52 protein-coding genes (1 of these 52 only partly in view) are annotated in these 57,671 nt (G+C 48.8%); 20 read left to right on the top strand and 32 right to left on the bottom strand.

The window, feature by feature from the left end; genetic code table 11:
- Window positions 1–204 precede the first annotated feature (204 nt).
- Window positions 205–1,473 (top strand): O-antigen ligase family protein, encoded by a 1,269-nt coding sequence (locus tag E2I14_RS13425; RefSeq protein ID WP_133329379.1) that lies wholly within the window; start codon window positions 205–207, stop codon window positions 1,471–1,473.
- Window positions 1,474–1,542: 69 nt separating this feature from the next.
- On the opposite strand, the gene E2I14_RS13430 is transcribed toward E2I14_RS13425, so the two are convergent.
- The 14 genes from E2I14_RS13430 to asd form a co-directional block, all read right to left on the bottom strand.
- On the bottom strand, window positions 1,543–2,670 hold the full coding sequence (locus tag E2I14_RS13430; RefSeq protein WP_133329381.1) for a glycosyltransferase family 9 protein: 1,128 nt from the start codon (window positions 2,668–2,670) through the stop codon (window positions 1,543–1,545).
- 35 nt (window positions 2,671–2,705) lie between these two features.
- Window positions 2,706–3,683, bottom strand: coding sequence for a glycosyltransferase family 8 protein (locus E2I14_RS13435; RefSeq protein WP_133329383.1), 978 nt, complete (start codon window positions 3,681–3,683; stop codon window positions 2,706–2,708).
- Window positions 3,684–4,787 (bottom strand): glycosyltransferase family 9 protein, encoded by a 1,104-nt coding sequence (locus tag E2I14_RS13440; RefSeq protein ID WP_133329385.1) that lies wholly within the window; start codon window positions 4,785–4,787, stop codon window positions 3,684–3,686. It lies immediately after the preceding gene.
- Window positions 4,788–5,140: 353 nt separating this feature from the next.
- Window positions 5,141–5,488: a hypothetical protein gene (locus tag E2I14_RS13445; RefSeq protein WP_133329387.1), complete on the bottom strand. Its 348-nt coding sequence runs from the start codon at window positions 5,486–5,488 to the stop codon at window positions 5,141–5,143.
- Window positions 5,489–5,606: 118 nt separating this feature from the next.
- The gene (gene rng / locus E2I14_RS13450) at window positions 5,607–7,064 is read right to left on the bottom strand and encodes a ribonuclease G (RefSeq protein WP_133329389.1); all 1,458 of its coding nucleotides are present in this window, start codon (window positions 7,062–7,064) and stop codon (window positions 5,607–5,609) included.
- Window positions 7,061–7,681 carry a Maf family protein gene (locus E2I14_RS13455; RefSeq protein ID WP_133329391.1) on the bottom strand — a complete coding sequence of 207 codons (621 nt, stop codon included), beginning with the start codon at window positions 7,679–7,681 and terminating at the stop codon, window positions 7,061–7,063. The genes rng and E2I14_RS13455 overlap by 4 nt, the downstream gene beginning before the upstream one ends.
- 258 nt (window positions 7,682–7,939) lie before the next feature.
- Window positions 7,940–8,410: a 23S rRNA (pseudouridine(1915)-N(3))-methyltransferase RlmH gene (gene rlmH, locus E2I14_RS13460; RefSeq protein ID WP_133329393.1), complete on the bottom strand. Its 471-nt coding sequence runs from the start codon at window positions 8,408–8,410 to the stop codon at window positions 7,940–7,942.
- 21 nt (window positions 8,411–8,431) lie between these two features.
- The gene (rsfS, locus tag E2I14_RS13465; RefSeq protein WP_133329395.1) at window positions 8,432–9,127 is read right to left on the bottom strand and encodes a ribosome silencing factor; all 696 of its coding nucleotides are present in this window, start codon (window positions 9,125–9,127) and stop codon (window positions 8,432–8,434) included.
- 5 nt (window positions 9,128–9,132) lie between these two features.
- Window positions 9,133–9,807, bottom strand: a complete 675-nt coding sequence (nadD, locus tag E2I14_RS13470; RefSeq protein WP_227544736.1) for a nicotinate (nicotinamide) nucleotide adenylyltransferase — start codon at window positions 9,805–9,807, stop codon at window positions 9,133–9,135.
- Window positions 9,804–10,703, bottom strand: coding sequence for an oxygen-dependent coproporphyrinogen oxidase (hemF, locus tag E2I14_RS13475; protein ID WP_133329397.1), 900 nt, complete (start codon window positions 10,701–10,703; stop codon window positions 9,804–9,806). The genes nadD and hemF overlap by 4 nt, the downstream gene beginning before the upstream one ends.
- A 75-nt stretch (window positions 10,704–10,778) precedes the next feature.
- Window positions 10,779–12,053: a phosphoribosylamine--glycine ligase gene (gene purD, locus E2I14_RS13480; protein ID WP_133329399.1), complete on the bottom strand. Its 1,275-nt coding sequence runs from the start codon at window positions 12,051–12,053 to the stop codon at window positions 10,779–10,781.
- A 137-nt stretch (window positions 12,054–12,190) separates the two neighbouring features.
- Window positions 12,191–12,916, bottom strand: a complete 726-nt coding sequence (locus tag E2I14_RS13485) for a YebC/PmpR family DNA-binding transcriptional regulator (protein WP_133329401.1) — start codon at window positions 12,914–12,916, stop codon at window positions 12,191–12,193.
- Between the two features lie 237 nt (window positions 12,917–13,153).
- Complete coding sequence (locus tag E2I14_RS13490) at window positions 13,154–14,398, bottom strand: MFS transporter (protein WP_133329403.1); 1,245 nt, start codon at window positions 14,396–14,398, stop codon at window positions 13,154–13,156.
- An 85-nt stretch (window positions 14,399–14,483) separates the two neighbouring features.
- Window positions 14,484–15,335 (bottom strand): archaetidylserine decarboxylase, encoded by an 852-nt coding sequence (gene asd, locus E2I14_RS13495; RefSeq protein ID WP_133329405.1) that lies wholly within the window; start codon window positions 15,333–15,335, stop codon window positions 14,484–14,486.
- A gap of 349 nt (window positions 15,336–15,684) precedes the next feature.
- Here asd and E2I14_RS13500 point away from each other — a divergent pair, with 349 nt between their 5' ends.
- From E2I14_RS13500 to E2I14_RS13515, 4 genes are all read left to right on the top strand, one after another.
- A complete protein-coding gene (locus E2I14_RS13500; protein ID WP_133329407.1) occupies window positions 15,685–17,496 on the top strand; it encodes a DUF885 domain-containing protein in 1,812 nt (603 codons plus the stop codon).
- Between the two features lie 108 nt (window positions 17,497–17,604).
- A complete protein-coding gene (locus E2I14_RS13505) occupies window positions 17,605–17,910 on the top strand; it encodes a hypothetical protein (protein WP_133329409.1) in 306 nt (101 codons plus the stop codon).
- Window positions 17,911–18,110: 200 nt separating this feature from the next.
- On the top strand, window positions 18,111–18,392 hold the full coding sequence (locus E2I14_RS13510; protein WP_133329411.1) for a type II toxin-antitoxin system Phd/YefM family antitoxin: 282 nt from the start codon (window positions 18,111–18,113) through the stop codon (window positions 18,390–18,392).
- Entirely contained in the window at window positions 18,392–18,775 is a 384-nt protein-coding gene (locus E2I14_RS13515; RefSeq protein WP_133329413.1) for a hypothetical protein, read from the top strand. Before E2I14_RS13510 ends, E2I14_RS13515 begins: the two co-directional genes overlap by 1 nt.
- Before the next feature lie 91 nt (window positions 18,776–18,866).
- On the opposite strand, the gene cobA is transcribed toward E2I14_RS13515, so the two are convergent.
- From cobA to E2I14_RS13550, 7 genes are all read right to left on the bottom strand, one after another.
- On the bottom strand, window positions 18,867–19,571 hold the full coding sequence (gene cobA, locus E2I14_RS13520; RefSeq protein ID WP_133329415.1) for a uroporphyrinogen-III C-methyltransferase: 705 nt from the start codon (window positions 19,569–19,571) through the stop codon (window positions 18,867–18,869).
- A 16-nt stretch (window positions 19,572–19,587) separates the two neighbouring features.
- Entirely contained in the window at window positions 19,588–20,913 is a 1,326-nt protein-coding gene (locus E2I14_RS13525) for a sulfate adenylyltransferase subunit 1 (RefSeq protein ID WP_133329417.1), read from the bottom strand.
- Complete coding sequence (cysD, locus tag E2I14_RS13530; protein ID WP_133329419.1) at window positions 20,913–21,863, bottom strand: sulfate adenylyltransferase subunit CysD; 951 nt, start codon at window positions 21,861–21,863, stop codon at window positions 20,913–20,915. Before cysD ends, E2I14_RS13525 begins: the two co-directional genes overlap by 1 nt.
- 58 nt (window positions 21,864–21,921) lie before the next feature.
- Window positions 21,922–22,668 (bottom strand): phosphoadenylyl-sulfate reductase, encoded by a 747-nt coding sequence (locus E2I14_RS13535; RefSeq protein WP_206105644.1) that lies wholly within the window; start codon window positions 22,666–22,668, stop codon window positions 21,922–21,924.
- Window positions 22,665–23,189, bottom strand: a complete 525-nt coding sequence (locus E2I14_RS13540) for a DUF934 domain-containing protein (RefSeq protein ID WP_133329421.1) — start codon at window positions 23,187–23,189, stop codon at window positions 22,665–22,667. Before E2I14_RS13540 ends, E2I14_RS13535 begins: the two co-directional genes overlap by 4 nt.
- Window positions 23,182–24,876, bottom strand: a complete 1,695-nt coding sequence (locus E2I14_RS13545) for a nitrite/sulfite reductase (protein WP_133329423.1) — start codon at window positions 24,874–24,876, stop codon at window positions 23,182–23,184. Before E2I14_RS13545 ends, E2I14_RS13540 begins: the two co-directional genes overlap by 8 nt.
- 83 nt (window positions 24,877–24,959) lie before the next feature.
- Window positions 24,960–25,733: a sulfite exporter TauE/SafE family protein gene (locus tag E2I14_RS13550; RefSeq protein WP_133329425.1), complete on the bottom strand. Its 774-nt coding sequence runs from the start codon at window positions 25,731–25,733 to the stop codon at window positions 24,960–24,962.
- Between the two features lie 224 nt (window positions 25,734–25,957).
- Here E2I14_RS13550 and E2I14_RS13555 point away from each other — a divergent pair, with 224 nt between their 5' ends.
- Genes E2I14_RS13555 through E2I14_RS13570 form a run of 4 tightly spaced genes read left to right on the top strand, consistent with a single transcriptional unit; the run spans window position 25,958 to window position 29,757 of the window.
- Complete coding sequence (locus E2I14_RS13555; protein WP_133329427.1) at window positions 25,958–26,899, top strand: CysB family HTH-type transcriptional regulator; 942 nt, start codon at window positions 25,958–25,960, stop codon at window positions 26,897–26,899.
- A gap of 12 nt (window positions 26,900–26,911) precedes the next feature.
- Complete coding sequence (locus E2I14_RS13560) at window positions 26,912–27,559, top strand: class I SAM-dependent methyltransferase (protein WP_133329429.1); 648 nt, start codon at window positions 26,912–26,914, stop codon at window positions 27,557–27,559.
- A 41-nt stretch (window positions 27,560–27,600) separates the two neighbouring features.
- Window positions 27,601–28,737: a hypothetical protein gene (locus E2I14_RS13565; protein ID WP_133329431.1), complete on the top strand. Its 1,137-nt coding sequence runs from the start codon at window positions 27,601–27,603 to the stop codon at window positions 28,735–28,737.
- A 36-nt stretch (window positions 28,738–28,773) separates the two neighbouring features.
- The gene (locus E2I14_RS13570) at window positions 28,774–29,757 is read left to right on the top strand and encodes a fumarylacetoacetate hydrolase family protein (RefSeq protein ID WP_133329433.1); all 984 of its coding nucleotides are present in this window, start codon (window positions 28,774–28,776) and stop codon (window positions 29,755–29,757) included.
- Window positions 29,758–29,827: 70 nt separating this feature from the next.
- Here the strand turns inward: E2I14_RS13570 and E2I14_RS13575 are convergent, their stop codons facing one another.
- The 3 genes from E2I14_RS13575 to E2I14_RS13585 are packed head-to-tail and all read right to left on the bottom strand — an operon-like array spanning window position 29,828 to window position 32,513.
- Entirely contained in the window at window positions 29,828–31,249 is a 1,422-nt protein-coding gene (locus E2I14_RS13575) for a hypothetical protein (RefSeq protein ID WP_133329435.1), read from the bottom strand.
- 8 nt (window positions 31,250–31,257) lie between these two features.
- Complete coding sequence (locus tag E2I14_RS13580) at window positions 31,258–32,115, bottom strand: ABC transporter ATP-binding protein (RefSeq protein WP_133329437.1); 858 nt, start codon at window positions 32,113–32,115, stop codon at window positions 31,258–31,260.
- A complete protein-coding gene (locus E2I14_RS13585) occupies window positions 32,112–32,513 on the bottom strand; it encodes a GntR family transcriptional regulator (protein ID WP_133329439.1) in 402 nt (133 codons plus the stop codon). Before E2I14_RS13585 ends, E2I14_RS13580 begins: the two co-directional genes overlap by 4 nt.
- A gap of 211 nt (window positions 32,514–32,724) precedes the next feature.
- Here E2I14_RS13585 and E2I14_RS13590 point away from each other — a divergent pair, with 211 nt between their 5' ends.
- The 7 genes from E2I14_RS13590 to E2I14_RS13620 all read left to right on the top strand — a co-directional run bounded on the left by E2I14_RS13590 (window position 32,725) and on the right by E2I14_RS13620 (window position 39,671).
- Window positions 32,725–33,063 (top strand): PilZ domain-containing protein, encoded by a 339-nt coding sequence (locus E2I14_RS13590; protein ID WP_133329441.1) that lies wholly within the window; start codon window positions 32,725–32,727, stop codon window positions 33,061–33,063.
- A gap of 353 nt (window positions 33,064–33,416) precedes the next feature.
- Entirely contained in the window at window positions 33,417–35,009 is a 1,593-nt protein-coding gene (locus E2I14_RS13595; RefSeq protein ID WP_133329443.1) for an alpha/beta hydrolase, read from the top strand.
- Between the two features lie 59 nt (window positions 35,010–35,068).
- Window positions 35,069–37,231 (top strand): amidohydrolase family protein, encoded by a 2,163-nt coding sequence (locus E2I14_RS13600; RefSeq protein WP_133329445.1) that lies wholly within the window; start codon window positions 35,069–35,071, stop codon window positions 37,229–37,231.
- Between the two features lie 106 nt (window positions 37,232–37,337).
- Window positions 37,338–37,853, top strand: a complete 516-nt coding sequence (locus E2I14_RS13605; RefSeq protein WP_133329447.1) for a GlcG/HbpS family heme-binding protein — start codon at window positions 37,338–37,340, stop codon at window positions 37,851–37,853.
- Window positions 37,854–38,086: 233 nt separating this feature from the next.
- Complete coding sequence (locus E2I14_RS13610) at window positions 38,087–38,815, top strand: ABC transporter substrate-binding protein (RefSeq protein WP_133329449.1); 729 nt, start codon at window positions 38,087–38,089, stop codon at window positions 38,813–38,815.
- A gap of 30 nt (window positions 38,816–38,845) precedes the next feature.
- Window positions 38,846–39,247 carry a hypothetical protein gene (locus E2I14_RS13615; protein ID WP_133329451.1) on the top strand — a complete coding sequence of 134 codons (402 nt, stop codon included), beginning with the start codon at window positions 38,846–38,848 and terminating at the stop codon, window positions 39,245–39,247.
- 37 nt (window positions 39,248–39,284) lie between these two features.
- Window positions 39,285–39,671, top strand: a complete 387-nt coding sequence (locus E2I14_RS13620) for a VOC family protein (protein ID WP_133329453.1) — start codon at window positions 39,285–39,287, stop codon at window positions 39,669–39,671.
- 93 nt (window positions 39,672–39,764) lie between these two features.
- Here the strand turns inward: E2I14_RS13620 and panC are convergent, their stop codons facing one another.
- The 5 genes from panC to metG form a co-directional block, all read right to left on the bottom strand.
- A complete protein-coding gene (gene panC / locus E2I14_RS13625; protein ID WP_133329455.1) occupies window positions 39,765–40,604 on the bottom strand; it encodes a pantoate--beta-alanine ligase in 840 nt (279 codons plus the stop codon).
- Between the two features lie 32 nt (window positions 40,605–40,636).
- Entirely contained in the window at window positions 40,637–41,476 is an 840-nt protein-coding gene (locus E2I14_RS13630; RefSeq protein WP_133329457.1) for a segregation and condensation protein A, read from the bottom strand.
- A 44-nt stretch (window positions 41,477–41,520) separates the two neighbouring features.
- Window positions 41,521–41,712: a DUF3460 family protein gene (locus E2I14_RS13635; RefSeq protein ID WP_133329459.1), complete on the bottom strand. Its 192-nt coding sequence runs from the start codon at window positions 41,710–41,712 to the stop codon at window positions 41,521–41,523.
- Window positions 41,713–41,833: 121 nt separating this feature from the next.
- Window positions 41,834–43,546, bottom strand: coding sequence for a SulP family inorganic anion transporter (locus tag E2I14_RS13640; protein WP_133329461.1), 1,713 nt, complete (start codon window positions 43,544–43,546; stop codon window positions 41,834–41,836).
- Between the two features lie 124 nt (window positions 43,547–43,670).
- On the bottom strand, window positions 43,671–45,734 hold the full coding sequence (gene metG / locus E2I14_RS13645) for a methionine--tRNA ligase (RefSeq protein ID WP_133329463.1): 2,064 nt from the start codon (window positions 45,732–45,734) through the stop codon (window positions 43,671–43,673).
- Window positions 45,735–45,981: 247 nt separating this feature from the next.
- Between metG and apbC the strand changes: the two genes are divergently transcribed.
- The 4 genes from apbC to E2I14_RS13665 all read left to right on the top strand — a co-directional run bounded on the left by apbC (window position 45,982) and on the right by E2I14_RS13665 (window position 51,854).
- Window positions 45,982–47,070 carry an iron-sulfur cluster carrier protein ApbC gene (gene apbC, locus E2I14_RS13650; protein ID WP_133329465.1) on the top strand — a complete coding sequence of 363 codons (1,089 nt, stop codon included), beginning with the start codon at window positions 45,982–45,984 and terminating at the stop codon, window positions 47,068–47,070.
- A 374-nt stretch (window positions 47,071–47,444) separates the two neighbouring features.
- Window positions 47,445–50,195: a preprotein translocase subunit SecA gene (gene secA, locus E2I14_RS13655; protein WP_133329467.1), complete on the top strand. Its 2,751-nt coding sequence runs from the start codon at window positions 47,445–47,447 to the stop codon at window positions 50,193–50,195.
- Between the two features lie 89 nt (window positions 50,196–50,284).
- On the top strand, window positions 50,285–51,181 hold the full coding sequence (locus E2I14_RS13660; protein WP_133329469.1) for a DMT family transporter: 897 nt from the start codon (window positions 50,285–50,287) through the stop codon (window positions 51,179–51,181).
- Window positions 51,182–51,383: 202 nt separating this feature from the next.
- Entirely contained in the window at window positions 51,384–51,854 is a 471-nt protein-coding gene (locus E2I14_RS13665; RefSeq protein ID WP_133329470.1) for a GNAT family N-acetyltransferase, read from the top strand.
- 117 nt (window positions 51,855–51,971) lie between these two features.
- On the opposite strand, the gene E2I14_RS13670 is transcribed toward E2I14_RS13665, so the two are convergent.
- The 3 genes in view from E2I14_RS13670 to E2I14_RS13680 are tightly spaced (at most 41 nt apart) and all read right to left on the bottom strand, a layout consistent with a single transcriptional unit that may run on beyond the window.
- Window positions 51,972–52,907, bottom strand: coding sequence for a transglutaminase family protein (locus tag E2I14_RS13670; protein WP_133329472.1), 936 nt, complete (start codon window positions 52,905–52,907; stop codon window positions 51,972–51,974).
- Window positions 52,904–55,498 carry a circularly permuted type 2 ATP-grasp protein gene (locus E2I14_RS13675; protein WP_133329474.1) on the bottom strand — a complete coding sequence of 865 codons (2,595 nt, stop codon included), beginning with the start codon at window positions 55,496–55,498 and terminating at the stop codon, window positions 52,904–52,906. The genes E2I14_RS13670 and E2I14_RS13675 overlap by 4 nt, the downstream gene beginning before the upstream one ends.
- Before the next feature lie 41 nt (window positions 55,499–55,539).
- Window positions 55,540–57,671 carry the 3' portion of a transglutaminase family protein gene (locus E2I14_RS13680; RefSeq protein WP_133329475.1) on the bottom strand. 1,231 nt of this gene lie beyond the right edge of the window, so only the last 2,132 of its 3,363 coding nucleotides appear in the window; its start codon lies off the right edge, out of view; the stop codon is at window positions 55,540–55,542.

A 57,671-nucleotide genomic window follows, 5' to 3' on the forward strand; every position in this document is an offset into this window, starting at 1 on the left:
AGGTAAAGTTGTACCTTCAATTCATTTATCTCTCTAAACTACAGTGCTACTGCAACCGGTTGATACCGGGGGCAGAATTAAGAGTGTAAATAAAATGACGGCTTGCTAACTACGGGTTGCATTTTTAATAATTCAATGTCATGACATTGGCTGATTTCGTCAGTACAATTCAGGCTAATTTTTTTACTGGTATGTAAGCAATTTATGACGTTCAATTTGAATAGAACAAGCCAACAACACGTAATTGCCTTGGCTTTGCTCTGTGTTTTGTTTGGTGCGGGATTGCCCGGCCGCCTGCTAAATTTAAGCTATTTTCTGCTGATTATTTTAGCCCTTGTGGCGTTATTCCGAAAAACTGGAATTACCACTCAGTTCGGCGAAGTCTATCAATCGTTTAAATTGTTGCACTGGGCCATGGGATCGATGTTGGTGGCGCTAATTTTGAGCCAAATCGCGCATGGTCATCTCTACTTACCTTCATTCAACTCCATCGCTAGGTTAGCTACTTTTGTTGTGGTGCTATGGATGGCCCTCAATTTGAAGATTGAACAGCTCCGCACAGTTCAATGGGCGTGGGTGGCGGGTATTGTTTTATGCGCTGTGCAGATTTGGTTTTTACCTAGAGGCTACAACGGCCGACCAGAGATCGAAAACTGGTATGTCGCGCTGGCAAGCTTGTTAGGAACGTTTTCGGTTTTTTCCTTGGCTTGGGATGAGAAACCAAGCAAATTAAGTATCGCCATACATTTGCTTGGTGGACTATGTGGGATATATGTCATCTATGTGAGCCAGACGCGTGGTGTTTGGATCGCGCTGCCGATCTTTATTATCTTGGGTTATGCAGCATTTGTGCCCAAGGCGTTCGCTTTAAAAAAGATCGGGTATTTGTTAGCGGCGGTCGCGATTGTTGGAGTTCTATTTTTTAGCACTGACTTGGCCAAAAGTCGTATTGAGCAAGCTGCGCAAGATATCCAAATCTATGCAGTCGATAAGAATACCGATACGTCGGTCGGTGTGCGATTTCAACTTTGGGAGGCCGGTTGGAAAATGATCGAGGAACATCCCATAATCGGGGTCGGAACCGGCGACTATTACAAAGAAGCATTGAAAGAGATGGCGAGTCGCAGGGTATTGCCAACTGACTACAACGGGGCGCATAGTCACAATGAGTTGATATACAGTACCGCGACGATGGGCGTTTTAGGGCTTGTCGCGATTTTGATGACCTATTTGGTGCCGGCATATTATTTTTCTAAGAGCTTGTTCAACCAAGATAGGCAGATACGTGCTGCAGCGGCAATGGGCCTGAGCGTTTGCGCTGGCTTCATGATCTTTGGATTGGTTGATGTTTTGTTTCAATATAAAGAGTGTGAAACGTTTTATTGCGTTGCTTGCGCGGTATTTTTTGCGTTTATTGGTGAACGAAAAAAACAGCTGCAACCTGATTCACGCTCAATTCGCAACAATCCTTAATTGCCGGAATTTGATCCGTTGATTCAACGCTATTTTGGCTTGATTCAACGCCGATTAAGCCCTATTTTTCTACTCCTCAGAGCGAAGAACTTTCATAACGTCATTGACGGTGATCTCATCCATCCAAGCCTTGCGTTTCTTGACCTTAATGATCGTGGTGATCGACGCATCGATAGGCACCCATTCAGGGCTTGTTTGGCGCATTAACGCGATCACTGGTACATGCACGGCATTGGCTAAATGCATCACCGCCGTTTCGACCGAAATAATTAAGTTGCAAACGCTCAGAATGGCCGGCAATTGGAAGAAGTTCGTTGTCGCGCTAAATAGATGCACATGTTCAATCGGACGTTGTGCAATAACCGATCTCGCATATTGCATCTGATCGGGCACGACGTTGATGATAATGCCAGCGTTGCTCCATGCGGGCTGTCGTTTAATTTCGGCAGCTAAGTCAAGCACTCGCTCAATTTTCCAGCTTCTGTCGGCTGACTTTGAATAGCCATTGATAAAAAAGACGCGTTGGCCTTCCCGAAAACCCCAATCGTTAAATTGTAGCTGGGCGTATTCACGCCATTTCTCGGGAATATCAACATAGGGCAAGCGCTCGCTGTCTGAAACGCCGATATTAAATAAAGTATGAAACCAACCGGCATAAATTTCACTGATGTGCGGCACAGCTTGCAAATTGGCTTGGTGTTTTTTTGAAATTTTATAAGCCGGAATAAACGCATCGAGTTTGCGATAAATTAGGTGCTTCGGAATATCATAAAATCGCACACGTTTTTTTTGGCCGACGATAAATCCGTTCGGACTTAGGCGACGAATGAGATTGACGTATTTATGCCGGTGCAAAACTGCCAGTGAGATCACAATCGGGTAGTTCTCGGCCTGTGCCTCTTTAACCGATTGTTCAAATAATTGCGGACTGTAGGTTTGACTGTAAACTTTGTCGAACAACGAAGACGAATTGACCCAATCATACAGCGAGTATTTTTTTAAATGTTCCCACTGAGTTTCGTCGTCAGTACGACGTAATTCGTCCACCCACAAATGCACTTTGATGTGCGGATATGCTTGGGTAAATGCTCTAAAACAGCTTTGCATGTAGGTGAAATCACCCAATGCCAAATGGGCCACGAATAGGATTTTATCGGCTTTTTGCAGCAGCTCAGCAGGGACAAGTTGGGTGGTCATTTATTTTTTTAGGCCAAGAATTGGTTGGGTAACGGTTATCGTGGTCGTGCCAAGGCATAGCGCCAAAACCATTTCACGCTGTCAGCAAATTGGCGGCGGCGCCACAAAAAGCGCGAATGCATGCGCATTTCTTTGTAATTGATGGGTTGCTCATCCATGGGCATATCGGCCCACGGTGACATGCGGTGATATTTAGCGAATATCGCGCGCGAATCGTGCATGCACCAATTGGCCCAAGGTTTCACTGCCCCAGCAAAATGGAGGAACACGGCATCGCCGACATCCCGCATGGCACGGTAATCGTTTTCTAAATCGCCGATCAAACCGTACAAATAATTCCAACGTTTTTCGATATAAATTGCTTTGCCGTCCAAGGCAATGTTGAGTGCGTCTTGATCGGGGAAACGCAAATCATCGCCGCCAGTGAGCAGCGCGTGAATGGTGGCTTCGGTAATTTGATTCGCTAACCATTCTTTGATATTCATGTACAACACGCCAGAATTGAAGTATTTCACTTGCGATAATTTAAGTGCAGCAGCACGGCGCACCGTCGTTGCTTCTGCGTCTGGCACAACATACGCGATCACATTGTCCATCGATAGCTCGATGAGATCGTCCATTTTTCCGACACACAAAATATCTGCATCGAGGTACAGAACTTTGTCGGTGTAATCCTTGAGAATGTCAGGAATCGCTAGGCGCGTGAAGATAGCCGGGGAATAATAAGTCGATTCAATAAAGTGAGCGAACCGGCTAAACAGCGATGGCGATACAAGGTGAATATGGGTTTGGACTGGATAGTTTTCTTCTAGCTTAAGCAGTCGTGCGCGATGTTCATCCGAGACCGAAAATGCCAGCACGTGAAAGGTGAAATGAACGCCAGGATTGTTATCCAAGATCGACAAAATCGTGGCGCCCATCGCGCGGAAATAGCGATTATCAATACAGAACGCAATATGGAATGAATCGTTTGCGGCTTTTGTTATGGATTCTGAATTCAATGCGGCGCTCATTTAGACGACCTTTAAAATAGCTGATACGGGAATTGCATCGACCCATTCACTGCGGCGCGTGGTGGTAATGACGGTGCTAATTTTGCTGTCAATCGGAACCCATTCTGGATTTTTCTGGCGCATCAACGCGATGACAGGAACGTGTACCGCATTGGCTAAATGCATGACGGCGGTTTCGACTGAAATGATTAGGTCGCAGCGTTGCAATATCGCTGGCAATTGGAAGAAGTTTTCATTCGCACTGAAAATATGGGTGTCTTGCAAGTTGTAGGTTGCAAAAACCGATTTCACATTATTAAGTTCTTGCGGAACTGCGTTGACGACGAAGTGGGTATTGCTCCACTGGGGCAGTGCACGCATGGCGATGATGAGTTCGGCTACGCTTTTCAGCGGCCAGCAACGTTTTTTAGTTTTAGCGAACGCATTGATGAAAACAACTTTTTGCCCAGCTGCCACGTTTGCTTCGGTCACACCCCAAGTAATGAATTGTTGTCGCGCATAACTCGTCCATTGGTCTGGAATATGAACGAACGGGAAGCGGTTTTCTGAAGTGACAGTCAGATTGCACAGTTGCTTAAACCAGTCGGCGTAGATTTCGGTGATGTGATAACCACTTTGCGGCGGGTGGAAGGGCGCGAAGGTGGCGTCGAGTTTGTTATACACGGCACTCTGCCAAGGCGCATACCATTTCGCCCTACCGCGTATCCCAATCGCTAAGGCATGTGGCCCGACCGTGCGTGCGAGCTGCGCGTATTTGTGTGGACGTAATGTCGCGAGTGAAACGACTAAGGGATAGTTTTCTTGTTGTGCTTCATGTATGGATTCTTGCAACAACTCTGGGCTATATGTGCGGCGATAAACTTTACGGAAAAACGAGCAATTTTCAGCCCAATCGTAGAGCGAATACTTTTTAAGGAATTCCCATTTGCTTGGGTCGGATGTGGCACGCACTTCATCAATCCAGATATCGACCTTGATGTGCGGGTAGGCCTTAGCAAAGGCGCTGAAGAAATTTTGTAGATAGGTAAAATCGCCAATCGCCAAATGAGTAATAAATAAAATTTTGTCGGCTTTTTCAAGCGCTTGTGCTGGGATCAATTGCATGGTGGCGTGTGGGTTTTAGGGACAAAATTGGCGTTGGGATTTAAATCAGGCATGGTAATTCGTTAGTGTTTTTTAATTTTTTTCAAAACGGTTAGTCAGCGCATGGTTTTTCGCACAGCATGTTAATTGCATAAAATCTAAAAATGAATCCCGGTTTAAGCCCCAGCAAAGCACCGCTTTATAGGGAGAAATCGGTAACTGCTTAAGCTAAATGCGGGGGAGGAAAGGCAAGCAAGGATTATACATAGGAGTGTTTCTGACGTCACAACAAGCGAACGCTTTATTGTGCAGGAATTTGAAGCTAGCTAAGCGGGGATATCGGATCAGAAGAAAATACGGGCCAAGCCAAACGGTTAGACGGTCACATTAATGGTATTACCCAAAGTCGCCGTGGTCGTGTTACGGGTATTGGAAGTCGAATTACCTTGGGTAGCCGCAATTTGGTTAGCTTGGTTGGCTGCACTAGATCCATTGGCCGCGCTAGCCTTGCCGGAATTGATTTCTTGTAATTGGGTAATTTGAGCTTGTAAGGCGCTAATTGATTGTTGCAATGCCTTTTGGGTTTGGGCGCAATTTGTGCACACCAGTTGTTGCTGAAGGGCTGCTAGTTGTTTTTGCAAGGCGGCAATCTGGGTCGTGCTGCTTGAGCCCGTTGTGGCGCTGTTGCTAATGCTGCTAGAGTTTCCAATTGCCGCAACCATGATTTACCGTAATGGCTTATCGAATGATTTGTTAACGGCAGCTTTCAGAAAAGGTTGAATGTTGCTCTTTGATAAACCTAACTGCGCGGGTTTTAGTTGGGCGAATGAGCTTCCCGCCTTACATCAAAATAATGTCGTATTGCTCTTGGTGGTAAGTGCTTTCAACCTGTAGCGAAATTGGTTTTCCAATGAAATCACCCAGCATTGCTAAATGCTGTGATTCTTCTTCCAAGAACAAATCCACCACCACTTGCGAGGCTAAAATGCGGAATTCGCGCGGGTTAAATTGTTTGGCTTCGCGCAGCAGTTCGCGCAGGATTTCGTAGCTGATGGTGCGTGCGGTTTTGACTTGGCCTTTGCCGTCGCAGGCGGGGCAGGTTTCGCACAGAATATGGGCTAACGATTCGCGCGTGCGTTTGCGGGTAACTTCGACTAAACCCAGTGCTGAGAAGCTGGACGCGGAAATTTTGGTGCGGTCGCGCGCAAAGGCTTTGTTGAGTTCGGCTAACACGGCTGTTTTGTGCTCGGCGTTATCCATGTCGATCAAATCGAGAATGATCATGCCGCCCAGATTACGCAAGCGCAGTTGGCGCGCGATAGCGTGGGCTGCTTCCAAATTGGTTTTGAAAATCGTGTCAGCAAAATTGCGACCTGCCACATAACTGCCCGTGTTGACGTCTATCGTGGTCATCGCTTCGGTTTGATCGACGATTAAGTAGCCGCCCGATTTGAGATCAACCCGCTTGCCTAAAGCACGCTGGATTTCTTCCTCTACGCCATACAAATCAAACAGTGGGCGTTCGCCGGTGTAATGGACGAGTTTGGGAATGACCGATGGCGTGTAGCTTTCCGCAAATTCCAACAGTTTTTGATAGTTTTCGCGTGAATCGACGTGGATGCAGTCGGTTTCCACATTTACAAAGTCGCGTAACACCCGCTGCGCTAAATTTAAATCTTGGTGCAATAAGCTGGTGGGAGGTTTGCTTTTGGCCAGCAGGCAAATATTGGCCCAGGTTTTACGCAGATAATCGACGTCCATGCGCAATTCGGATTCGGACGCGTCTTCGGCCATGGTGCGCACGATGAAGCCGCCTTTTTCGCCCGGCGCTAGCAGGTTTTGCACCATGTTGCGTAGCTGTTCGCGGTCTTCTTCGTTGCCAATTTTTTGTGAAATGCCGATGTGCGAATCTTGCGGTAAATAGACCAGCATACGGCCGGCGATTGAAATCTGAGTCGATAAACGGGCGCCTTTGGTGCCGATTGGGTCTTTGATGACTTGCACCATGATGGCCTGACCATCAAACAGCATTTTTTCTATCGGTGTCGGCGTGGCATTGTCGTTAGTGCGCGAATCCCAAATGTCGGCCACGTGCAAAAACGCGGCGCGTTCTAAGCCAATATCAATAAATGCGGATTGCATGCCGGGCAAGACGCGCACGACTTTGCCGAGGTAGATATTGCCAACCAAGCCGCGCGACATGGTGCGCTCGATGTGTAATTCTTGTACTGCGCCTTGAAAAATTAATGCAACCCGGGTTTCTTGCGGGGTGATATTGATCAGAATATTTTCGCTCATGAGAGAGTAATTCCCGCCTCGGTTAAGAGTTGTGCGGTTTCAAATAATGGTAGTCCCATGATGCCAGAATAGCTGCCAGAGATGTGTGAAATAAACTGGGCAGCGCTGCCTTGAATACCATAGCCGCCAGCTTTGTCGTAGGGTTCTAGCGTGTCACAGTATTGATCGATTTGTTTTTTGGTCAGCTTGGTAAATGTGACTTCGGATGTTTGGGTCGATTCTAGTTGCTTTTGATGGAAGTGCACGGCGATGCTGGTGAGGACTTGGTGGGTGCTGCCGGACAAGGCGGACAGCATCTCGTAGGCTTCAGCGCGATTGGCAGGTTTGCCGTAGATTTTACCGTTGAGGACAACCGTAGTATCGGCGGCGAGTACTGGGCGCAGCGGTAATTTACGCAGCAACATCATATTCCACGCTGCCTCGGCTTTTTCTTTGGTGACCCGTTTGACATAGTCCGATGGCAGTTCATCTGGCAGCACAGTTTCAGACACATCAGCCGGACGCGAATTGGCATCGCGTAACAATAAGATCTCAAAATTAATACCGATTTGACGTAGTAATTCTCGACGACGCGGGCTCTTGGACGCTAAATATATTTTGTTGTCTAGCAATTTCATATTGATTTAATTTTTTCTGAATTACAGTGAACAGCGTATATCGATAAAATTCCGTCGAGTTACAAGGCAAGCTAAGTCAAATTGACGGTGTAGCAGAGTGTATTACGATAATCGCCCAATGTGATTAACAATAAATGATATGCCAATTTACCCACGGCTAATTTAGTTTGTGTGTAGATAAGCAGGCAATATCCTAACCGAAAATTGTAATTTCTTGTCGGAAATATTTAACAGCAGTTTGGGGTGAAGAAACGGCGCTTATGGGCGATGATAAGGATGATTTTGGGTAATCGACCAAGCGCGATAAAGTTGCTCGGCGAGCAGCACGCGCACCATGCCGTGGGGCAGGGTCAGACTGGAAATACGGATTTTGAGTTTGGCACTGGCTTTGAAGTCGGCATCCAAGCCATCAGCGCCACCAATGACAAAGCAGGTGTCGCCGCCTTCTTGCTGCCATTCTGTCAACAACTGGGATAATTGAATAGTGGTTAAGTCTTTGCCATGCTCATCCAAGGCGATGATGCGGGTTTGTTTGGGAATGGCCGCTTCGATTTTGGCGCGCTCCAAGGCCATCACAGTTTGGGCGGTTTTGCTGCCCGAGCGCTCGACTGGTTTGATTTCTTTTAGGACAATCCGGCATTCAGCAGGCATACGTTTGGCGTATTCTGTGAAGCCGGTTTCTATCCAAGATGGCATTTTATGGCCGACGGCCGCGATAATTAACTGCATGCCTGATCTGCCGCCGCTGAATTAAACAGCTGTTTTGCGTTTGGCAGTTGCGCGCTTGGCTGCTGCTTGTTTGGCAGACGCCACCGCAGTTTTGGTTGCCGCGACTTTAACGGTGGTGCCGACTGCTTTTTTGCGAGCTGCTGGTTTCTTAGCGGCTGGAGCTGGATCGCTGGTTAAGGCGACTGCTACTGCTTTGACACGAGCGGCACGTTTTGGCTTCTCTGCCACTTCACCAGTTGCTGCTGCACGTGGTTTTTTGGCGGGCTTTTTAGGTTCGTCGTCCAAGGTGGTTTGGGTTGCTTGATTGATGTTGCTGCGCACGCGCTTGGCGGGTTCTTCTTCGACCACTTCGGCGGTGCGCTTGCTAACCCGTTTGGCAGCGCCAAATTTGACTTCTTTATCGCCCCATAATTCTTCTAAACGGTAGTAGCCGCGAATGACAGGTTGCATGATGTGCACCACCATGTCGCCCAAATCGACCAATACCCACTCGCCGATATCTTCGCCTTCCATACCGATTACGTCGCCGCCGTTTTCTTTGACTTTCTCGCGCACAGACGAAGCCAGCGCTTTAGTTTGGCGGTTTGAGGTGCCGGAAGCGATGCAGATGCGGTCAAACAGACTCGTTAAATGCGTGGTGTCATAGACCTTAATGTCTTGGGCTTTGACATCTTCGAGCGCGTCAACGACTAATGTTTGTAATTTTTTAATATCCATGATTTCTAATAAATGTGATGTTGTTGTATGTAGTCTAGTACCTCTGGCGGGACTAATGACAAGTTTTTTCCGTGGCGGATTTGGGTCGATGAGATGTCGATGTCCAAATCGGCACACAAATAGGTGTGCCCACAGGGTCGGGTTCGTAATTGATCGAGGCTGCCAGAACGTTGTTCAAACACGTTTGCCACCGATGTATCGAGTGCTTCTAGGGTAAAACCGGGGCGCGCTGCGACGGCAATGTGCGCCAGATCAAATAAATGTTGCCAATTCTGCCAGCTATGCAAACCTTGGAGTTGGTCGGCTCCCATCACAAAGATCAGGGAAGCTTGATCGCCAACTTCGGTGCGCAAGGCGGTGAGAGTGTCAATGCTGTAACTGGGAATGCCTAGCTCGGCGCGTTGTATTTCTTGTTGGTCGATGACTAACGGCGTTTGTCGGGCTAAATCGGCGAAAGCCAAGGACAACATTGTAACGCGATGTGCGGCGCTTGTTTGAAAAGCCGCTTTTTGCCAAGACCAGCCAGTCGGTATGATACGCAACTGAGTTGGTTTGAGCAAATTATTGAACAATTCAGCTAAAGCAACGTGCGCGCTGTGCACCGGATCAAAGCTGCCACCCAAAATTAGGATGCATTGATTCGGTTCAGGAGTAATCGACGCGACGTTAGCCTCGGTCACGCTAGCCAGTCCTTATGAATTAAAAAGTCGCTGTACAACTTAGCTTCAGCCGAAGCTGGTTCTGGATGCCAGTCATAGCGCCATTTCACTTGCGGCGGCATCGACATTAAGATCGACTCAGTGCGACCGCCCGATTGCAGACCGAACAACGTACCGCGATCAAAGACCAGATTAAATTCCACATAACGACCACGGCGATAGGCCTGAAAATCACGTTCGCGTTCGCCATAGGCCATGTCTTTCGTGCGCTGGGCAATCGGAATGTAGGCTTCGGTAAACGCGTCGCCCACGCGCTGCATTAAGGCAAAGCTCTGCTCAAACGGTAAGCGATTGAAATCATCAAAAAAGATGCCGCCCATGCCGCGCGGCTCTTGGCGGTGTTTTAAATAAAAGTACTTGTCGCACCAAGTTTTAAATTCAGTGTGCAAATCCGCGCCAAAGGGCGTGACCGCATCTTTACAGGTCTGATGAAAATGGCGCGCGTCTTGCTCAAATCCGTAATACGGCGTTAAATCCATGCCGCCGCCAAACCACCAAACCGACTCTTGACCTTGTGCGTGCGTACTAAAAAAACGCACGTTCATATGCACCGTTGGGGAGTACGGATTACGCGGATGCAGCACTAACGATACGCCCATTGCTTCCCATGAGCGACCTGCTAATTCTGGGCGACTCGCTGCGGCGGAGGGCGGTAAATTGCTGCCCATCACGTGCGAAAAATTCACACCGCCACGTTCAAAAAATGCACCTTCTTCTATGACACGTGAAATGCCACCGCCGCCTTCAGGACGTTCCCAGCTATCGGTGATGAAGCTGTGTCCGTCGAGCTTTTCTAGTGCCGCCACAATATTGGCTTGCAGGCTGAGCAGGTAATTTTTAACGGCGGTATTGGTCATTGACGCACTTGGTTAGATAAAAAAGAATGCGATAAATAAGGCCTGTCTGCGCCCATTTATCGCCAGTTTGAGTGATTAATGTTTTTTATATAGCGCACGCCAACCGATGTCGCGCCGCGCTTGTGCGCCTGCGAATTTAATCGCATCGACCGCTTCATAGGCATGTTTTTGCGCCACTTTCACGGTGTCACCCAAGCCCACCGAGCACAGCACCCGACCGCCGGTAACGCTTAATTGGCCTTGTTCTAGTTGGGTCCCCGCGTGGAAAGTTACGCAGTCCGCGGTTTCTGCAGGAATGCCGGTAATTACCGCGCCTTTGACTGGCGTGTCAGGATAGCCTTCGGCTGCCATCACCACGCCCAAAGCGGTGCGACGATCCCATTCCAGTTCGATCGCATCTAACTGCCCATTGACGGCATGTTCTAACACGCTGACTAAATCGGTTTTCAAACGCGCCATAATTGGCTGCGTTTCAGGGTCGCCCATGCGGCAATTGAATTCCAATGTTTTTGGGTTGCCATTGTCATCAATCATCAAACCGGCATACAAAAATCCGGTAAAGATGATGCCGTCTTTGGCCATGCCAGTTACAGTTGGTTGAATAATTTCGCGCATCACGCGTGCGTGAATTTGCGGGGTAATAATCGGCGCGGGCGAATAGGCTCCCATGCCGCCAGTGTTAGGACCTTGATCGTTATCGAGCAAGCGTTTGTGATCTTGGCTAGTCGCTAATGGCAGAATGTTTTTACCATCGACCATGACGATAAAGCTAGCTTCTTCACCAGTTAAAAACTCTTCGATTACCACGCGCGCGCCCGCGTCGCCGAGCTTATTGTCGGACAACATCATCTCGATGGCTGCATGCGCTTCGGCCAAATCCATGGCAACAACCACGCCCTTGCCGGCGGCCAGACCATCGGCCTTAATCACGATCGGTGCGCCTTGCTGATCGATGTAAGCATGAGCGGCAGCGAGGTCGGTAAATGTTTGGTATTTCGCCGTAGGAATGCCGTGGCGTTCCATAAACGATTTGGCGAAATCTTTGGAGCTTTCTAATTGCGCCGCTTCTTTAGTGGGGCCAAAAATCTTTAAACCGTGTTCACGGAAAATATTGACGATACCAGCGGCCAAAGGAACTTCGGGGCCAACCAAGGTCAGCCCGATGTGTTCGGCTTTGACAAATTCGGCTAACGCTTTGGGATCGGTAATCGGCACATTTTTGAGACGATTATCCAAGGCAGTGCCGCCATTGCCGGGTGCAACAAAAACGGTTTGAATGCGTTCCGATTGAGCCAGTTTCCATGCCAGAGCGTGTTCGCGGCCGCCTGAGCCGACTACCAGTATTTTCATATTTTATGTAATGAGGGTGGAAATAAGTAAAGCAGCCGCACTGCGCTGCTTGGTCATTTCAATCTAGTGTTAACGGTTTTTGTTAATTGCTTATTTCAGACTGCACTGCGTCGCCAATTTGTGGTTGGATCGACGCATTAATTTTCAAGTACCGCATTGGTGTACACGTCTTGTACGTCGTCCAAATTTTCTAAGGCATCCAGCAGTTTTTGCATTTTGACGGCGTTGTCGCCCTCAAATAAGGTCTCAGTATCGGGTTTCATGACGACTTCGGCCATTTCTGCTTTAAAACCGGCTTCTTCTAACGCTTGCTTAATGACAGAAAAATCATGCGGAGGGCAGATCACTTCAAAGCCGCCTTCGTCGTCGGTAATGACGTCTTCTGCGCCAGCGTTCAGAGCCGCTTCCATCAAGGCATCTTCATTAGTGCCGGGGGCAAAGAAAAATTGACCACAGTGCTTAAACATAAACGCGACCGAACCTTCGGTACCCATATTGCCGCCGTATTTGGAAAACGCATGGCGCACTTCTGCCACAGTGCGTACTCGGTTGTCGGTTAAGCAATCGACGATAATGGCCGCGCCGTTAATACCGTATCCTTCGTACCGAATTTCTTCGTAGTTTGCGCCTTCCAAATTACCGCTACCGCGCTGTGTTGCGCGCACGACAGTGTCTTTGGGCATATTGGAATCAGCCGCTTTTTCAATCGCTAAACGCAGACGTGGATTGGTGCCCGGATCGCCGCCGCCCATGCGCGCTGCGACGGTAATTTCTTTAATAATGCGGGTCCAGATTTTGCCGCGTTTCGCGTCTGTCGCCGCTTTTTTATGCTTAATATTGGCCCATTTACTGTGTCCAGCCATGATTCTCACTTCCTCTGGGAGTTTGTTTTAGTTTGACTTGCTTGATGTGCAAATAGATGTGGTCAAAACGCTTAACCAGCGCGACCGTGTTTTTCTATTTTTGAGGGCGCTATTTTATCATAGTGACTTTGCCCAACTTTCTAAAACCAAATCGAGTTGGTGCAACTTGTTGTGAATTTTGATTTTAAACAAGGTATTTAGGCGCTGTTTATGTATTAAAAATCAATAAATTGCCGTTTAATTATGGCTAGCCTGCGCCGCACGAAGTTGCATTTCATGCTTAATGCGCGGACGGCATAAGGCAATGTAGCAGCACGATAAGGCCACCAAAGCCAAGGTAAAACCATTTAATCCCCAGGCGATATAGGCCAGCCGCATAACTTCAATTCCTAAGGCAAAACAAGCCATCGCTAACATCGACATTCCGGCAGCGACAATTCCTTTAGGCATAGGCGAGGCCATCAAGGTAAAACGGTTCAACACGGCCATCGCCAACCCTTCCGCGAACGCGGTCAGACTAATGCCTGCCACCAAAAATACCGGCGACTTAAACGGTAACATCAAGCCCAGCAGGGCGATAATCAAGCCCAGACCGATGAACCAAAAACTAAGCAGCACCGAACGACCTAAGGGCCAGCGATCCGTTAAGCGAATTAGGATCAGATTGCCAACCACTAAACTGCCAAAAATCGGTAATTGCCACAGCCCGTATTCCATCAAACTCAGACCAAAATCGTTCACCAGTAACACCGGCGACATCGCGATCCAGCCTATGAGCGGCAAACTAATAAACGACACCGAGAGCGCTGCCAGCACAAAGCGGCCATGGGTAAAGAGCTGGACGTAATCCTTAAATAAAGCACTGAACGGCGGCTTGGGCGTGGCTAAATTGACCGTCTCTGGCATCTTGCGCCACAGCCCAATTAAGGCAATAAACGAAATCGACGCAATGAACAAAAAGCAGCTACGCCAAGGCGCCAATTGAATTAACGCCGCTCCCGCTAAGGGGCCGGCCATCGGAGCGAGTAGGGCGACGTTGGCCATTAGCGCGGTAACTTTGATCGCATTTTTTTCGTCAAAGGCTTCTTGCACGGTGGCGTAACCAACCGCGTTGATAAAACACAGCCCAATCCCTTGCAACACCCGCAGCGCCATAAAGGTTTCAATCGTGTGCACAAAATAGGTCGCCAAACACGCCAACAAAAAATACAGCACGCCGCCGAGTAATACTTTGCGCCGGCCAATGCGATCTGATAATGGCCCTGTTAGCCAAGAAAGCCCTGCGCCGCCAATTAAAAACGCGGTCATCGACATCGGCACCCAGGAAGCGCTCACACTAAATTCTTGCGTCACCATCAGCATTGCTGGTTGCGCCATATCGTTGGCGATATAGACCGCAAATTCAAATAGAACGAGCGCAAGCGGAAACAGCAGCGTGTTGCGATTGAGTTGGGTGATTTTGGTGAAGTGGCTGGACGGCATCGATGTGGAGAAATAAAAAATGGCTCAGAAAGATTCTGAGCCGATCGCGATTATACCTTAGGGCGGATTCACCTCATTAAGGGTATTACTTAGTTGCTAATGTCGCCATGACTTCACCTAAACGAACGCCGCCTTCGGGTTGCCAGGTGGGATTAAATTGCAATTGATTTTCTGGGAATAGCAGCACGACCGTTGAGCCGAGTAAGAAACGACCCATTTCTTCGCCCTGTTTGATCACGATTTGCTGATCTTGATAATTCCATTCGCGTACTTGCTTGGTGCGCGGCGGATTGACCACGCCATGCCAAACGGTCGCCATGCTACCGACGATGGTCGCGCCAACTAAAGTCAATACGAATGGACCATGCTTTGACTCAAACACGCACACCACACGCTCGTTGCGTGCGAATAAATTTGGCACGCCGCGCGCAGTGACTGGATTGACCGAGAACAAATCGCCTGGTACATAAATCATGCGCGTTAAGCGCCCGTCGCACGGCATGTGAATCCGGTGGTAATCCTTGGGGCTTAGGTAAATATTGGCAAAGCTGCCGTTATTAAACTGCGCCGCTAATTGCTCGTCACCACCAACTAAGGCGGTGGTGGTGAAGTGATGCCCTTTGGCTTGGAAAATTTGATCATGCTCAATTTTTCCGAATTGGCTAATCGCGCCATCGACCGGGCAAACAAAGGCCGCATCGGCAATCGGGCGGGCCCCAGGTTTGAGCGGGCGAACAAAGAATTCGTTGAAGCTGGCGTAACTGCTGATATCCGAGTTCAGCGCTTCGTCCATATTGACGCCGTATTTTTTGACGAACCAGCGAATGATTTTAGTCGTATTGCTACCCGCTTTTGCGTTGGCAATATGCGCACCAAACTCGGTCAGCGCTTGTTTTGGGAGCAAATGTTGCAATAAGACGGCGAAGGTTTCGGACACGATAATCAATAGAAAAAGAACGGCTGGATTGAAAAAGGGTGCCGCGATTGTACCGAGGTATTGTGGATTTGTGGCAATAGCTGAGTAAAACGGGTGGAAAATATCTTTATTGAAACTTGGTCGTTAAACGGGCTAGCCGCAATTGGCGAGCTTTGCCGTGAATTCATGATTTTCGCGAAAAATAATCACCCATTAAATGCAAAGAAAGAATAATTTTCCGCCGTTTTATTGAATAAATTCCAAATAATTCTCGGAATTGCAAACATTGGTTGAAGCTGCACGGGGTTTGATTTATGTTTCCACAGTTACTCGATTTGCTGATTGTCCTTTTACCTTTCTTAGGAATCCCATGCGCACCAATCCACTGTTAGCGAAAGCTGTAAGCGCCACCTTTTTTGTGTCATCCGCCTTAGTCGGTATCTCCCTTTGCACCAGCGCTGCAGCGCAGCAAAACGCGGCGACGGCAACGCAAACTGCGGCGACCTCGATTAAATCAAATCCATCGTTTGATCAATTAAGCAAACAATTTTTAAACGCGCTTTGGCAAGAATCTCCAGAAATGGCAATTGGTTTCGGCAAGTTTGATAACGCGGACAGATTAACCATTCCGAACCAACATTCACGCGACCATTTTGTCGCATTTGCACATAAATGGTTAGCCAAATTTGCTGCGATTGATGCGAGCAAATTGCCCGCGCAGCAGAGCGGCGATTTAGACCTAATCCAAAACTTTTTGCGCTCCAGTGTTTGGCAAGAAACGACCTTCCGTGAATTTGAATGGAACCCAGCGCAATACAATATCGCCGGTGAGATTGACAGCATTATTAATACTGATTACGCCGACAAAGCGCAACGTATTCGCACGTTAATTAAGCGCTTGAAACATGCTCCAGCCTATTACCAAGCCGCGCGCAGCAGCATCGTCCGCCCAACGATGGAACATACTCAACTAGCGATCCAGCAAGCGCCGGGCGCGCTCGTGATGCTCGACCAAGTCGAGAAAGAAGCGACCGAAGTTAAGTTGAGCAAAACGGAACAAGCAGAATTAAAACAGCGCATTGCCGCGGCCCGTCAAGCGGTTAATGACTATAAAACATGGTTGATCGATTTAGCCAAAACTCAAAACGCATCGAATACGCGTTCCTTCCGCATCGGTGCCGATTTGTACGAAGCCAAATTTGGCTACGACATTCAATCGAGATTCACCGCCAAACAAATGTTCGAGCGCGCCGTCGCCGCTAAGCAAACCATGCATCTAAACATGGAAAAATTGGCCGACGAGCTGTGGCCAAAATACATGGGCGATCAAGTTAAGCCGCAAGATCCACTAGTGAAAATCGAGCAAGTAATTGCCAAATTATCGGAAAATCACACCACGCCGGATAAATTAATGTCCGACATCCGCGCCCATATTCCAGCACTAGAAAACTGGATTACCTCGCACGATTTATTAACGCTAGATCCAAGCAAACCATTGGTGGTGCGTGAAACGCCTGAATATCAGCGTGGCGTTTCGGTAGCGTCACTCGATTCGGCGCAACCATTTACACCGACGCGTGACACGTACTACAACGTCACCCCAATTAACGACCGCACACCCGAGCAGATCGAAAGCACTTTGCGTGAATACAATTATTGGGTACTACAAATTTTGAGTATCCATGAGGGCGTTCCAGGGCATTACGTGCAACTATTACACGCCAATAAATCGCCGTCGTTAATTAAGAGTTTGTTCGGCAATGGCGCGATGATTGAAGGTTGGGCGGTATATGGTGAGCGCATGATGCTCGAATCGGGCTACGGCGGCAACGCGCCAGAAATGTGGTTGATGTATGACAAATGGAACCTGCGTTCCATCTGCAACACCATTCTCGATTACAGCGTGCACGTCAACGGCATGAGCGAGCAAGACGCCATTCATTTGCTCACCAAGGAAGCCTTCCAAAGCCAAGCCGAAGCCGCGGGAAAATGGCGTCGCGTCCAGTTAAGTTCGGTGCAGTTGGATAGCTATTTCAGTGGCTACAGCGAGATCATGGCCTTGCGCGAAGAACGTAAAAAAGCCTTGGGCGACAAGTTCGATTTAAAACAATTCCACGAACAATTCTTAAGCTACGGCAGTGCGCCGGTGCGGATGATTAAAGGGTTTATGGAGAAGAATTGAGATTTGCTTAAGTTAGGCGCCAGACGCGAGTTTGGCACCTATGCCCAAAGCGGGAAAATTGGCTAATTCGTCTCAATTCAAATTGATGTGATAGGTGGGGATTAAAAAATGTCCTATTTGGCGTGGTGCTTGGCACCGGCAGTGATGCTGAGTTTTGTTGCATCGATTGAATTGAATGAAAGTGATTCTTTTTCGGCTAGTGAAAAGCTAGTTTGGTTTATTCCGTTGTGGATACTCCCATATTTAGGATTTTTTTTATTTCGCTTCGTGCTCAGAAAGAAAAGTGGGCCAGTTGCATTTGAGGGAACTGGCGATTTTAATGCATACGATGAAAGGGAAATAGATCTTCAGGCGCACAGCATCAACTTAGATGCTCACGTTGGTTCGGACAGTTTTTTTGATGCCAATCATTGAGGTTGTCGTGTCGGTCTACTGAGGATTCAAGCTAATCTGCCGAGCCATTTAGCGTTTCTTTGCTTATTTCAATACTCAAATAACTAATCCAATTTCCTCGTCAGGTCTACTTAATATCAGTATGAAATTTCCCATTTGATTGATAAGTTAAGTTCTAATATTGTACAATATTTATTAATGCATTTATTAAGGAATTTGAGATGGGATTGAGAGCCAGTGATGTTGTTCCTATCAGCGAAGCACGCGCGCGACTGACCGAGCTTGCGGAAGAAGTTGTCGATGGTGGCGCTGAAAAAGTGCTTACCAAGAACGGCGCGAGTTACGTTGCAATCATCGACGCAAAAAAGCTCGATTACTACCATATTTTGGAGCAGGAACATGCAGGGTTGGTGTTACTGGACGAGGTGGAAAGAGGATTGCGGCAAATTGCGGCAGGCGAGCGAATTTCCAACGTGGATTTAATGAATGCGCTGTCAGACTGATGGTGTTGCCAATTACCGTTAAGGTCGAAGCTACACCGAATTTCTTGGCGAATTTAGATGAGGCATACGCCTTTTTTAAAGCGCAGGATAGTGACTCTGCTGATTTCCGTTTAGAAAAATTGAAGTCCGAATTACGCGATATGATTCCTATAATTGCTTGGTCTCCAGCGAGTGGGCGACCTGCGCGGTTTTTGAGTGGAAAATCTGCTCAAGCGTGTGTTCGGACTGAAACTGTTTTGCGACTTGCACAAAGCGTTGGCCTGCCATTTCTGCGTGAGTACGTTGTTGGACAACATATTGTGCTTTATGCACATTCTGAAACGGATGCCGTGTTGTTGGCGTTGAAGCATCAAAGACAACTCACGTATTTCGTTAATCAATGAGTTAAACGAAGTTTGGCAACTGGGTAATTCGGCAAGCTGATTACAAATTTGGGGTTCTTTGCGAGTTAATAGTCTTTTCCTCGACTTGAAACTAATTCGCTTCTCGCCCAGCAAATGCCTCTCCCATCATCACCAAAACCGGCCCTTCGCAATCCGCCAATCCGAGCCGTAAATCGCTGAGTTTCAAGCGCTGGATGCGTTGATTATGCAGGCTGCAATTTTCAATTATCACGACGGGTAAATCCGCCGATCGCCCTTGCGCTAACAAGATGTCGGCGGTTTCTAAGGCTTTTTGACCGCCCATGTACTGCACCAACGTATCGCAATCGGGGAGTTGGGTTGTTTGGGGTAGTTCGGGTGCGCTGCTGGAGGTGAAAAAGGCGACGCTGCGGGCGATGCCGCGTTTGGTGAGTGGTTGCAAGGTGGTCGCTGCTGCGGCGAAGGCAGTGCTAATGCCCGGGACGACTTCGACTTCAATACTGGCTTGTTCTAAAGCGGCTAATTCCTCGTCAGCGCGCCCGAATAACATCGGATCGCCACCTTTTAGGCGCACGACTAAATTATGTTGTAAGCCATAACTGACCAGTTGTTGATTGATTTCTGCTTGCGCGGTGGAGCGTTTGCCGTTGCGTTTGCCTACTGGGACTTTGATCGCTTGCGGGCAAAGCGCCAGCATTTCTTGGCTGACTAACGCGTCGTGTAAAACGACATCGGCTTGGGCTAATAGCCGCGCCCCGCGTACAGTGATTAAATCTGCTGCACCGGGACCGGCTCCGATTAAAACGACTTTGCCCATGAGATTGCGCGAGGAATTAGGAAAGCCTAATCATACCCGCAGCAACTGTTTGATGGCTGACTTGATCGATCAAAATAAACGCGCCAGTGCTGCGCACATCGTTGTAATTATCGGCTGCCAGCGGCTGCTGGACGGTGATTTTTACGCGCGCGATATCGTTGAGTTGCAAGCTAGTCGCGGCGCGGGTTTCTTGGGTGTTGATGTCCAAGAGCGTATCGATGGCCGTGACCTTGGCAGCGACCTGTTTGGTGGTGTGTTTTAGTAAATATTTACGTTTAAAGTCGAGCGGCTCTTCGGACAACCAGCACACATCTGCTTCAACATTACTGATTTGGGTCGCTGGACGATCAACTTGCGCGAGCATATCGCCGCGAGAAATATCTAAATGCTCATTTAATAAAATCGTGACAGATTGACCAACCACAGCAGAAGGCAATGAGCCTTCTAACACGACGATGTCTTTGACCGTGCCGATTTGTCCGCTCGGTTGCACCACCAATTTATCGCCCACACTGACTTTACCCGCTTCGATACGCCCCATGTAACCACGGAAATCATTGGCTTCATGGCCGTTGTGACGCGCAACCAATTGCACGGGAAAGCGCAATGGTTCGTCGTGCGAAGCATCATAGACGCTGAGTGACTCTAATAAATTGATTAAGGTTGGGCCGTTATACCAATTTAATTTATCGCCTTTTTCGACCACGTTGTCACCCGCCAAAGCCGATAGCGGAATAGGCGTCACGTCGCGCAAGCCAAGTTGCTGGGCGAATTGCTGGTAAGCCGCGACGATGCGGTCGTACTTGGATTGGTCGTAGCCGATCAAATCCATTTTATTGACTGCCACGATCACATGCTCGATTTGCAGCAAATGCGCGATTGTCGAATGGCGCTTAGTTTGGATGAGCAAATCCACCGAGCCATCGTCGTTAAATTTAACTTTGGATACGTCGATTAAAATGATGACTGCATCGGCGGTTGATGCGCCGGTCACCATGTTGCGCGTATATTGCTCGTGGCCCGGTGTATCGGCGATGATAAATTTACGTTTTGGCGTGGCGAAGTAGCGGTAGGCCACATCAATGGTAATGCCTTGTTCGCGCTCTGCTTCCAAGCCATCAGTTAATAGCGACAAATCAATCGTGTCGCCTACCGTGCGTTTGTGTTTGGCGCGTGACATCGCATCCAATTGATCGGCAAAAATTCCTTTGCTATCAAATAGCAAGCGGCCAATTAAGGTGCTCTTGCCATCGTCCACCGAACCGGCAGTGATAAAGCGTAATAGGCCGCGCTCTTTGGTTATGTCTTGTAACGCGTGCGGTGAATTTAATGCGGCATTCATTAGAAATATCCTTCTTTTTTACGTTTTTCCATGGACGCTTCAGACGTTTGATCGTCCATGCGAGTGGCGCCGCGTTCGGTGATTTGCGTGATGGCGGTCTCTGCAATAATGTCAGCGACCGTCGCAGCGTCGGAGGAAACTGGGCAGGTGCAAGAAATATCGCCCACGGTGCGGAAGCGCACGGTTTGGGTGACGACTTGCTCGCCTTCTTTGGCGGGCGTCAAATCGGTCAGCGGCACCAGCAAACCATTGCGTGGAATGACTTGGCGTTGATGGGCAAAATAAATCGACGGCAGGGCGAGTTTTTCGCGCTCGATGTACTGCCAAACGTCCAATTCGGTCCAGTTCGAAATCGGGAAGACGCGAATGTTTTCACCTGGATGCACGCGGGCATTGTACAAATCCCATAATTCGGGACGCTGCGCTTTGGGATTCCATTGACCGAATTCATCGCGGAAAGAGAAGATGCGTTCTTTGGCGCGGGCTTTTTCTTCGTCGCGCCGCGCACCGCCTATGCAGGCGTCAAATTTGAATTCTTCAATCGCTTCCAATAACGTCACCGCTTGCGCTGCATTGCGTGAATCTGTGGCGGGATTGCGTAGGCGTACCGTGCCGCGTTTGATCGAATCTTCTACCGAGCGCACGATTAAACGCTCACCCAATTCAGCGGCGCGTTGATCGCGGAAGGTGATTACTTCCTCAAAATTATGCCCGGTGTCGATGTGCATTAATGGAAATGGGAACGAACCGGGGCGGAACGCTTTTTCGGCCAAGCGCAACATCACCACAGAATCTTTCCCGCCCGAAAACAGCAAAACAGGATTGGCGCATTCGGCGGCCACTTCGCGCATGATGTGGATCGCTTCGGATTCGAGCCAATCCAGATGGCGGTTGCTGGCCGGATCGATAAAAGTCGGCGTTGCCGCGGGAGATGAAACTGATGTAGTCATAGTGAGGCCTTGCTAAATTTTTACTGAAATGGCGAGCTTGCGGTGTTGCTAAAAACGTTTAGATCGCTTTGATGCGTACTAACTTACCGTCAACGACATGCAAACCACATTCTTTGCTGTCTGGATTTTCCCACCACCAGCGCCCAGCGCGGATATCTTCGCCCGGTTGAATGGCGCGGGTGCAGGGTTCGCAGCCGATAGATGGATAACCTTGATCGTGCAGCGCATTGTAAGGCACTTGGTTGCTGCGAATATAGTGCCACACGTCTTCTTCAGACCAGTCGGCCAATGGATTGAATTTTTCCAAGCCATGTGCTGCATCGTGTTCCTGCACATCTAAGCTCGCGCGGGTGCTTGATTGACTGCGGCGTTGGCCGGTAATCCATGCTTTGTTGTCGGCTAAGGCGCGGCCTAGTGGCTCGACTTTACGGATGTGGCAGCATTCTTTGCGTAATTCCACGCTATCGTAAAAAGCGTTCAAGCCTTTGTTTTCGACATAGTTTGCGACCGCGTCTGGATTAGGATAAAACAGCTTGATTTGGTAATCGTAGGTTTGCTTTACCTTAGCTAACACATCCAACGTGGCGGCTGGAAGGCGGCCGGTCTCAAGAGAAAAAATCCCAATAGCGGTTTTGTCGCGCAAGATTAAATCCGTCAGCACCATATCTTCGGCCGCTAAGCTAGACGCAAAAACCGCGGGCGAAAAGTTAGCCGCAATGCGCTCTAAAATGGCTTTTGTGGCGTTCAATCGATCCGCAAAACCGACCGGTTCGGTTGTCGTCGATGACGTGTTTTGGATGCTCAAGTGACTGCTCCTGCTGAGCGCTCAACGCGACGGAATAAAGGCGCTTTTTGATCTATTGAGGTTTGGTAGCTTTCGCTGAAATCGGTCAAGCCTTTTAACGCTTCATGGATATCGCGGTCAGGGCGCGTGGCAAAGGAATTAAATCCCACGCGCTGCATATAAAACAATTGATCGCGCAGTACATCACCAATAGCGCGTAACTCGCCCGTGAATTTAAGCTTGCCGCGTAAATTATAGGCAATCGAGTACCCGCGTCCATCGGAAAATTTAGGGAAATCAACGGCGATTAACGGCAAGGAATTAAGATCATTTTTTAATTCTTCAGCACGTTCTGAACTGGCAATCCACACGCCAACATCGGAGCGGGTCGATAGTGTTGCGTGCTGCGCTTTCCACACTGCTAAGGGCACGATCACAGCGCCGTCTGGCACCTGAGCGCTTTCCGCAGTTTGCTCTTCTGTTAAGCGCAATACTGTCCAATGGTCGGTGACCACTTGGCGGTCTTTAATAATTTCACGCATATTCGTCTTCTCCATGCAAAACCGAGGTTTTTATTGGTGTTGCGTACACAAATTCTTTAAACGGTGTCACGCCAATACGCTGCACTGTTTCGATAAATTTTTCATCTTCAAAGCGATCACGTAAATACACTTTTACTAGACGTTCAATGACTTCCGGCATTTGCGCCGCGGCAAACGATGGCCCGATGATTTTGCCGATGGCAGCATTAATGCCTTGCGAGCCACCAATCGAAACTTGATACCATTCGCTGCCGTCTTTATCCACGCCCAACACGCCGATATGGCCGATATGATGATGACCGCAAGCGTTGATGCAACCAGAAATATTGAGTTCTAATTCGCCAATGTCGTGCAAGTAATCGAGTTGGTTAAACCGATCAGTAATATCCAAGGCAATTGGAATCGACTTAGCATTTGCCAATGAGCAGAAATCGCCGCCCGGGCAGCAAATTAAATCGGTTAATAAACCAATGTTCGGTGTGGCTAAACCGTGCGCTTTGGCTGCTTCCCACAATTCAAACAATTGATTGACTTGGACGTCGGCTAAAACCAAGTTTTGCTCATGTGTGACACGTAATTCACCAAAGCTATATTTGTCGGACAAATCAGCAATGAAATCCATTTGATCAGCCGTTGCGTCCCCCGGTGGCACACCCGGTTTTTTGAGCGACAACACGACGCTGCGGTAACCAGCAACTTTGTGCGGCTTGACATTACGTTTAACCCAATTGGCGAAAGCTTTGTTGTTGGCTAAATGGTCGGCGTACTGACTATCTTCATCTGGCAACGTTAAATAGCTTGGGCTGGTGAAATAGCTCGCAATACGTTTGAATTCGGCTTCCGTGACCGTTGCTGGGCTGTCTTTTAAGCCGGCCCATTCTTCTTCCACTTGGCGGGCAAATTCTTCTGCACCTAAGGCTTTCACTAAAATTTTAATCCGTGCTTTGTACTTGTTATCACGCCGACCGTATTCGTTATAAATACGCAAAATCGCTTCTAGGTAAGTAATCACATGCTGCCAAGGCAAGAACTCGCGGATAACGCTACCTAAAATCGGTGTGCGTCCCATACCGCCGCCAACCATAACTTGGAAGCCAACTTCACCCAACTCGTTATGCACCACAGTTAAACCAATATCGTGCACGGCAATGGCTGCGCGATCTTCTTTGGAACCGTTAATGGCGATTTTGAACTTGCGCGGTAAGAACGCGAATTCTGGATGGAATGTAGTCCATTGACGCAGGATTTCTGCATACGGGCGCGTATCAATGACTTCATCGGCGGCGACACCAGCGAATTCGTCTGAAGTGATATTACGCATGCAATTGCCAGAAGTTTGGATCGCGTGCATTTCAACACTGGCTAAATGTTCCAAAATATCGGGCGTTTGTTCGAGTTCAATCCAGTTGAATTGGATGTTTTGGCGCGTCGTGAAATGCCCGTAACCGCGATCGTAATGTTTGGCGATGTAGGCAAATTTACGCAATTGCGTGCTCGACAACATGCCGTATGGCACGGCGATACGCAGCATGTAAGCATGGCGTTGGTTGTACAGGCCATTTTGCAAACGCAACGGCAAAAATTCTTCTTCAGTCAATTCATCGGCTAAACGGCGGCGCACTTGATCGCGGTATTGCGCGATACGCTCTTTAACGATTTGATGATCATATTGATCGTAACGATACATAAAACTGTCCTTACAAAATTCGATGTGACGACTATTTTTAGAAATGGAATTGCGCCGCAGAGCAAGCCACTAGAATGATTGATTTAGAAAATCAGTTTCGCTGCAACTAACGTTAAGGTTGAGGCCAAAATTACCCGCAAAATACGTTCGGGCACAGCACGCGCCGCCATCGATCCCAAGGTGATGCCAGGGATAGAACCAAGTAATAACGTAAATAACAGGACCCAGTCGATTGAGCCTAGCCACCAGTGCCCGAGTGCGGCGATCGCGGTCAAAGGCACGGCATAAGCGATGTCGGTGCCAGCGATTTCTGCGGCACTCAAACGCGGATACAGCATGACCAATAATGTCGCGCCAATGGCACCAGCGCCGATGGATGAAACTGTCACCAACGCTCCTAAAACAGCGCCAGAAATCACCGTGGCGACAGCGAGTTGACGGCCTTGCAATTGTTTCTCGGGATGGCGATTCAACCAGCTTAGCATCCGACTTTTAAATAGCAACGCGATGACCGTCAACAGAACCGAAGCGGCAATGGTATAGCGTATAATCTGGCCTATTTCTTTATCCAGTGCGCCGTAGTGTTTAAGGCCGATGGCGGCGATGATAGCGGCAGGTAATGCGCCCAAACAGAGTAATCGTACGATGGACCAGTTGACTGTTCCGCGTATTTTGTGGGTGAGAGTGCCAGCGGATTTGGTGACGGAGGCAAACGCCAAGTCCGTTCCAACCGCCACCGTTGGGGAAACTCCAAAAAGTAAGGTGAGCAGAGGCGTCATGAGCGAGCCGCCACCTACTCCGGTCAAACCAACCAGAATACCGACAGCGAACCCAGAAATTACATAAGATAAAGTCATAAAGCCTCTCACAAAGAAGCGCAATCGTAATAAACTATCGCGTTATTCCAAACTACAGAGAATTTATATGCTTATATATGAATTTCCCATATATAGGATTTTTTTGAAATTTGGCACGTAAGAATAACAATCCGACATCGAATTAGCTCAATTCCCGTCGAACAGCAGCCCGTTTGCACAGCACTACCAATTATTAATATAGACATACGGTCAACAAGGACAGCATGAACCTACACCAACTGCGTTTTGTGCGCGAAGCTGTGCGACAGAACTTTAACCTGACGGAAGCAGCGAAAGCCTTGTTCACTTCGCAACCGGGCGTCTCGAAAGCCATTATTGAGCTGGAAGAAGAACTCGGCGTTGATATTTTTACACGTCACGGCAAACGGATACGCGGGCTAACTGAGCCGGGCAGGTCAGTGCTCAAGTCAGTTGAGTTGATCATGCAAGAGATCGAAGGCTTAAAACAATTAGGCCGCGAATTTGCCGCGCAAGACAGCGGCAGCTTAACCATTGCAACGACGCACACCCAGGCGCGTTATTCGCTGCCGCCAGTGGTACAAGCATTTATGCAAAAGTATCCCAAAGTGCGCTTATCTTTATTGCAAGGCAATCCCAAGCAGATCGCAGAAATGGTGCAACGTGATCAAGCCGATTTGGCGATTGCGACCGAATCGATTGCCGGCGTGGATGGCTTAATTACCATGCCGTGCTATCAGTGGGAGCACGTAGTTGTGGTGCCGGCGGAGCACCCATTACTTAAATCGAAAACAGTCAGCTTAGAAGAAATTGCGCAATATTCCTTGATTACCTACGACAGTGCCTTTGCCGGACGGAATAAGATCGATCATGCGTTCAACTTGCGCCAAATTAAGCCCGATATTATTTTGGAAGCCATCGACGCCGATGTAATCAAGACGTATGTAGAACTCGGAATGGGCGTGGGAATTATTGCCGGAATGGCATTTGACGCTGAGCGCGACAAGAATTTGCGCGCTATCCCGGTCGGTCATTTATTTGGCATGAACATCTCGCGCATCGCCTTAAAACAAGGCGCGTATTTGCGCAGCTATGTGTATACGTTTATCGAATTACTCGCCCCAACATTGAACAAAAAATTGATCGACCAAGTTTTGCAAGGCAGCAAAGACAATTACGAACTTTAAGAAGCGCAGTATATGAACAGCAATTTAACCGACTACTACACCCAACGCGCGCCGCATTACGACGAGATTTACCAACGTCCAGAGCGCTTGGCCGAACTGGATGCAATCACTGACCAAGTGCAAGAACTGGTCGATGATAAAAACGTGCTCGAAGTCGCTTGCGGTACGGGTTTCTGGACCGAGCGTTATTTTGAATACGCCGCTTACGTCACGGCCACTGACAATAATCCAGCCATGTTGGCCATCGCCAAGGCGCGCCCGTGTTTCAAAGACCCCGATAATGTCGAATTTCAAGTCGCGGATGCCCACGATTTGCCAAGCGGTGATTTTAATGCCTGTGTCGCCGGATTTTGGTGGTCGCACGTTAAGCGTTCTGAGCAAAGTGCTTTTCTGAGCGGATTACAAAAGAAATGCGGCAGCGGGGCTACTTTTGTGATGTTTGATAACTGCTATGTCGAAGGCAGCAGCACGCCAATTGCACGCACCGATTCCGAAGGCAATACCTACCAAATTCGCCGTTTGCCCGATGGCAGTCGGCATGAAGTGATTAAAAATTTCCCGACCGATAGCACTATGCGTAAGAAATTAGCCCAACATGCCAGAGATATTCGTATCGTACGTGGGCAGTATTTTTGGATATTGACTTGCGTGTTGCGCTAGTTGGAACTGGATAGAACTGAATTAAATTGCCGGGATTTGTTTTGAACAAGCGAATAGTTTTTTCTCTCTCGTTGATAGTGTTGATTACTTCCACCGATTGGACGTGGGCGGATCAACTCGATCTCGATTTTATTCGCCAATCCGCGGTGGATAGTGTGATGTTCCAAACTCGCACTCCATTGGTATTGATTAATAATCCCGACGTGGAACTGACTTTCCCGTTTCAGTTACCCAATCTGCCCGAACCTGCGCCCATCAATACTAGTTTGGTGCCGGTCAATAACAACAGCGTGCAATTCAAGAGCGCTTTTGACGGAACGTATTTTTCGGTATTACAGAATTTCTCGTCCGACAAAGGCTCGCCCGTTAAGCTCAATTTCGCCACCAAACCAATCGCAGAAACGACCGTGGCGTGGCTGGTGTCGAGCAATTCACAACAAACCGAATCGGTCATGAACATGGGCTGGCGCTTTGGTGCGAATCAGCAGTTGTTATTGAGCATGCAGCAAATGCGCGGCGCAATTGAAGTCGATAGCCGAACCAACGTCAATGTGAATCAATTCGCCAGTGGCATTAATTATCGTTATTTCCTCGATAAAAAATGGATTTCAGGCATTGAATTAAGTACCTACGCCAGCACCGCGCCGAGTCAAATCACGCCCACCATGGTTGGCAATGAAGAGGCCTTTCAGCGCGTGGCTGGGAGTAATTTGTTTGGGATGAAGTTAGGCGTAGAAACCACGCCGTTTGCGGACACAAAATTAAAAGTTGGTGTTGGTAGCGAACGTTTATCCTACGATTTATTCGGTGGACCGGAAGCCAGTCAAACCTTAAATACCAGCATTAAGTGGAGCCAAGTTTTAATGCCGACCTTGAAGTACAGCGCCACCATGGAAGAAAACGCTAATGAACGTAAGCTCAGCACTGGCGTCGATTTTAATCTGCGCGACGGCCAGCAACTTGGTCTCAAATTTGCGCGTAAGTTGAGCAACGACGGTCTCAGTTCAGATAATGCGGTGAACTTTGCTTATACCTACCAGTTCGGCAAAAAATTCACGCCCTATCAATCGCAAGCCGGCAAAGCGCCGTGGAATTCGAGCCTAATTCCCGAAGTCGTTGATCGCCCTAGTTATTTGCCTAGTTCGGTATTAGCCAAGCCCGACAGCAGCTTTTATTGATTTCCCTATAAATACTCATTTTTAACCATTTAAGACATGAAATTAGCCACCCTAAAAGATGGAAGCCGCGATGGACAATTGCTGATCGTCTCGCGTGATTTAAAAACCGCTGTGATCGCCACCAATATTGCGCCTACGCTGCAAGATGTATTAGATAGTTGGGATTTTATGGCGCCGCAGTGCGAAGATTTATACGTGCAGCTTAACCAAGGCCGCGCACCGAATAGTTTTGATTTCGATCCGACCCAATGCATGTCGCCATTGCCACGTGCTTATCAGTTCGCCGATGCGTCCGCTTATGTGGATTTTGTCGATTTAATTGCGCGTTCGCGCAAGGACGAAATTCCTGATTTTTTTTGGTCCGAGCCATTAATTCATCAAGCGGCATCCGACGATTTTCTGGGGCCTTGCGACGATATTTTGGTTGCGAGCGAAGCGTTTGGTATTGATGTCGAAAGCGAAATCGCGGTCATTATTGACGACGTAAAAATGGGCGCAACCCCACAGCAAGCCGCGGAATCGATACGCTTGGTCATGTTGGCTAACGATGTGTCGTTGCGTGAGTTGATGCAGACTGAAATGATTAAAAAATTTGGTTTCCTCAATTCCAAACCAAGCACCAGTTTTTCACCCGTCGCCGTCACACCAGACGAATTGGCCGACGCGTGGGAAAAAGGCAAGCTGCATTTACCTCTGCGTACCAGCATCAAAGGCAAATTGGTTGGAGCGCCTAACGCGGGCGTTGACATGACTTTTAGCTTCCCACAATTAATCGCGCACTTGGTCAAAACCCGCAACGCCAAAGCAGGCACGATAATTGGTTCCGGTACGGTATTTAACAAAGAAGGCAGCAAAGGCAACAGCAGTATTTTTGCAACACGCGCTGCAGAAATTATTGCGCACGGTGATGCGACGACGCCTTATTTACAATTTGGTGATGTGGTGAAGATTGAGATGCTGGATAAAAACGGCAAATCGATTTTTGGCGCGATTGAACAGAAGATTGAGCAGGCTGAATAAGCGGTACAAGTCGCTAAATAAAAACGGATTGATGTGTATATCAATCCGTTTTTTTATGGGCGCTTCTAAATTAGGGGCAATCGGCAGGAAGCACAGGTGGGGCGTCCATGATTGAATTCCAGCGATTGAAAAATAAGATTAGGCTAACTAATACCAGTCCGAAATTCCAACCCCACACGGACAGGTTCCAATACATGATTGCTGCAAGGCTGATGATCATAATTAGGATATAGAGAACGATTGGGATAAGTAATTTGGAATTGTTAAATGCATTGTGACGGTAGTCCCGAAAAACTAAGGGGTACAGCGGCATGCCACAGCAGATAATAAAAATAATCCACCTTTCAGAGCTCAAATATAAAAAAAACTTTCCAACGATAAGCAAGCTTAAAAATATCAAAAAAGTGATCGCGTTATTTTTTGCGATGTAATTGAGTAGAGGTCGATTCGACCCACGGACTTCATCTTGTTTAGGCAGTAAATACATTAAGCGTTGTTCTTTTTTGCTTCGTTCAATCGCGGTCAACGTATTAATTGCGATTGAAAACGGTACGCCCCAAGCAACAGTGAGGAACATGGCGTCGAGTTGTATGCCGATTGACTGGCTTGAAATAACACCGACAACTTCAAAGACTTTTAATCCACTCATATAAATCAATACGATGAGCACGACGGGAGTGCAATACGACCAGTGTACCGATGAACCCAAGCCAAAATATAGAATGGGCTTATTGGCTTTGATTCGATGTCGCAGAATGAATAGGTAGATGTATCGGTTTAATTTCTCAACGGCGAGCAATAGTGTCGATTTATATAAAGCTGGCTGTCCTCGACTCCACTGAGTCAGATTGATGAAGCGCTTTTGAAGTGCTAATGCTTGCTCAACATTAGGATGCGTGACACGAAAGAAATATGTCCCGCCGATAAATACAACTGCAATAAAAAATAGAGCCAAGTGTTCGCTGATGATGGTTGGCAAAATTAAACAAATTTTCTGCAAATTGAAGCAGGCAGAAATCCAAATAATTAATGCAATGAATTGTGCCCTGAGGAAAAACACGAAAAAAATCATCGCGCCGCTGGCAATAATCCAAAATACCCAAATATCGCTCGGACTGATTTTTATTTCATCGATTTGAAGTCCCGCCAACCAGTAGCTGGATGTATAGAGCGCCGTGCCAATAAGTGAAACCAACAGCCATCCGAAGATGAGACCAGTGAACAGCCGTCGTTTGATCCCGGGCAGCAAATGACTATTAGTTGCCGGCAGTTGCAAATGGGTATAGTTAATCAAGGTTGCCCAATACACGATCAACAGCGGAATCAGCGGCATAAGTAGGCCAATCAATGTAATGATTGTTTTGTGTGAAACAAACCATAAAAACGGCATCAATATAATGGGACTTAGCAACATCCCTTTGAGCAAAATCGGAGATCCCATATTTCCCCGAGCTTGCAATGGCACCACCAAAGGCTGAAAAAATGTATGCATGATCTACCTCAAGCCGTTAATTCAATAAACAAATCTTCCAACCCAATCGCATCGATATTGAGTGCGTTGTGCTGAGCCTGAGCTAGTTCACTAGTTGTGAGCTGAACTAGCAAGCTGCTTTGCTGAGCGCTGATTTGTTTGCGGCTGAGTTCCTTAGCAAACGTCGGCAAGCTCGCGGTGTCGCCGATAATGCGCACGGTATTTTCTAGTAAATTATCGAGCGGTTCTTGCAGCTTGATTCGGCCATCATTGAGGAAGGCGACTTCCATTGCAATCCGTTCCAAGTCCGACAAAATGTGGGTCGAGAAAATCACCGTGGTTTCGCGCTCGATTACGTCGGTAATTAATTCGCGCAAAAAGTCGCGCCGACCCGAAGGATCAAGGCTGGCGACTGGTTCATCTAACACCAGCAGGGCGGGTTGGTGCGCCAATGCGCGGATAATTGAAAGACGTTGCTTTTGACCGACCGATAATTTGCTGATTAATCGGTTGGTGGGAATGTCCCAGCGGCTGATTAATTGCTCGACCTTGGCTTGGTTCCAGCGCGGATAAAACGATTGAAAATAGCTCAACATTTGTTGTGCTGTGAACCACTCAAACAAATCCGATTGCTGCGGAACGTAGCCGATATTTTCTTGAGTGGCGCTACTTAAATGCTGGGCCGATTCGCCAAACAGCAAATTGCTGCCGCGATCAATCTCACGCAAACCTAGCAAACATTCCAATAGCGTTGATTTACCTGCGCCGTTGCGACCCAATAAGCCGATCACTGAACCGGGTTCAATGCGCCAATTCAAATCGCGCAATACGCTGTGCTGGTCGAATGATTTGAATACGGAGGTAAGTTCGCCAATAGGCGGTTTCATTGTGCAGGTCCTTTCAACATGGAGGTGAGTTGGGCGATGACGGTGTCAGCGTCCAGCTCTAATTGGTTGGCTTCAAAAATTAGTTTATTGAGTGTGGGTGTGAGCAGTTCAATGCGGCGATCGATTTTTCGGGTGTTATTGCTGTGCTGGGCGATCAGCATGCCGATGCCGCGTTGGCGTTCTAATACACCGCTCGTTTCTAACAGGCTGTAGGCTTTGGAAATCGTCATCGGATTGACCGCTAGCGCGCCGGCCAACTCGCGCACCGATGGCATCGATTGGCCGGGTTGCAAGGTGCCACTGGCGACCAAGCGCGTGACTTGCTCAACCAATTGGCGGTAGATCGGCTCGGTCGAGCCGGCGGTGACGGAAAATAATTGAATGGCGGGATCGGGCATTGCGCTCTCCGGTTACTGTATTAATATACTAATACAGTAAATTGCGTGATGCAAGCCTTTTTTGGGGATTTAAAAATAGTTATTTAAAGCAAGTTTTTTGCTTGAGAAACTGTAAAAATCGTCTAAATTGTCTAGCGAAATTTGTTCGGCGAGCGTGTACAATAAGCGCAATTTGTCAATTTAAAGCAGCACTCAATGCAAAATAATTATTATGGTTGAAAACCGTTCTGTCCCGCGATTAATGGTGGCATGGCATGCTGCATTGCGACTTCCTTCCAAGCAAATCGTACGCGCAAAAGTGGTCAATATTAGTAGCTCGGGTATGCAATTCACAACGGCTGAACATCTGATTGCGAATCAAAAATACGAGATGCAAATCACCGTGCCGGATTTGAACGGCTCCACCTCGACGACCTTGGTTCCGTGTTTTATTGAATGTCTGTACACCATTTTGTCGGGCGGCGATTATCGCGTCGGCGCTAAATTTAGCGGCATGGCACCTGAGCATAAGACCTTGATTGCGCGCTGGAGTGAAAAGGCAATGCGTTGAGTTAATTCCTTGTAAATCTAGTCCAACATTCCAAAGAACCTGCCCGCTAATTGATAGCGGGTATTTTTTTACTTGATTGGTAAGCTTAGTTTTCTCTCATTATTCGGTATCGGCATGCTTGGGCGAAGTGTTGCTGCAAGCTAACTAAGGTCGAAAAATGCCAAATTTAATTTGGTTAATTTGTCTGGTTGCACATTGTGTGCAATCGTCAAATTGTCTAGCAATAAGATGTTGCAGTATGGATATTTCCGTGGCACGATTCAGCATTCGGTTTTCAGTCATCTTCTCTTAGCATGATGTCGATTTACCTTGAGAACGTGACACCTTTTCACCTCTCACCAACAAGGATAATCATGCGAACACAGCGCGCCTGTTCATGGCTATTAGCCGTCATATTTTCTTCCTCAGTTTTCGTTTCCTTAGATAGTTGGGCCGATGCTACCGCTGTTACTACGCCGCTCAGCCATGTGCAAGTTCCTGTTCAGTTAGATGCCAAGATTGAACACGATGCCTCGGGGCGCTTGCTGTTTTTTGTTAAGGCGGCTTCGGGCGCGAAAGAAGTGGATGCCAATCCGTTTGCGATTTCTGAAACCTGGCTAGCCGCCAAAGACGTTTATCGGATTGCGCCCGGCGCGACGGTTTTATTGGACGCGGACGACATCGCTTTCCCCAAAGGTTTGTCGCAACTGCCCGCGGGCAAATACGAAGCGCAAGCGGTGTTGGACGTGGACCGCAGTTATAACTACGGCGGTCGTAATGCCCATGCGTGGATTAGCGATGTGGTCAGTTTTGATTGGGTTCCCGGTGGCGTTATGCCATCGTTTAATCTGTCGCATCACCCCGAAGAAAATCCCGATTGGTTAGCGCGCAAACAAAAAGATATAGAGCAAGCTAAACCCGACGTGGCGCGGCAAGAGAAATTTGTCAGCTCGCAATTAAGCCAATTCTGGGGCAAGCCAACGGAAGTCAAAGCGTGGGTTATTTTGCCGCCTAACTATTCGGATAAATCGATCAAATCGTTTCCAACTGTGTATTGGACGCATGGCTTTGGTGGAAACTTGGAATATTCCTTAGATACCGGTTTGAAGATTCGTGAGCGCATGGAAAAAGGCGAGTTACCTGCCATGATTTGGGTGATGTTGGATGAATCGCTCGCGCAAGGAACACACGAGTTTGCCGATTCGGTCAATAACGGCCCGTGGGGCGCAGCGCTGACCAAAGAATTTATTCCCTATTTAGAACAGCATTACCGCATGGATGGCAAAGTGACTGGCCGCTTTTTAAACGGCCATTCCAGCGGTGGTTGGGCTACCTTGCAGTTGCAAATCAATTACCCCAAAGTGTTTGGCGGCACTTGGTCAACCTCACCAGATTCGAGTGATTTTCATGATTTCACCGGTCCCGATATTTATGCTGCCAATGCCAATGCCTACTATCGACCAGATGGCAGCGAATATCCGCTAGTGCGCGATGGCGATAAAGTCATTGCATCGCTACGCCAATTCGCCCAGATGGAATATGTGCTCGGACCGTATGGCGGACAGATGACGTCGTTTGATTGGGTCTTTTCGCCCAAGGGCGATAGCGGCGCGCCGATGTCCTTATTCAATCGCGAGACCGGTGTAATTGATCCGAAAGTTGTGGACTATTGGCGCGATCATTATGACTTGGCGCATATCGTTAAAACCAATTGGGCAACGCGCGGCGCGGATTTAAAAGGGCGGATTCATTTAATTGTCGGCACCAAAGATACCTTCTATTTGGATGGCGCGGCACATCGGCTGCAAGCGGTATTGGATGGTTTAAAGGCCGACGCTCACTTTACCTTCGTACCAGAGCGCAGCCACTTTAATGTGTATGAATTGAACGGCGACAAAAATGGTTTGATGGTTCAAATTGCGAAAGAAATGGTTGCCATCGCCAGACCGTCAGCGAAGGTCAAGTAACTCCAACCTGAAATGAAATTAGTCAGCACAAATCCCCCGAAATAGCAAAAAGGAAAATCATGAGATTAGTTAGCTCAATCAAACAAAAGGGCGTCAACAGCGCCCTCAAACTGACCGCTTGCGCGCTGGCCGTATTAAGTATGGCAGCCACGCACGCGGCTGAGACGACCCGTTACACCATTATTCTGGACAACGGCACAGTGGCTGGAAAACAAATTGTGGAGCGCAGCGATTCAGGTCAAATTAAAGTGCATTACACCTTCAAAGACAATGGTCGCGGCCCCGATTTGGACGAGGTAATTCAACTCGCCAAAGATGGCAGCATGAGCTCGTACAGCTCGGTCGGCGCTTCAACCTTTGGCGCAAAAGTCGATGAACATTTTAGCCAAGTAGGGCAACAAGCCGAGTGGCATTCGACCTCGGAGAAGGGTAGTAAAAAAGTAGAAGGCACGGCCATGTATTTGCCGATGAATTCGACCTTTGAGCCAGCGTCGCTTGCGATCACCGCCTTGGCTGCTCGTAAAGATAATTCTTTGCCCTTGCTGCCATCGGGTAGCCTAAGCCAGAAAAAGGTCGATGAAGTCGTTGTTAAGCGCAATGGTCAAAGTCAAAAAATCCAATTGTTAGCGCAAACCGGTATCGGCTTTAATCCGCAGTTTGTATGGGCTACTACGGGCAAAGCACCGCGCTTATTTGCCATTGTCGCCCCAGGTTATCTCACGATGATCGAAGACGGTTGGCAAGCTAATTCGGCTGAATTAGCCAAGCATCAAACTGCCGCGTCCGATAAATTATTAAAAGACTTAGCAGCACGCCTTCAACATCCGATGGCGGGTTTGACCGTGATTAAAAATGCGCGGGTGTTTGATAGCGAAACGGCGCAACTCGGTGGTTTGTCGGATGTGTATGTTTTGCGCGGCAAGATCACTCAAGTCTTACCCGCTGGCTCTCCGGTAGCTGGTGCTGAAAACGAAATCGACGCAGCCGGTCGCGTGATGTTGCCGGGCTTATTTGATATGCACGGTCACGTGGATCGTTGGTCAGGTGGATTGAACTTAGCCGCTGGTGTGACGAGCGTGCGAGATATGGGTAACTCCAACTCAGAAATGCAAAAAATGATCGACGAAATCGCCGCCGATCAATTGCTCTCGCCGCAATTAGTTCCGTGCGGATTTTTGGAAGGTAAGAGTCCGTATTCTGCCAACAATGGTTTTGTGATTAAGGATTTGGCCGAAGCAAGACATGCGGTAGATTGGTACGCCGAACACGGTTATCCGCAGCTCAAAATTTATAACTCCTTCCCGAAAGATATTTTGAAGGAAGTCGTCGCCTACGCGCACAGCAAAGGCATGCGGGTTAGCGGACATATTCCCGTTTTCATGCGCGCTCAAGAAGCAGTCGAGCAGGGCTACGATGAGATTCAACACATCAACCAAGTGATGCTTAATTTTTTGGTGACGCCAACGACCGATACCCGCACCTTGGATCGCTTCCAATTACCGGCAGACAAAGTCGCTGGATTGGATTTTGAATCGAAAGAAGTGCAAGACTTTATCAAACTGCTGCAAGATCATCACACCTCCATCGACGCCACCTTGGCGACTTTTGATTTCTTAAAGCAGCGTGACGGCGACATGGCAGCTCCGTATGCGCCGATTGCCGACCACATGCCGCCCGATGTAAAACGCGGCTTTAGCGTTGGGCAAATGGATATCCCCGACGATGCGACCGCCAAAGTACATCTGGAGTCGTACAACAAGATGGTTGATTTCGTTGGGCGCATGTACCGCGCGGGAATTCCTTTGGTAGCCGGCACGGATGCGTTATCGGGCTTTACCTTGCAAGCGGAGTTGGAACTGTACGTCAAGGCAGGCTTAACTCCAGCGCAGGCGATCCAAGTGGCGACCTTGAACGGTGCCAAGTATTCCCATGCCCTGGAAGATCGCGGTTCTATCGTGCCGGGTAAATTGGCCGACTTAGTGTTAGTCGATGGTGAACCAACGGTAAATCTAGGCGATATTCGCAAAGTCGCTCTGGTCATCACACGCGGTAAATTAATTTACCCAACTGAGATTGATAAAGAACTCGGTATCCAACCTTTTGTGCAAAATCCACCAGTAATGAAAACATCGGTATTGCCTGCGAGCGCATCAGGCGGCGCGGGAGCAAAACAAGCTGGTCGATTTGGTATGGAAAATAAGGACTATGCTTCAGTCATGTAACGTTTTGGCGCTGGCGACTTCGGTGGTCAGCGCCTTTAGTTTGTTAGTTGTAAGAGTCAGCTGCAAAAATTAAGTAGCGTCAAAAAATAGCCCAAGGAGAATTGCCATGTCAGCCAAATCATTTCTGGTCGCCTTATCCTTATTTGCAGTAAGCGCGGTCGGTCACGCGCAACAACCTAATCCGTTAGATGCAGTGCCTGAAAAAATGCCGTTTGACCTTCCCTACGGCGAACCGATCAAACTAGACCGCGCACAAACTCTGATTCAAGCGGCCGTGGCAGAGGCGAAAAAACATAATTGGAAACTCAATATCGCAGTAGCCGATTCAGGCGGTAACTTAGTCGCGTTCCAACGCATGGATGGCGCGCAATTAGCGTCAATCGAAATCTCGCAGCACAAAGCCCGTGCCGCGGTGACCTTCCGCCGTGAAACCAAAGCCTATGAAAACGCAATCCAAGTCAGCAACTATAACTATGTCACCACGCTAGACGGTGTGATTGCGTCACGCGGCGGAATTCCCTTAATCGTCGATGGCAAAATCATCGGTGCCATTGGCTGTTCTGGCGGGACAGGTTCGCAAGATGAAGTTGTTTGTAAGGTGGGTGCGGATAGTTTGAAATAATCGTAGCCTTCGCGCCATCAGCAATCGACGCTGCCACCGCCCCATCCTCGGCAGTTGGCAGCGTTTTTATTTGGCTTGGTCGTTGTTGAGATCCAAAACATAGTGCTCTTTAGCGTCGAAAAAAATTACAATGAGTGTTGCAAAAATCTGCCGCGCTGCTGATAACCCAAGCAACTATTTTGGGCTGGCATGCAGAAAAAATTGATCACGATTGGATATTAAGGAAAACATAAATGACCGACTCAACGCTACTCAACGCATTCTGTCCCACCGGCAAACTGCGCGCTTCGATTAATTTGGGTAATCCTGTTTTAGCTAATCTTGATGCATCCGGTCAAGCGGTTGGTGTGTCGGTTGATCTGTCGAATGAGTTGGCGGCTCGATTAGGTGTTGCGCTGGAGTTAGTGGTGTTTAACAAAGCGGCCCAGTCCGTGCAGGCTGTGTCTGATGGGCAAGCTGACATTGGTTTTTTTGCCATCGATCCTGTGCGTGGCGCGGAGATCGCTTTTACCCATCCTTATGTGTTGATCGAGGGTTTTTATTTGGTGCCGAATGGGTCTTCTATCATGAATAACGCTGATGTGGATCGCTCAGAGCATCGCGTTGTAGTTGGTAGCGGCAGCGCCTACGACTTATTTTTATCGCGCGAGTTGAAATTAGCCAACATCGTGCGCGCTTCGTCCTCCCAAACCGTCGTGAGTACTTTTATCGAATCGAACGCCGAAGTCGCCGCTGGCGTGAGGCAGCAGTTAGAAGCCGACATCAGCAATATCGATGGATTTCGCTTACTTGGTGAGCGTTTTATGACGATACAACAAGCGATGGGATTGCCGAAAACTCGGGGCGCAGCGGCGGCACAATATTTACAGCAATTTGTGGAGCAGATGAAGGCATCTGGATTTGTGGCGAACGCTTTACAGCGGCATGGAATTGATGGCGCGTCGGTTGCGCCGCTGGCTTAGTTGCTTAAATTAGTCTGCTAGAAGATAAAAATGTCGCCACTATTCTCGAAGCTAAATTTAACTAAGCAGCAGCGCATCGTGGTGCTCAATGCGCCGCCATCGTTTCAATCCGAATTAGCAAACCTAGCTGGCATTGAAATCCTGACGCAGCGATCAGCCCTGAAAAGCATCGACTTTGCGCTGATATTTGTAACGCAACAAAGCCAAGTCGAACAAACGTCAGCGACATTAGGCGCGAACGACTTGGGGGACGTAATCGTTTGGTTCGCCTACCCAAAAGGCACGTCTAAAAACTTTAAATCCGACCTTAGCCGCGATCAAGGTTGGGAAGCTCTTAAGGCATTAGGTTTCGACACCGTCAGGCAGGTTGCGATTGACGAAGATTGGCCGGCGCTCAGATTTCGTCGTATCGAATTTATTGGAAAGCGTTAAATTCCAAATGACCAGCATCTAACGTAAGGAATAGCGAATGACCGTCCTCGGACTAAGCCATATCAACCTGCGCGGCAACCGCGCTACGCTAGAAATTTTAAAAAACTTTTACATCGACGTTGTTGGTCTAACTCTGGGCAATCGGCCACCGTTCGCTAGTTTCGGTTATTGGTTGTGCGCCAATGGCATCGATGTTGTGCATTTAAGTGTGTCCGATCAGGTGGAAGAACGGATCGCAGGTAAGAGCTACACGGTCGATCATTTTGCCTTGAATTGCGCTGATGTAAATTTGGTTATTGCGAATTTAGAGCGCCACGGAATTGCCTTTAGAAGAGCTAAGGTTCCGTTGACTGGGCAGACACAGTTGTTTTTTAATGATCCCGTGGGGAACGGAGTTGAGTTGAATTTCGCTGGTGACGAATGATGCTAGGTTCGGTATAAAACTGTTTATACGGTGTAGATAAAAAAAGCCTGACGAGTCAGGCTTTTCTCAATGTGGTGGCGAACGTTAATTCGCTCAAATCTCCAAATTATCAATCAATCGGGTCGTTCCCAACTTAGCCGCAGCTACCACCACCAACGGTTCATTTTTTGCCAAATCACCTGCCGACGGCGGTTGCAAATCGACCCGCTTGCGAATCGAGATGTAATCCGGTTTCCAATTGCGTTGCGCTAATTGCGCCATGGCTTCTTTTTCTAACTGGAACATGTCCAAATGCCCTGCGCGTACTTCGTCGGCCACCTGGTTTAAGGTTTTGTATAGCTCAGGTGCTTCGGCGCGTTCGTCTTGGGATAAATACATATTGCGTGACGAGAGCGCTAATCCGTCTTCTGCGCGGTAAGTTTCGGCGGCGATGATTTCGGTTGGCAGTGCGAATTGTTTGGACATATTGCGCACGATCATGAGCTGCTGGTAATCCTTTTTACCGAAGATCGCCACGCGCGGTTGAACGCAGGAAAACAGCTTTAAGACGATAGTCGATACGCCGACGAAAAAGCCGGGGCGGAATTCGCCTTCCAATATATTGCCCAGTCCCGATGGTGGTTGCACGCGGTATTCTTGTGGCTCTGGGTAGAGATCTTTTTCGGTTGGTGCGAATAAGACGTACACGCCTTCTTTTTCTAACTTCTCAACGTCCGCTTGAAACGTGCGCGGATATTTATCAAAATCTTCGTTTGGGCCGAATTGCAGCCGATTGACAAAAATCGACGCTACGACTGGATCGCCGTGACGACGCGCTAAGCGCATGAGCGATAAATGACCTTCGTGCAGATTGCCCATGGTGGGCACAAATGCGGTGCGAAGCTGGCCGCTGAGCTGGTCGCGCAGCTCTTCAATCGAGGTAACAATTTTCATAAGGGATAAGGTACAGAAGTAGAAGAATAGGTTTAGCTCGGGGTGTAAGCCAAGCGCACATAGATAGGCGCAAATGCTTCGGCTTGCGTAATTTCGATTAGCGTTTCTTTAGCGAGTTCCAGTAGCGCGACGAAGTTCACCACCAAGACTGGCGCGCCGCGATTGATGTCGAATAGGTCTGAGAATTCCACAAACTGGGCCGATTGCAAGCGCCGCAAAATGCCAGACATGTGTTCGCGCACCGAGAGTTCTTCGCGACTGATTTTGTGATGCTGAACTAATTTGGAGCGCTTCAAAATATCGGCCCAAGCCGCTTGTAAATCCGCTAGCTCAACTTCGGGCCAATGCAGAATGGTGTTTTGTTCGACCAATACTTGCGCGCATAAGAAATCGCGCCCCAATTGCGGCAGCGCATTGACGTCCATCGCGGCCAATTTGATTTGTTCGTATTCCAGCAAGCGGCGTACTAATTCAGCGCGCGGATCGTCGGCTTCTTTGCCTTCTTCGCTTGGTTTTACTGGTAACAACATGCGCGATTTAATTTCAATCAACATGGCGGCCATGAGCAAATATTCGGCCGCTAATTCCAGATTATTTTTGCGAATTAATTCGATGTAATCCAAATACTGGCGCGTAACCTGCGCCATCGGGATATCGAGAATATTGAAATTTTGTTTGCGGATTAAATACAGTAATAAATCCAGCGGCCCTTCAAATGCTTCCAAAAAGATTTCCAGCGCGTCGGGCGGAATGTACAAATCGGACGGCATTTTAAACAGCGGCTCGCCATACAATTTGGCGTACGCAACCCCATCCACCACGTTGGGCGTGGTGTCGGTGGTGTGATGTAATTCTTGTTCTAGTTCAGACATGAGCTGTCAGAGAATGCCGCACTGATACGCTGAGCGGGTGCGGATTAATGCGATTCTTTTTTAACTGTCGAGCTGAGGATGCGCTTTTGCTCATCTAAGCTGGTAGGGGCTTTATCCCACAACAAGGCGCGACCGGCTAATTGATTTTGTTCTAATTGTGGATTGGCTTTTTTGAGACTGTCCAAAAACAAAGTAATTTCAGATTGATAGCGAGTTTGTTGTTTTGAAAATAACATAATGTGCGCCTAGGTGGATGGATTAGAACGAGCGCTATTTTACCCTAATCCAGCAGGGGTTTTTAGAAAATGGCTCCCGATTCAATTTTGTTATGCCAATGTTGTGGCATTGTTATCAAATTCATTCGGGCGCGCGCGTGCCGCACAATGTATGGGCGCGGGCGATGGCTTCATTTAATGTTGGTAAGCAGTTAATCGCACCGATTTTGTCGATAAAATCACCGCGCTTCATTAAATCCAGCGGTTGCCGATTCGCGCCGCACACCAGTAATTGGCTGTGATGATTGGCAAGTTGATGGTGTAGATTTTGCAAGCAATCTAAACCGGTCGTGTCCATGTTGATCAATTGATGCAGTTCCAAAATAATGATTTTGGGTGGCACCTGATGCGGTTTGATGAGCGACTCCAATTTATCGGCTGCGCCAAAAAATAAGGAGCCAAAAATAGTGTAAGCCTTAACATGTTCGGGCAAGGGCTGCGGGAGCACGTTGGGTTTAATTTCATCAATTGTGGTGATGCTAGAGATGCGGTAAATAAAGAAAATACAGGCCAACATCAAGCCGACTTCGACCGCCACGCTTAAATCCAAAATCACCGTCAATAAAAATGTCCCGACCAAAATAATCCGGTAATTCATCGTGAAATGACCTAGCTTTTTGAATTCGCGCCATTCGCCCATGTTGTACGCCACAAACATTAAAATTGCGGCCAAGGTCGCCAATGGAATATTGGCAGCCAATGGTGCGGCAACCAAAACGATGACGACCAACGTCAGTGCGTGAACTATGCCCGCGACTGGTGAGGTTGCGCCGCTACGCACGTTGGTGACCGTGCGCGCAATCGTTCCGGTAGAAGGGATTCCACCAAAAAATGGCGTAACAATATTGGCCACGCCAAGCGCCATTAATTCTTGATTGGGGTCGTGTTTTTGGTGGTCGATATCGTCGGCCATTAAGTTGTCCGCCACGCGCGCACAGAGCAAGGATTCAATCGAGCCGAGCAGCGCAATCGTTAATGAAGGCGCGAATAATTGTTTGACCAAGACCCAGCTAAATGTGGGTAAGGTAAAGCTCGGAAAGCCTTGTGGAATGCCGCCGAACTTGCTGCCTATTGTCTCCACGTGTAGCCCTAAAACATACACCGCCAATGTGCCCAGTACTAACACAATCACGGTAATCGGGATGGATTTCAGCGGGTGCAATAAGCGCTGCTGGGCGCGGAAGCGATGATCCAAAAAAGTCAAAAAACGCGTCCAACCAAAAATAATTCCCAAGGACACAAGAGCCAAGCCAAGCGCCTCAACATTAATCGTGTGGGCTTGTTGCGCCAAGACCGAAATCTGCGCAAAAAAGTCACCCGGCATTTTGCTAATGCGCAGGCCAAAAAAATCCTTGAGCTGCGATACAGCGATCAGCACGGCAATTCCGTTGGTAAATCCAATGACGATGGAAACTGGAATAAATCGAATTAGCGAGCCTAATTTGAACAAGCCCATGCCCACCATAATCACGCCAGCAATAATGGTCGCGATCAGTAAATTAGCTAGGCCGTATTTCTCAATAATCCCGTACACCACGATGATAAATGCACCGGCTGGGCCGCCGATCTGAACTCGCGAACCACCTAGGGCTGAGATAAAAAATCCGGCAAGGATGGCAGTAAAGATTCCCGCCTCGGGCGTAACACCGGAGGCAATTCCAAACGCCATGGCGAGCGGCAGCGCAACGATGCCAACGGTGAATCCTGCAATTAAATCCTGAATAAATCGGCGACGATTGTAGTCGCGTAGCTCATCCCATAAACGGGGATGAAAGTGGAAATTAATGGCCGACATGGGGCTGTCTTGGTGGGTAGTGGAAATGGTATTGTAGGCGCTCGTTACCGAAAAAACATTGTTGAAAATTAAAAAGGCCAAGAATATTTTCTTGGCCTTTTTATCATTTAAATCACGTCCGTCATTAGCGAACGCGCATGCCGGGAACGGCGCCCGGCCAAGGTTCGAGGATGTAAATGCCTGGATTGGCTTTCTCATCCTTAGCAGAACCGGCCAACACCATGCCTTCGGAGACGCCAAACTTCATTTTGCGCGGCGCTAAATTGGCCACCATAACCGTTAATTTTCCGACCAGTTGCTCGGGCGGATACGCGGATTTAATGCCAGAGAACACATTTCGATGGCGGCCTTCACCAACGTCCAAGGTCAAGCGCAATAATTTGTCTGAACCTTCGACGGCTTCGCAATTGACGATTTTGGCGATACGCAAGTCGATCTTGGCGAAGTCATCAATTGTGATGGTTGGGCCGATTTCCTCGATGTCGCTCTCGGCGGCTGCATCCGCGGTTTCAACTGCTGGCGCGGCTGGTGCAGTTGGCGCATCAAACAACGCATCAAAAATGGCGGGTTCAACGCGGGTTAGTAAATGCTGATAAGCGTTAATCGTGTGGCCATTTGGCAAGACAGTATTCACATCGGTCCACTGCATAGGAGCGATGTTGAGCCAGGTTTCTACTTGCGCGGCAACTTGCGGCAAGACCGGTTTGAGGTACAAGGTCAAGATGCGGAAAGCTTCTAACAGGCGGCTGCAAACTTCTTGCAGCGCGGCGTCGTTGGCGCTGTCTTTAGCCAAAATCCACGGCTTATTGGCATCAACATACGCATTGATAATGTCAGCTTGTTCCATGATGGCGCGCAAGGCTTTACCGAATTCGCGACCTTCGTACAAGGTTTGTAATTCTGGTGCAATGGCGCGAATCCCAGCCAAGAATGCATCGTCCTCAGTTGCCCATGCGGTGTTGACTTGGCCGTTAAAGCGTTTGCTGATGAAGCCCGCTGCGCGGCTGGCGATGTTGACAAATTTACCGATCAAGTCCGAGTTGATGCGCGCGGTGAAATCTTCGGCGCTGAAGTCGATGTCTTCTACTTTGGCATTCAATTTGGCGGCCAAGTAATAGCGTAACCATTCCGGATTCATCCCGATATCGAGATACTTCAATGGCGAGATTCCAGTGCCGCGTGACTTGGACATTTTTTCGCCCGACACGGTCACAAAGCCATGCGCGTAGACGCGATCGGGCGTTTTGTAGCCAGAGAACTTCAACATCGCAGGCCAGAACAACGTGTGGAAATACGTGATGTCTTTGCCGATGAAGTGAATTTGCTCGGTCGTTGGGTCTGCCATAAAGGCATCAAAATCGCGTCCGGTTTTGTTAAAGTAGTTTTTTAGCGAGGCCAAATAACCGACTGGCGCATCCAGCCAAACGTAGAAGTATTTGCCCGGTTGATCGGGGATTTCAATGCCAAAATACGGCGCATCGCGGCTGATATCCCAATCGCCTAAACCGCTTTCGCCATCGAGCCATTCGCGCGCTTTATTGGCCACCTCGGATTGCAAGCGGTTGCCGTCAATCGCCCATTCGCGCAGGAACGCAACGCACTGTGGATCAGATAATTTAAAGAAGAAATGTTCAGACGATTTCATCACCGGCACGGCGCCAGTTAATACCGAATAAGGGTTGATTAATTCGGTCGGCGCGTACACCGCGCTGCACACTTCGCAAGAATCGCCGTATTGATCTTTGGCGTGGCATTTAGGACATTCACCTTTGATGTAGCGGTCGGCCAAAAACATGTTTTTGACCGGATCGTAAAACTGCTCGATGACCTTTGTCGTGATAAAGCCCGCGGCGTTGAGTTTGCGATAAATGTCTTGTGACAGTTCGTGGTTTTCCGCGCCGTCGGTGGAATGCCAGTTGTCGAACGAAATGTGAAATCCGTCCAAATATTGCTTACGACCTGACGCAATTTGCGCCACAAATTGTTGCGGCGTTAAATTGGCTTTTTCCGCAGCAATCATGATAGGCGCACCATGCGCGTCGTCGGCGCACACAAAGCTGACCGAATTACCCATCATGCGTTGATGACGTACCCAGATATCAGCCTGGATATATTCCATGATGTGGCCCAAATGAAAGGCGGCGTTGGCGTAGGGCAGGGCAGTGGTGACGAACAGCTGGCGGGTCATAAGTGTCAATGCGAAAAAGTAAAAGCGCTATTCTAACAGGTCGAGCAAGCCAGCTAAAGGGTGCAAATCGGCCGAGTTGGGCAAGTCGCGCTCAGGTTTGGCATGAATTAGTGCAATAAAAACAAGGCCTTAATAACTTATTTTTTCTAAGGGCAACAATACCGACTTTGCCTGACCCTGATAGACTTGCTGCCGTTTGCAGAAATTTGCAGTAACTCAGATGCAATTAACAATTTTGGAGAAAACCATGAGCGTCACCGAAACCAACGTCAAATCAGCCTTAACTCAGGTGATTGATCCCAATACGAATAAAGACTTGATTACGTCAAAATCGGTTAAAAACATTCAAATCCAAGGATCGGTCGTTAATTTTGAGGTGGAATTGGGCTATCCAGCACAAAGTCAGTTGGAATTGATTCGTGGCTTGGTGGTGGCGGCCGTTGCGGCGGTGGAGGGCGTGAGCGCTGTTAATGCAAATGTGTATAGCAAAATCGTAGCGCATACCGCTCAGCGCGGAATTAAGCTGATGCCCAATGTTAAAAATATTATTGCGGTCGCTTCCGGCAAGGGCGGCGTGGGTAAATCTACCACCGCAGTGAATTTAGCCTTGGCGCTACAAGCCGAGGGCGCGCGGGTTGGGATTTTGGATGCCGATATTTACGGTCCGTCGCTGCCTATGATGATGGGCATTAGTGGTCGTCCTGAGAGCTTGGACGGTAAATCGATGGAACCGTTAGAAAACTACGGCGTGCAAGTTTCTTCCATTGGTTTCATGATTGATCCGGCTGAACCCATGGTGTGGCGCGGTCCGATGGTGACGCAAGCGTTGGTGCAATTATTAGAGCAAACCAATTGGCGCGACTTGGATTATTTGGTCATCGACATGCCGCCTGGCACGGGCGACGTGCAACTGACCTTATCGCAAAAAGTGCCGGTCACTGGCGCGGTCATCGTCACAACGCCGCAAGATATCGCCTTGCTCGATGCGCGTAAGGGTTTGAAAATGTTCGAAAAAGTCGGCATCCCGATTTTGGGAATTGTTGAAAACATGAGCACCCACATTTGCTCTAACTGCGGTCATCAAGAAGCGATTTTTGGTGCCGGAGGCGGTGCCAAGATGTGCGCTGAATATGGCGTGGAATTGTTGGCCGCAATGCCATTAACCATGTCTATCCGCGAGCAAGCCGATTCCGGTTCGCCAACAGTCGTAGCCGATCCAACCGGAACGGTTGCAACGCTGTACAAAGAAATCGCTCGTAAAGTGGCGATTAAAGTGGCGGAAAAAGCCAAAGATATGAGCAGTAAATTCCCGACGATTACCGTGCAACATACCTAAAAAACCAAGCCGGCGCTTGCGTTAATGGCCTTAGAGGCGCTCCTAGTGGGCGCCTTTTTCAATTAGCGAGCACCAAATTTGCACTAGCTAAAGAATCCACAAATGCCGCCCCTGTGGACATAATTAAATAAAGATTAAGAGAACTAGTTAAAGGCGAACTATTTAATTCGGCACCTCTTGCGCTACGGAAATGCAACTCCATATGCCGTCAATCGGCAAAGTGTGTCTACTTTGCCCAGAATTACCTCCTAAATTACCCCGTAAATGTCGAATTTAGGGCTGCACATGGTAGAATCGCGGGTTGAGTTGGCGCCGTATTTTTTTGCCAACACCCTAAGGTTAATTTTTCAAAATCTCACTCATACATTCATCGCATGTCCATTCTGACCAAGATTTTCGGTAGCCGTAATCAACGCCTATTGAAGCAATACCAAAGCACTGTGCGTGTGATCAATTCGCTGGAGCCAGTATTAGAAGCCTTATCAGACGCCGAATTAAAGGCCAAAACTGAGGAATTTAAAGCTCGCTACGCCAAAGGCGAAACCCTTGATCAACTGTTGCCAGAAGCTTTTGCAGTCTGCCGCGAAGCGAGCAAGCGCGCCTTAAAAATGCGCCACTTTGACGTGCAACTGATAGGCGGTATGGTGCTGCATTACGGCAAAATCGCCGAAATGGGCACGGGTGAAGGTAAAACTTTGATGGCGACTTTGCCAGCGTATTTAAATGCGCTGTCCGGCAAAGGCGTGCATGTGGTTACGGTCAATGATTATTTGGCGCAGCGCGATGCCGAATGGATGGGGCAGTTATACGGCTGGTTGGGTTTAACGACTGGCATTAACTTGTCGCAAATGGATCACGACAGCAAGCAAGTTGCTTATGCGGCCGATATTACTTACGGAACCAATAACGAATTCGGTTTCGACTATCTGCGCGACAACATGGTGTACGAAGCGAGCGAACGCGTGCAACGTGCCTTGAATTTTGCGATTGTCGATGAAGTCGATTCGATTCTGATCGATGAAGCACGTACGCCGCTGATCATTTCTGGCCAAGCCGAAAATCACACCGATCTGTATTACAAAATTAACGAAGTCCCGAAACTATTAACCTTGCAAATCGGTGAAGAAACACCCGATGGCAAAGGCGTGGTGGAAGTACCCGGCGACTACACTAAAGACGAAAAATCGCACCAAGTCTTGCTGACCGAAGCTGGTCACGAACGCGCAGAACAAATCCTGACGCAAATGGGTTTGTTGCCAGAAGGCGCATCGTTGTATGACGCAGCGAATATTTCCTTGATCCACCATTTGTACGCTGCATTGCGTGCACATGCGCTGTACTTCAAAGATCAACACTATGTTGTGCAAAACAATGAAGTGGTAATCGTCGATGAATTTACCGGTCGTTTGATGACTGGTCGCCGTTGGTCCGAAGGCTTGCATCAAGCGGTGGAAGCCAAAGAAGGCGTGAAGATTCAAAACGAGAATCAAACCTTAGCGTCGATTACGTTCCAAAATTACTTCCGTATGTATAACCGCTTGTCAGGTATGACCGGAACAGCGGATACCGAAGCATACGAATTCCAAGAAATCTACAAACTTGAAACCGTGGTGGTGCCACCAAATCGCCCATCGCAGCGCGTTGATCGCCAAGATCAAGTGTACAAATCATCGGAAGAAAAATACAACGCGATGTTAATCGACATCAAAGACTGCTGCGAACGCGGTCAGCCGGTGTTGGTCGGTACAACCTCGATTGAAAATTCCGAATTGTTGTCCGGTATTTTGACCAAGCATAAATTAGCGCACAACGTGTTGAATGCTAAACAGCATGCCCGTGAAGCGGAAATTATTGCCCAAGCTGGCCGTCCAAAAATGATTACGATCGCCACCAACATGGCCGGTCGCGGTACCGACATTGTGTTGGGCGGTAATGTAGAAAAACAAATCCAAGTTATCGAAGCGAACGCTGAATTAAGCGACGAGCAAAAGCAGCAGCAAGCACAAAAACTGCGCGACGAATGGCAATCGCTGCATGACCATGTCGTCAAAGCGGGTGGTTTGCACATCATCGGGACTGAGCGCCATGAATCGCGCCGCGTGGATAACCAATTGCGCGGTCGTTCTGGTCGTCAAGGCGATCCAGGTTCTTCGCGTTTCTATCTGTGTTTGGATGACGCGTTATTGCGTATTTTTGCTGGTGACCGCGTGCGCGCAATTATGGATCGCCTCAAAATGCCAGAGGGCGAACCTATCGAAGCGGGCATTGTGTCGCGCTCAATCGAATCGGCGCAACGCAAGGTAGAAGCGCGTAACTTTGATATTCGTAAACAATTGTTGGAATACGACGATGTATCGAACGATCAACGTAAAGTGATTTACCAACAGCGTAACGAATTATTGGAAGCGACCGATATTTCAGAAATGATCACTTCCTTGCGTACTGGCGTGTTCCACGACGTTGTGCGCAGCTTTGTACCCGAAGAATCGGTCGAAGAACAATGGGATATCGCTGGCTTAGAAAATGCCTTGGCGACCGAGTGGCAATTGAACGTGCCATTAAAGCAAATGCTGCAAGACCAGCCTGAGCTAACCGATCACGATTTGCTCGACAAGATCATCGAAGTCGCTGAGCAAAGCTACGAAGCCAAAGTTGCCATCGTTGGGCGTGAATCGTTCGGTCGATATGAGCGCAGCGTGATGTTGCAAAGCATGGACACGCACTGGCGCGAACATTTAGCCGCGTTAGATCATTTACGCCAAGGGATACATTTGCGCGGATACGCACAAAAAAATCCTAAGCAAGAATACAAACGTGAAGCGTTTGAATTATTCTCGCAAATGTTGGAAATGATCAAAAACGACGTCATCCGCACGGTCATGTTGGTACGTATTCAATCGCGTGAAGAAATTGAAGCGGTTGAGCCAGACCAGTTGGAAAACGTGCATTACCAACACGCTGATTTTGATGCCAACGCCGCGCCCGAAGAATTATTGGCACCAACGGCGACACCGGACGAGCAAAATCAACCGCAAGTCAATCACATGTTCAAAATTGGTCGCAATGATCCATGTCCATGCGGCAGCGGCAAAAAGTACAAAATGTGTCACGGTCGTTTAGCCTAATTTGACTTATTGGCAATACTAGTTGAACATAAAAAGGGGACTCCAATGTCCCCTTTTTTTATGCACAAAATTTTAGATTTGGATTTGTCGTGACCTATACCGCTTTCGCTTTAGTTATCCTCGCTGGACTGATACACGCCCTATGGAATATCGCTGCAAAAAAAGCCGGAGGCGATTCACGCTTTGCGGGCTTTACTAGCGTCATCATGATGTTTGTTTGGGCGCCCGTTGGCATTTATTTTTCGCTGGACGTCGTGCCTAAGTGGGGCGTGTTGGAGTGGAGTTTTATCGCCTTTAGCGGTGTGTTGCATGTGCTGTATTTTGTGATTCTATTGCGCGGCTACCGAAAATCCGATCTGACGATCGTTTATCCTGTGGCGCGTGGTTCTGGCCCATTGATTTCGTCATTCACTGCCTTATTTTTGTTGGGTGAGAAATTGACCACAATTGGACTGCTTGGAATGTTGGCGGTGGTCATCGGGGTATTTCTTATTTCAGGCGGACGCGATTTATTACGTTCGGCCCTGCATTCTGGCCAGTCGGAACAAAAGCGCGTCTTGATTCGTAAAGGTATTTTCTACGGTTTGCTGACGGGATTATTTATCGCGGCCTATACCGTCTTGGATGGTTATGCCGTCAAAGTATTAATTATCTCGCCCATCTTGATCGACTATTTCGGTAACTTTTTCCGCGTTGCCTTGCTCACGCCGACCTTGTTGCGTGATCGCGTGCAAACGCTGCATTTATGGCGTGAGCAATGGAAATACGCGCTTGTAGTGGCCACGGTGAGTCCGATTTCATATGTCTTGGTTTTATTTGCAATGCAGACTGCACCACTGTCGCATGTCGCGCCCGCGCGTGAAGTTTCGATGTTGTTTGCTGCTTTAATCGGCGGACGATTACTGGGCGAAGGTGATCGCTTGTTACGCGTCACCGGTGCGCTATGTATTGCTGCTGGTGTGGTGGCTTTGGGAATGGGGAGTTGAAGTATTGTGTCTGTGGTTTGAACTCGGGCATTTTTTTTACGCCAAGTGTCGTAATTTTTGTACCTGCACGGCGAGTTGTCATCAAAGCGTTAAATTAGCGACGGAAAATCAGAGGGGAAATGATTCGACCTGATTTTCGGATTGCGCGCATTTGAGGGCCGAATTTAGCTACCGCGATCTAGTTAGTGATGGAGTGCCTATCATGACGACACTTAAATTTAGAAGCGCATCGATTTTGGATATCCCGGCGATGCTGGAAATTCGATTTTCGGTGCGTGAAAATAAACTATCCAATCCCAATCGCGTCACCACGCAATTCATCGAAGAATATCTCGATTTTTTATTCGACGATCGTCCCTATGAGTTGCGCGGCTGGGTGTGCGAATTCAACGGCAAAGTCGTTGGTTATTGTTATGCTGAAACCGGCAACGCATCCATTTGGGCCTTATTTGTTTCGCCGATTTACGAAGGCAAAGGCATAGGCAAAGCTTTGTTAAATCTGGCAGTGAACTGGCTTTTTAATCTGGGGAAAAAGCAAGTCAGACTTTCTACCCAAGCCAATACTAGGGCGGACCGCTTTTATTCGGCCCAGGGTTGGATTAAACGTGGGATGAAAAACGACACGGAAGTTTGGTATTGTTTGCCAAATCAAGCCAAGATATCCAGACCTTAAACCTAGAAAATATCGTGGTTAGATAACCTTGGTCGTTTTCGTTAGAGCGGTTCGAGTCGCGCCAGCGCCAAGGTTGGGCGTTCGATGAGAGCAAATTTAACTTTTGATTTGTTTAGCTCAGGATGAAACCAACGCCATCGGCGTCACAGTCACTTTTACTTCCAATTTCTGTTCACCGCCACCCAAGACGATTCCGCTCAATGGCGTCACATCGCTAAAATCACGTCCAATCCCCAGCGTAATGTGTTCGTGCTGCACCAAGCAACGATTGGTTGGATCGAAGTCTATCCAGCCGAATTTGGGGCAATAGACTGACACCCAGGCGTGCGACGCATCTGCGCCTATCATGCGTGGTTGGCCTTCGGGCGGGTGGGTGAGGATATAGCCGCTGACGTAGCGTGCCGGTAGGCCAATGGAGCGCAGGCAGCCTATCATTAAGTGAGCAAAATCTTGGCACACGCCGCGCCGACCTTCAAAAACCTGTTCCAACGGAGTTGAGATTTCGGTAGCCGTTGGATCGAATTCAAAATCGGTAAAAATACGCTGCGTTAAATCCATGGCGGCGTCTAAATGTTCGCGTGCCGGAGTAAAACTTTCCAACGCATAATCCCGCAATTGTTTGCTGCAACTAACATGTGGCGAGGCAAATAGAAAGCGGCAGGCATCTTGGGTGGCGCGGATTTTACTGTGCGTGACGGTGTCGCGTAATACTTCCCAAGAGAGCGAACCCTTTAGTTCTTCTGCGCTAAGTCGCTGCCCTAGCGTGACGGTGAACTCAGAATTAACGATCAAACTTTGATGCGGCACGGTGATGGCAATGTGGCGTGTGTTATTGCCAAAATAATCTTGTCCTGCGATGTTCTCTTGTTCGGCTGGCAGAATGCTGATCTGCTGCGCTTCGACATGTTGATAGATAAATTCGGCGGGGGATAAATGCAAATATTGCTGCGATAAACTCACCGCCGATTGATAGGTGTAGTTTGTTTCGTGCATCACGTGGTAACGCGCGCAAGGCGTGAAAGCGCGGTTAAGGTCAGAAGTTGTTTCGGTCATTTGGCTTGTTTTCTGTTCAGGCGCGTTCCGGTATAGCTGAAAAACTGCAAGCTAATTTGCTCGGAAATTTCAGCGCTCGCGGTCCAGATGCGGGTCAATAAATTGATGAGCTTTTCATTGCCGCAAAATAAATCATCATCGCAATCGAGCTGGGTTAATTCGCTGCGTAACAATTCAAATTTTTCTTCACCGCAGGAGCCATAGGCGCGGGTAATTTTTTTGAGATTTTTTCGAATGCCATCAAGCTGGAACACGATCGAGCGCGGATTGCTTTCATCCAGCAACAATAAGTCTAAACACGGCAACCACTCTGGCTTAGAGCGATAGCGGGCGCGGTAAGTGATGATGCTGTCGGACAGTTCTAGCAGCCAATCTAAATTGCCGTTGGCGTCCATGGTTAATGCGCGTTGCAAGGCAATGCTTTGAAATTGCAGACGCTCTAAGCGGCGACCTAACGACAAAAAATTCCAGCCTAAATCACGCGTCATTCCGTCCAGCGAAAAGCCGGTCAAGGTCATCAAGGCATTGGTCATTTCGTCCAAAATTGACATGGCATTTTCTTGCTTTAAGGGCTGCTTAATGTCTTGCAAGGTCGGCATGATTTGATTCAACACGCGCCAGTTATCGAGCGAGAAGCGCTCGCTCAATTGGTTAGCGACGTAATGCAATTGTTCCAATTGTTGGGCTAGGCCTGGCACATCGGGCGAGGATAGTGCCTTTAATAAATGCGCTTCAATTTGCGCGTCGAGTTGATTTTCGGATTTGGTGATGCCGGGGACTAGACTTTGTAATTGAGTGACGTTGCCCAATGTTTGTGATTGGCTTTGGCTGGCTTCGTTTGGCTTATCGATGTCGCCGATTAAATCGTAGTGCGAGCAAATGGATTTGAGCGCTTTCCACTCCGATCCGCGTTCGTTTGGTGCAATCGAGGATAAGAAGTTGAGCGACACACGTAATAGGCGCGTGGTGTTATCGCAGCGATCAGAATTGCGGCCAAACCAAAATAAGTTCTCGGCCATGCGGCTCGATAAATGCGTGTCGTCGCGTACCAGCTCAGCACTGGTAATGGTGCGGGTTAAATCGGTGCCCGGCGCATCGACTTTGGATTTGGCTTGCACCCACGTATCTTTGCTGCCGCCGCCGCGTTGCATGGTGATGATGCGTGTGTCGGAACCGGTGGCGGCGCGGGTTAATCCGCCGGGCATCACAACATAACCTTTAGGGGTGGCGCAAGCATACACGCGCAGGCCGACCGAACAGGCGCTTAAGCTGCCTTGCTGTTCGGGTTGCCAAACAGGTGCTTGAGACAACTTGACCAATTCTTGTGCTACGAAATTATTCGGATTAGCGCGAATAGCGCGGATAAATTTTTCGCGCTCGGTCGGTTTGAGGTCTTTACCAAATACCGGGAACTGGCGCAGTTGTGGGAAGCTAGGCTTAATAATTAGCTGATCGAGTTTCTCAATCACCGTTGCCATTGCCGCGGGTTCGCCGCACCACCAAGTGGCGACCGATGGAATCGCCAAAGGCTGACCTAATAAGCGTTCACAGAGTTTGGGTAAAAAGCCGAGCAACGCGCCCGATTCTAATAAGTTGGAACCTAGACTATTGGCGATCACGACATTGCCTAAGCGTGCAGCCAAGGTCAGCCCCGGCACGCCTAATGCCGATTCGGCACGTAACTCCAGTGGATCGCAAAAATCGTCGTCCACCCGGCGCATGATGACATGCACGCGCTGCAGACCAGACAAGCTCTTGAACCAGACAACGCCATCGCGCACGGTGAGGTCATTACCTTCAACCAAAGGTACACCCAAATGGCGGGCGAGGTAGGCTTGCTCGAAATAAGTTTCGTTGTACGGGCCGGGCGTTAATAAAACGATGAGCGGTGGTTCGCTGGTGCGCAGCGGTGCGCCGCTTTGGGCCGCGCATTGGCGACCCCAGCGCGTTAGGCTGTCTAAAATTGTGTTGAAAAAATCATTCAGCGGGCGGACCTTCATCTCGCGCAGCAAATCGGGTAAGGTACGCGACATCACCGCGCGATTTTCTAAGGCATAACCCGCACCCGATGGTGCTTGCGTGCGGTCGCCAACCACCCACCAGCGACCATTTGGTGCGCGCGCTAAGTCGAGGGCGTAGAAGTGTAGGGCCACATCGTCAAGATGTTTTATGCTGTGGCAAGGACGCAGAAAACCATCGTGACCATGTATCAAAGCCGGTGGCAGCAAACCTTCTTGTAATAATTTTTGTTCGCCATAGACATCGATCAAAATTTTATTGAGCAAAGTGGCGCGCTGGGTGACGCCAGCTTCGATTTGCGCCCATTCCGCAGCGGGCAGAATAAACGGCAAAAAGTTTAAATCCCAAGGTCGTTGCACGCCTTTGATGTCGTTATACACGTTGTAGGTGACACCGTTCTCGCGCACTTGGCGTTGCACCATTTCGAGGCGCTTTGCCATAATTTCGGGCGTTTCATTGGCTAGGCTGTCTAAAATGGTGCGCCAATGCGCGCGCGGCTGCTTGGCGGCGTCCAGCATTTCATCAAAACTGTCTGACTGCGGACTGTATTTCGCCAGTAGATTAATTAACATTGTTCTGTTTGCTCATGTAATACAAGTCCGAGATGATACGTTTAATGGGCTTGCCAACGCAAATCGAGTGTCATTGGGAAACTTGGATTGAGATCCTCTTTCGGTACAAACATGGGCCCCGGTGTATGCCCATATGCCCAAAAACGGGCAAAACGGCGCGCTTCAGCAGCATTGGCATTAATCGGCGCGTGCTCTTCGCTTCGCCCACCCGGATGAGCAACATGGTAAGTACAGCCGCCAATCGAGCGGCCGCTCCACGTATCGACCAAATCAAACGTTAAAGGACCATGCACGGGAATAGTCGGATGCAAGGCCGACCATGGGCTCCACGCTCTAAAGCGCACGCCTGCAACGAATTCACCCGGAATGCCGGTAGGGTGCAGAGGCAACATCCGTCCATTGCAGGCTATCACATGGCGGCCATTGGTCAAGCCGCGCACCAATAATTGCATGCGCTCCACCGACGAATCCACATAACGCGCGGTGCCGCCGCCGCTCATTTCTTCGCCCAGCACATTCCAAGGCTCGATGGCTTGGCGTAATTCCATTTCGACGCCTTCGTAGACCACGGTGCCATAGCGTGGGAAGCGGAATTCGATAAAAGGATCAAACCAGTGCTCTTCAAACGCATAGCCAGCGGAACGCAAGTCTTTCACCACGTCGCGGATATCTTGTGCAACAAAATGCGGCAACATCCATTTATCGTGCAATTCTGTGCCCCAATGCACCAATTTGGCTTGATAGGGCGTAGTCCAAAAACGTGCCACCAAAGCGCGTAGTAATAACATTTGCAACAAACTCATGCGTTCGTGCGGCGGCATTTCAAAGGCGCGGAATTCGACCAAACCAAGCCTGCCCGTTGGTCCGTCAGGTGAATACAGCTTGTCGATAGAAAATTCTGACCGATGCGTGTTGCCGGTTAAATCGACCAGTAGATTTCGTAACAAACGATCCACGATCCACGGCTTATCGCCCGGATGCAGAGTGGGCAAGACTTTGTCCATTTGTTGGAATGCGATCGCCAGTTCGTACAAATTGTCGTCGCGCGCTTCATCGACGCGCGGTGCTTGGCTAGTCGGGCCGATAAACGTGCCAGAAAATAAATACGACAAAGCCGGATGATTTTGCCAGTAGGTGATTAGGCTTTTGAGCAAATCGGGGCGACGCAACATCGGGCTATCTTCAGCGGTCGCGCCGCCCAGCGTGGCGTGATTACCGCCGCCGGTGCCGGTATGCCGACCATCGAGCATAAATTTTTCAGTTCCAAGTCGGGTTAGGCGCGCTTCTTGGTACAAGGTGGAAATGTTGTACACCAACTCATCCCACGTCGCGGCGGGATGCACGTTGACTTCAATCACGCCCGGATCGGGAGTCACGCTTAGTAGCTTAATGCGCGGATCGCGCGGCGGCGGATAGCCTTCTATCCACAATTTGATGTTGAGCTTGGCGGCAGTGTGCTCGATGGAGGTGATTAAGGATAAATAATCCTCAATGCGTTTGAGCGGCGGCATAAAGACATGCAAACGTCCGGCGCGCACTTCCACGCACAAGGCGGTATGAATCACATCGATTGGCGATGGAGTTGGATTTACGCTGAGGCTGGCGGCTTTGGCGTTGGCATTGGCTTTGGCAACGCGGGCTGGAACGTGGCTGGCGGTCTTGCTTGTTTTTTCGGTGCTGCTTCTGGCGGGCAGAGCTTTGCGGGCTTCAAACGGATCAACGTCAAATTCCTTAGGCTTTTGCTCTTCCATCACCCACGGCAGGGAACTCAGCGGCAGGCGCAAGCCCATCGGTGAATCGCCTTCTAGTAGATACAGATGTTCGCGCTTGAGCGGCCACGCGGACGTGCGCCACACAGTGCCCAGCGATTCGCCCGGTGCAAAGTCCTGCGCCTTGAGCGGCAACACGTAGCCGACTACTTCGCCCAAACCGCGCGCCAAGACCCGCGCCAAGGAGCGCCGTTCATCGGGCGAATTGAGATCTGCTTTAAGTGGATCAAGATTGTTGGGCAAGCTTTGCTCACGCTGAGCGTGCAGAATGACGTCCTCGTAAGCCGCAATCGCGCTATTGCTGGGCAAGTTGAGCTGTTTAATCAGTTCTGCCATAAAACGGTTGGACTCCGCTACGCCATAACCGTCGTTTTGATTCTCGTCTGAAAACAAGCCCGCATCGA

The sequence above is a fragment of the Sapientia aquatica genome (assembly GCF_004358105.1).
In the GTDB taxonomy this organism is placed as follows: Bacteria; Pseudomonadota; Gammaproteobacteria; order Burkholderiales; family Burkholderiaceae_D; genus Solimicrobium; species Solimicrobium aquaticum.

What these genes read in the sequence shown, in the direction of transcription:
- E2I14_RS13425 (WP_133329379.1), top strand. Translation starts at nt 205, where the DNA reads ATGACGTTCAATTTGAATAGAACAAGCCAACAACACGTAATTGCCTTG.
- E2I14_RS13430 (WP_133329381.1), bottom strand. Translation starts at nt 2,670, where the DNA reads ATGACCACCCAACTTGTCCCTGCTGAGCTGCTGCAAAAAGCCGATAAA.
- E2I14_RS13435 (WP_133329383.1), bottom strand. Translation starts at nt 3,683, where the DNA reads ATGAGCGCCGCATTGAATTCAGAATCCATAACAAAAGCCGCAAACGAT.
- E2I14_RS13440 (WP_133329385.1), bottom strand. Translation starts at nt 4,787, where the DNA reads ATGCAATTGATCCCAGCACAAGCGCTTGAAAAAGCCGACAAAATTTTA.
- E2I14_RS13445 (WP_133329387.1), bottom strand. Translation starts at nt 5,488, where the DNA reads ATGGTTGCGGCAATTGGAAACTCTAGCAGCATTAGCAACAGCGCCACA.
- rng (WP_133329389.1), bottom strand. Translation starts at nt 7,064, where the DNA reads ATGAGCGAAAATATTCTGATCAATATCACCCCGCAAGAAACCCGGGTT.
- E2I14_RS13455 (WP_133329391.1), bottom strand. Translation starts at nt 7,681, where the DNA reads ATGAAATTGCTAGACAACAAAATATATTTAGCGTCCAAGAGCCCGCGT.
- rlmH (WP_133329393.1), bottom strand. Translation starts at nt 8,410, where the DNA reads ATGCAGTTAATTATCGCGGCCGTCGGCCATAAAATGCCATCTTGGATA.
- rsfS (WP_133329395.1), bottom strand. Translation starts at nt 9,127, where the DNA reads ATGGATATTAAAAAATTACAAACATTAGTCGTTGACGCGCTCGAAGAT.
- hemF (WP_133329397.1), bottom strand. Translation starts at nt 10,703, where the DNA reads ATGACCAATACCGCCGTTAAAAATTACCTGCTCAGCCTGCAAGCCAAT.
- purD (WP_133329399.1), bottom strand. Translation starts at nt 12,053, where the DNA reads ATGAAAATACTGGTAGTCGGCTCAGGCGGCCGCGAACACGCTCTGGCA.
- E2I14_RS13485 (WP_133329401.1), bottom strand. Translation starts at nt 12,916, where the DNA reads ATGGCTGGACACAGTAAATGGGCCAATATTAAGCATAAAAAAGCGGCG.
- E2I14_RS13490 (WP_133329403.1), bottom strand. Translation starts at nt 14,398, where the DNA reads ATGCCGTCCAGCCACTTCACCAAAATCACCCAACTCAATCGCAACACG.
- E2I14_RS13500 (WP_133329407.1), top strand. Translation starts at nt 15,685, where the DNA reads ATGCGCACCAATCCACTGTTAGCGAAAGCTGTAAGCGCCACCTTTTTT.
- E2I14_RS13505 (WP_133329409.1), top strand. Translation starts at nt 17,605, where the DNA reads ATGTCCTATTTGGCGTGGTGCTTGGCACCGGCAGTGATGCTGAGTTTT.
- E2I14_RS13510 (WP_133329411.1), top strand. Translation starts at nt 18,111, where the DNA reads ATGGGATTGAGAGCCAGTGATGTTGTTCCTATCAGCGAAGCACGCGCG.
- E2I14_RS13515 (WP_133329413.1), top strand. Translation starts at nt 18,392, where the DNA reads ATGGTGTTGCCAATTACCGTTAAGGTCGAAGCTACACCGAATTTCTTG.
- cobA (WP_133329415.1), bottom strand. Translation starts at nt 19,571, where the DNA reads ATGGGCAAAGTCGTTTTAATCGGAGCCGGTCCCGGTGCAGCAGATTTA.
- E2I14_RS13525 (WP_133329417.1), bottom strand. Translation starts at nt 20,913, where the DNA reads ATGAATGCCGCATTAAATTCACCGCACGCGTTACAAGACATAACCAAA.
- cysD (WP_133329419.1), bottom strand. Translation starts at nt 21,863, where the DNA reads ATGACTACATCAGTTTCATCTCCCGCGGCAACGCCGACTTTTATCGAT.
- E2I14_RS13540 (WP_133329421.1), bottom strand. Translation starts at nt 23,189, where the DNA reads ATGCGTGAAATTATTAAAGACCGCCAAGTGGTCACCGACCATTGGACA.
- E2I14_RS13545 (WP_133329423.1), bottom strand. Translation starts at nt 24,876, where the DNA reads ATGTATCGTTACGATCAATATGATCATCAAATCGTTAAAGAGCGTATC.
- E2I14_RS13550 (WP_133329425.1), bottom strand. Translation starts at nt 25,733, where the DNA reads ATGACTTTATCTTATGTAATTTCTGGGTTCGCTGTCGGTATTCTGGTT.
- E2I14_RS13555 (WP_133329427.1), top strand. Translation starts at nt 25,958, where the DNA reads ATGAACCTACACCAACTGCGTTTTGTGCGCGAAGCTGTGCGACAGAAC.
- E2I14_RS13560 (WP_133329429.1), top strand. Translation starts at nt 26,912, where the DNA reads ATGAACAGCAATTTAACCGACTACTACACCCAACGCGCGCCGCATTAC.
- E2I14_RS13570 (WP_133329433.1), top strand. Translation starts at nt 28,774, where the DNA reads ATGAAATTAGCCACCCTAAAAGATGGAAGCCGCGATGGACAATTGCTG.
- E2I14_RS13575 (WP_133329435.1), bottom strand. Translation starts at nt 31,249, where the DNA reads ATGCATACATTTTTTCAGCCTTTGGTGGTGCCATTGCAAGCTCGGGGA.
- E2I14_RS13580 (WP_133329437.1), bottom strand. Translation starts at nt 32,115, where the DNA reads ATGAAACCGCCTATTGGCGAACTTACCTCCGTATTCAAATCATTCGAC.
- E2I14_RS13585 (WP_133329439.1), bottom strand. Translation starts at nt 32,513, where the DNA reads ATGCCCGATCCCGCCATTCAATTATTTTCCGTCACCGCCGGCTCGACC.
- E2I14_RS13590 (WP_133329441.1), top strand. Translation starts at nt 32,725, where the DNA reads ATGGTTGAAAACCGTTCTGTCCCGCGATTAATGGTGGCATGGCATGCT.
- E2I14_RS13595 (WP_133329443.1), top strand. Translation starts at nt 33,417, where the DNA reads ATGCGAACACAGCGCGCCTGTTCATGGCTATTAGCCGTCATATTTTCT.
- E2I14_RS13600 (WP_133329445.1), top strand. Translation starts at nt 35,069, where the DNA reads ATGAGATTAGTTAGCTCAATCAAACAAAAGGGCGTCAACAGCGCCCTC.
- E2I14_RS13605 (WP_133329447.1), top strand. Translation starts at nt 37,338, where the DNA reads ATGTCAGCCAAATCATTTCTGGTCGCCTTATCCTTATTTGCAGTAAGC.
- E2I14_RS13610 (WP_133329449.1), top strand. Translation starts at nt 38,087, where the DNA reads ATGACCGACTCAACGCTACTCAACGCATTCTGTCCCACCGGCAAACTG.
- E2I14_RS13615 (WP_133329451.1), top strand. Translation starts at nt 38,846, where the DNA reads ATGTCGCCACTATTCTCGAAGCTAAATTTAACTAAGCAGCAGCGCATC.
- E2I14_RS13620 (WP_133329453.1), top strand. Translation starts at nt 39,285, where the DNA reads ATGACCGTCCTCGGACTAAGCCATATCAACCTGCGCGGCAACCGCGCT.
- panC (WP_133329455.1), bottom strand. Translation starts at nt 40,604, where the DNA reads ATGAAAATTGTTACCTCGATTGAAGAGCTGCGCGACCAGCTCAGCGGC.
- E2I14_RS13630 (WP_133329457.1), bottom strand. Translation starts at nt 41,476, where the DNA reads ATGTCTGAACTAGAACAAGAATTACATCACACCACCGACACCACGCCC.
- E2I14_RS13635 (WP_133329459.1), bottom strand. Translation starts at nt 41,712, where the DNA reads ATGTTATTTTCAAAACAACAAACTCGCTATCAATCTGAAATTACTTTG.
- E2I14_RS13640 (WP_133329461.1), bottom strand. Translation starts at nt 43,546, where the DNA reads ATGTCGGCCATTAATTTCCACTTTCATCCCCGTTTATGGGATGAGCTA.
- metG (WP_133329463.1), bottom strand. Translation starts at nt 45,734, where the DNA reads ATGACCCGCCAGCTGTTCGTCACCACTGCCCTGCCCTACGCCAACGCC.
- apbC (WP_133329465.1), top strand. Translation starts at nt 45,982, where the DNA reads ATGAGCGTCACCGAAACCAACGTCAAATCAGCCTTAACTCAGGTGATT.
- secA (WP_133329467.1), top strand. Translation starts at nt 47,445, where the DNA reads ATGTCCATTCTGACCAAGATTTTCGGTAGCCGTAATCAACGCCTATTG.
- E2I14_RS13665 (WP_133329470.1), top strand. Translation starts at nt 51,384, where the DNA reads ATGACGACACTTAAATTTAGAAGCGCATCGATTTTGGATATCCCGGCG.
- E2I14_RS13670 (WP_133329472.1), bottom strand. Translation starts at nt 52,907, where the DNA reads ATGACCGAAACAACTTCTGACCTTAACCGCGCTTTCACGCCTTGCGCG.
- E2I14_RS13675 (WP_133329474.1), bottom strand. Translation starts at nt 55,498, where the DNA reads ATGTTAATTAATCTACTGGCGAAATACAGTCCGCAGTCAGACAGTTTT.